The sequence below is a fragment of the Dietzia timorensis genome, assembly GCF_001659785.1.
GTDB lineage: Bacteria > Actinomycetota > Actinomycetes > Mycobacteriales > Mycobacteriaceae > Dietzia > Dietzia timorensis.
The window spans coordinates 1,957,390-2,015,060 of record NZ_CP015961.1 but is presented as its reverse complement, the minus strand read 5'-3'; the positions used below and the strand labels follow the sequence as shown (position 1 = coordinate 2,015,060).

At 65.1% G+C, this 57,671-nt stretch carries 55 protein-coding genes (2 of these 55 only partly in view); 46 read left to right on the top strand and 9 right to left on the bottom strand.

Going from position 1 to position 57,671, the window contains the following annotated elements:
• On the top strand, nt 1–581 hold the 3' portion of the coding sequence (locus tag BJL86_RS09210; RefSeq protein ID WP_156515196.1) for a tyrosine recombinase XerC. The gene continues 391 nt to the left of window position 1, outside the view; 581 of the gene's 972 nt are visible here — the last part of the coding sequence; its start codon lies off the left edge, out of view; it ends in the stop codon at nt 579–581.
• A 54-nt stretch (nt 582–635) separates the two neighbouring features.
• Here BJL86_RS09210 and BJL86_RS09205 read toward each other — a convergent pair whose 3' ends face one another.
• Nucleotides 636–1,250 (bottom strand): M23 family metallopeptidase, encoded by a 615-nt coding sequence (locus BJL86_RS09205; RefSeq protein WP_067471783.1) that lies wholly within the window; start codon nt 1,248–1,250, stop codon nt 636–638.
• Nucleotides 1,251–1,672: 422 nt separating this feature from the next.
• Between BJL86_RS09205 and rpsB the strand changes: the two genes are divergently transcribed.
• The 5 genes from rpsB to BJL86_RS09180 all read left to right on the top strand — a co-directional run bounded on the left by rpsB (nt 1,673) and on the right by BJL86_RS09180 (nt 6,109).
• Nucleotides 1,673–2,533, top strand: a complete 861-nt coding sequence (gene rpsB / locus BJL86_RS09200) for a 30S ribosomal protein S2 (RefSeq protein WP_067471780.1) — start codon at nt 1,673–1,675, stop codon at nt 2,531–2,533.
• A 277-nt stretch (nt 2,534–2,810) separates the two neighbouring features.
• Nucleotides 2,811–3,635: a translation elongation factor Ts gene (gene tsf / locus BJL86_RS09195; RefSeq protein ID WP_067471778.1), complete on the top strand. Its 825-nt coding sequence runs from the start codon at nt 2,811–2,813 to the stop codon at nt 3,633–3,635.
• A gap of 186 nt (nt 3,636–3,821) precedes the next feature.
• Nucleotides 3,822–4,544: a UMP kinase gene (gene pyrH / locus BJL86_RS09190; RefSeq protein ID WP_156515195.1), complete on the top strand. Its 723-nt coding sequence runs from the start codon at nt 3,822–3,824 to the stop codon at nt 4,542–4,544.
• Between the two features lie 83 nt (nt 4,545–4,627).
• On the top strand, nt 4,628–5,185 hold the full coding sequence (frr, locus tag BJL86_RS09185; protein ID WP_067471773.1) for a ribosome recycling factor: 558 nt from the start codon (nt 4,628–4,630) through the stop codon (nt 5,183–5,185).
• A 63-nt stretch (nt 5,186–5,248) separates the two neighbouring features.
• Entirely contained in the window at nt 5,249–6,109 is an 861-nt protein-coding gene (locus tag BJL86_RS09180) for a phosphatidate cytidylyltransferase (protein ID WP_067471770.1), read from the top strand.
• Here the strand turns inward: BJL86_RS09180 and BJL86_RS09175 are convergent.
• Entirely contained in the window at nt 6,106–6,579 is a 474-nt protein-coding gene (locus BJL86_RS09175; RefSeq protein WP_082908327.1) for a LapA family protein, read from the bottom strand. The two genes, BJL86_RS09180 and BJL86_RS09175, sit on opposite strands and share 4 nt — an antisense overlap.
• Before the next feature lie 81 nt (nt 6,580–6,660).
• Between BJL86_RS09175 and rlmN the strand changes: the two genes are divergently transcribed.
• Complete coding sequence (gene rlmN, locus BJL86_RS09170; protein WP_075844933.1) at nt 6,661–7,782, top strand: dual-specificity RNA methyltransferase RlmN; 1,122 nt, start codon at nt 6,661–6,663, stop codon at nt 7,780–7,782.
• 85 nt (nt 7,783–7,867) lie between these two features.
• Here rlmN and BJL86_RS09165 read toward each other — a convergent pair whose 3' ends face one another.
• Nucleotides 7,868–8,188 (bottom strand): DUF2631 domain-containing protein, encoded by a 321-nt coding sequence (locus BJL86_RS09165; RefSeq protein WP_067471765.1) that lies wholly within the window; start codon nt 8,186–8,188, stop codon nt 7,868–7,870.
• A gap of 307 nt (nt 8,189–8,495) precedes the next feature.
• On the opposite strand from BJL86_RS09165, the gene BJL86_RS09160 reads away from it, so the two are divergent.
• The 4 genes from BJL86_RS09160 (at nt 8,496) to BJL86_RS09145 (ending at nt 13,240) form a co-directional block, all read left to right on the top strand.
• Nucleotides 8,496–9,713: a M50 family metallopeptidase gene (locus tag BJL86_RS09160; RefSeq protein ID WP_067471762.1), complete on the top strand. Its 1,218-nt coding sequence runs from the start codon at nt 8,496–8,498 to the stop codon at nt 9,711–9,713.
• Between the two features lie 124 nt (nt 9,714–9,837).
• Complete coding sequence (locus BJL86_RS09155; protein WP_075844932.1) at nt 9,838–10,707, top strand: GNAT family N-acetyltransferase; 870 nt, start codon at nt 9,838–9,840, stop codon at nt 10,705–10,707.
• Nucleotides 10,708–10,776: 69 nt separating this feature from the next.
• Nucleotides 10,777–11,688 (top strand): type I methionyl aminopeptidase, encoded by a 912-nt coding sequence (gene map, locus BJL86_RS09150; protein ID WP_067471802.1) that lies wholly within the window; start codon nt 10,777–10,779, stop codon nt 11,686–11,688.
• A 58-nt stretch (nt 11,689–11,746) separates the two neighbouring features.
• Complete coding sequence (locus BJL86_RS09145; protein WP_067471799.1) at nt 11,747–13,240, top strand: cobyric acid synthase; 1,494 nt, start codon at nt 11,747–11,749, stop codon at nt 13,238–13,240.
• Between the two features lie 13 nt (nt 13,241–13,253).
• Here the strand turns inward: BJL86_RS09145 and mtr are convergent, their stop codons facing one another.
• A complete protein-coding gene (mtr, locus tag BJL86_RS09140) occupies nt 13,254–14,654 on the bottom strand; it encodes a mycothione reductase (protein ID WP_067471756.1) in 1,401 nt (466 codons plus the stop codon).
• 41 nt (nt 14,655–14,695) lie between these two features.
• Nucleotides 14,696–15,748, bottom strand: a complete 1,053-nt coding sequence (locus BJL86_RS09135; protein WP_197487519.1) for an alpha/beta hydrolase — start codon at nt 15,746–15,748, stop codon at nt 14,696–14,698.
• 131 nt (nt 15,749–15,879) lie between these two features.
• On the opposite strand from BJL86_RS09135, the gene mqo reads away from it, so the two are divergent.
• The 5 genes from mqo to cobA all read left to right on the top strand — a co-directional run bounded on the left by mqo (nt 15,880) and on the right by cobA (nt 22,882).
• Nucleotides 15,880–17,373, top strand: a complete 1,494-nt coding sequence (gene mqo, locus BJL86_RS09130) for a malate dehydrogenase (quinone) (RefSeq protein WP_075844930.1) — start codon at nt 15,880–15,882, stop codon at nt 17,371–17,373.
• Nucleotides 17,374–17,501: 128 nt separating this feature from the next.
• Nucleotides 17,502–19,604, top strand: coding sequence for an AAA family ATPase (locus BJL86_RS09125; protein ID WP_067471750.1), 2,103 nt, complete (start codon nt 17,502–17,504; stop codon nt 19,602–19,604).
• A 55-nt stretch (nt 19,605–19,659) separates the two neighbouring features.
• Nucleotides 19,660–20,280, top strand: coding sequence for a cob(I)yrinic acid a,c-diamide adenosyltransferase (gene cobO, locus BJL86_RS09120; RefSeq protein WP_067471747.1), 621 nt, complete (start codon nt 19,660–19,662; stop codon nt 20,278–20,280).
• Nucleotides 20,274–21,710, top strand: coding sequence for a cobyrinate a,c-diamide synthase (locus BJL86_RS09115; protein ID WP_067471744.1), 1,437 nt, complete (start codon nt 20,274–20,276; stop codon nt 21,708–21,710). Before cobO ends, BJL86_RS09115 begins: the two co-directional genes overlap by 7 nt.
• Nucleotides 21,707–22,882, top strand: a complete 1,176-nt coding sequence (cobA, locus tag BJL86_RS09110; protein ID WP_067471741.1) for a uroporphyrinogen-III C-methyltransferase — start codon at nt 21,707–21,709, stop codon at nt 22,880–22,882. The genes BJL86_RS09115 and cobA overlap by 4 nt, the downstream gene beginning before the upstream one ends.
• Here the strand turns inward: cobA and BJL86_RS09105 are convergent.
• Nucleotides 22,879–24,231: a glycosyltransferase 87 family protein gene (locus BJL86_RS09105; protein ID WP_067471738.1), complete on the bottom strand. Its 1,353-nt coding sequence runs from the start codon at nt 24,229–24,231 to the stop codon at nt 22,879–22,881. The genes cobA and BJL86_RS09105 overlap by 4 nt on opposite strands.
• A gap of 118 nt (nt 24,232–24,349) precedes the next feature.
• Nucleotides 24,350–25,120, bottom strand: a complete 771-nt coding sequence (locus tag BJL86_RS09100) for a YaaA family protein (protein WP_067471735.1) — start codon at nt 25,118–25,120, stop codon at nt 24,350–24,352.
• Nucleotides 25,121–25,198: 78 nt separating this feature from the next.
• Between BJL86_RS09100 and BJL86_RS09095 the strand changes: the two genes are divergently transcribed.
• Nucleotides 25,199–26,944, top strand: coding sequence for a proline--tRNA ligase (locus tag BJL86_RS09095; protein WP_067471733.1), 1,746 nt, complete (start codon nt 25,199–25,201; stop codon nt 26,942–26,944).
• A gap of 39 nt (nt 26,945–26,983) precedes the next feature.
• Here the strand turns inward: BJL86_RS09095 and BJL86_RS09090 are convergent, their stop codons facing one another.
• Together BJL86_RS09090 and BJL86_RS09085 are read right to left on the bottom strand one after the other, a co-directional pair.
• Entirely contained in the window at nt 26,984–27,385 is a 402-nt protein-coding gene (locus tag BJL86_RS09090) for a DUF4439 domain-containing protein (RefSeq protein WP_067471730.1), read from the bottom strand.
• A 31-nt stretch (nt 27,386–27,416) separates the two neighbouring features.
• The gene (locus BJL86_RS09085; RefSeq protein ID WP_067471727.1) at nt 27,417–27,953 is read right to left on the bottom strand and encodes a hypothetical protein; all 537 of its coding nucleotides are present in this window, start codon (nt 27,951–27,953) and stop codon (nt 27,417–27,419) included.
• Nucleotides 27,954–28,114: 161 nt separating this feature from the next.
• On the opposite strand from BJL86_RS09085, the gene BJL86_RS09080 reads away from it, so the two are divergent.
• The 29 genes from BJL86_RS09080 to miaB all read left to right on the top strand — a co-directional run.
• Nucleotides 28,115–28,654 carry a ribosome maturation factor RimP gene (locus tag BJL86_RS09080; protein ID WP_067471723.1) on the top strand — a complete coding sequence of 180 codons (540 nt, stop codon included), beginning with the start codon at nt 28,115–28,117 and terminating at the stop codon, nt 28,652–28,654.
• Between the two features lie 35 nt (nt 28,655–28,689).
• The gene (gene nusA, locus BJL86_RS09075) at nt 28,690–29,709 is read left to right on the top strand and encodes a transcription termination factor NusA (protein ID WP_067471720.1); all 1,020 of its coding nucleotides are present in this window, start codon (nt 28,690–28,692) and stop codon (nt 29,707–29,709) included.
• Nucleotides 29,710–29,922: 213 nt separating this feature from the next.
• Nucleotides 29,923–30,207 (top strand): YlxR family protein, encoded by a 285-nt coding sequence (locus BJL86_RS09070; RefSeq protein WP_257787306.1) that lies wholly within the window; start codon nt 29,923–29,925, stop codon nt 30,205–30,207.
• A gap of 123 nt (nt 30,208–30,330) precedes the next feature.
• Nucleotides 30,331–33,165 (top strand): translation initiation factor IF-2, encoded by a 2,835-nt coding sequence (infB, locus tag BJL86_RS09065; protein ID WP_075844928.1) that lies wholly within the window; start codon nt 30,331–30,333, stop codon nt 33,163–33,165.
• Between the two features lie 139 nt (nt 33,166–33,304).
• The gene (gene rbfA / locus BJL86_RS09060; protein WP_067474212.1) at nt 33,305–33,745 is read left to right on the top strand and encodes a 30S ribosome-binding factor RbfA; all 441 of its coding nucleotides are present in this window, start codon (nt 33,305–33,307) and stop codon (nt 33,743–33,745) included.
• Nucleotides 33,746–33,758: 13 nt separating this feature from the next.
• Nucleotides 33,759–35,126 carry an MATE family efflux transporter gene (locus BJL86_RS09055; protein ID WP_067474216.1) on the top strand — a complete coding sequence of 456 codons (1,368 nt, stop codon included), beginning with the start codon at nt 33,759–33,761 and terminating at the stop codon, nt 35,124–35,126.
• On the top strand, nt 35,123–36,247 hold the full coding sequence (locus BJL86_RS09050) for a metallophosphoesterase family protein (protein ID WP_082908480.1): 1,125 nt from the start codon (nt 35,123–35,125) through the stop codon (nt 36,245–36,247). The genes BJL86_RS09055 and BJL86_RS09050 overlap by 4 nt, the downstream gene beginning before the upstream one ends.
• Complete coding sequence (locus BJL86_RS09045; protein ID WP_231887190.1) at nt 36,244–37,008, top strand: 4'-phosphopantetheinyl transferase family protein; 765 nt, start codon at nt 36,244–36,246, stop codon at nt 37,006–37,008. The genes BJL86_RS09050 and BJL86_RS09045 overlap by 4 nt, the downstream gene beginning before the upstream one ends.
• 2 nt (nt 37,009–37,010) lie before the next feature.
• A complete protein-coding gene (gene truB / locus BJL86_RS09040; RefSeq protein ID WP_067474219.1) occupies nt 37,011–37,916 on the top strand; it encodes a tRNA pseudouridine(55) synthase TruB in 906 nt (301 codons plus the stop codon).
• A gap of 35 nt (nt 37,917–37,951) precedes the next feature.
• A complete protein-coding gene (locus BJL86_RS09035; RefSeq protein WP_414836065.1) occupies nt 37,952–38,965 on the top strand; it encodes a bifunctional riboflavin kinase/FAD synthetase in 1,014 nt (337 codons plus the stop codon).
• A 128-nt stretch (nt 38,966–39,093) separates the two neighbouring features.
• Nucleotides 39,094–39,363, top strand: a complete 270-nt coding sequence (gene rpsO, locus BJL86_RS09030; RefSeq protein ID WP_067474222.1) for a 30S ribosomal protein S15 — start codon at nt 39,094–39,096, stop codon at nt 39,361–39,363.
• 343 nt (nt 39,364–39,706) lie between these two features.
• Nucleotides 39,707–41,956, top strand: a complete 2,250-nt coding sequence (locus BJL86_RS09025) for a polyribonucleotide nucleotidyltransferase (RefSeq protein WP_067474225.1) — start codon at nt 39,707–39,709, stop codon at nt 41,954–41,956.
• Nucleotides 41,957–41,973: 17 nt separating this feature from the next.
• Entirely contained in the window at nt 41,974–43,332 is a 1,359-nt protein-coding gene (locus tag BJL86_RS09020; RefSeq protein ID WP_067474229.1) for a M16 family metallopeptidase, read from the top strand.
• 46 nt (nt 43,333–43,378) lie between these two features.
• Nucleotides 43,379–44,131, top strand: coding sequence for a 4-hydroxy-tetrahydrodipicolinate reductase (gene dapB / locus BJL86_RS09015; protein WP_067474232.1), 753 nt, complete (start codon nt 43,379–43,381; stop codon nt 44,129–44,131).
• A gap of 42 nt (nt 44,132–44,173) precedes the next feature.
• On the top strand, nt 44,174–44,617 hold the full coding sequence (locus BJL86_RS09010) for a hypothetical protein (protein WP_067474255.1): 444 nt from the start codon (nt 44,174–44,176) through the stop codon (nt 44,615–44,617).
• Nucleotides 44,610–45,068 carry a flavodoxin family protein gene (locus BJL86_RS09005; protein ID WP_067474234.1) on the top strand — a complete coding sequence of 153 codons (459 nt, stop codon included), beginning with the start codon at nt 44,610–44,612 and terminating at the stop codon, nt 45,066–45,068. The genes BJL86_RS09010 and BJL86_RS09005 overlap by 8 nt, the downstream gene beginning before the upstream one ends.
• Nucleotides 45,069–45,148: 80 nt before the next feature.
• Nucleotides 45,149–45,901, top strand: a complete 753-nt coding sequence (gene thyX / locus BJL86_RS09000; protein WP_067474236.1) for an FAD-dependent thymidylate synthase — start codon at nt 45,149–45,151, stop codon at nt 45,899–45,901.
• Nucleotides 45,902–45,965: 64 nt separating this feature from the next.
• Nucleotides 45,966–46,901, top strand: coding sequence for a 4-hydroxy-tetrahydrodipicolinate synthase (gene dapA / locus BJL86_RS08995; protein ID WP_414836066.1), 936 nt, complete (start codon nt 45,966–45,968; stop codon nt 46,899–46,901).
• The gene (locus tag BJL86_RS08990) at nt 46,898–49,042 is read left to right on the top strand and encodes a ribonuclease J (RefSeq protein WP_067474240.1); all 2,145 of its coding nucleotides are present in this window, start codon (nt 46,898–46,900) and stop codon (nt 49,040–49,042) included. Before dapA ends, BJL86_RS08990 begins: the two co-directional genes overlap by 4 nt.
• A 145-nt stretch (nt 49,043–49,187) precedes the next feature.
• Nucleotides 49,188–49,598 (top strand): hypothetical protein, encoded by a 411-nt coding sequence (locus BJL86_RS08985; RefSeq protein WP_156515300.1) that lies wholly within the window; start codon nt 49,188–49,190, stop codon nt 49,596–49,598.
• Nucleotides 49,599–49,772: 174 nt separating this feature from the next.
• Nucleotides 49,773–52,742: a DNA translocase FtsK gene (locus BJL86_RS16760; RefSeq protein WP_198034321.1), complete on the top strand. Its 2,970-nt coding sequence runs from the start codon at nt 49,773–49,775 to the stop codon at nt 52,740–52,742.
• A gap of 84 nt (nt 52,743–52,826) precedes the next feature.
• Complete coding sequence (gene pgsA / locus BJL86_RS08970) at nt 52,827–53,408, top strand: CDP-diacylglycerol--glycerol-3-phosphate 3-phosphatidyltransferase (RefSeq protein WP_067470919.1); 582 nt, start codon at nt 52,827–52,829, stop codon at nt 53,406–53,408.
• A 47-nt stretch (nt 53,409–53,455) separates the two neighbouring features.
• On the top strand, nt 53,456–53,974 hold the full coding sequence (locus tag BJL86_RS08965; protein ID WP_082908266.1) for a CinA family protein: 519 nt from the start codon (nt 53,456–53,458) through the stop codon (nt 53,972–53,974).
• Between the two features lie 81 nt (nt 53,975–54,055).
• Entirely contained in the window at nt 54,056–54,385 is a 330-nt protein-coding gene (locus BJL86_RS08960; RefSeq protein ID WP_067471297.1) for a helix-turn-helix domain-containing protein, read from the top strand.
• 154 nt (nt 54,386–54,539) lie between these two features.
• Nucleotides 54,540–55,367: a PspA/IM30 family protein gene (locus tag BJL86_RS08955; RefSeq protein ID WP_067470921.1), complete on the top strand. Its 828-nt coding sequence runs from the start codon at nt 54,540–54,542 to the stop codon at nt 55,365–55,367.
• A 27-nt stretch (nt 55,368–55,394) separates the two neighbouring features.
• The gene (locus BJL86_RS08950) at nt 55,395–55,595 is read left to right on the top strand and encodes a DUF3046 domain-containing protein (RefSeq protein ID WP_414836048.1); all 201 of its coding nucleotides are present in this window, start codon (nt 55,395–55,397) and stop codon (nt 55,593–55,595) included.
• A gap of 188 nt (nt 55,596–55,783) precedes the next feature.
• Nucleotides 55,784–56,872, top strand: coding sequence for a recombinase RecA (recA, locus tag BJL86_RS08945; RefSeq protein ID WP_067470925.1), 1,089 nt, complete (start codon nt 55,784–55,786; stop codon nt 56,870–56,872).
• 4 nt (nt 56,873–56,876) lie between these two features.
• Nucleotides 56,877–57,470 (top strand): regulatory protein RecX, encoded by a 594-nt coding sequence (locus BJL86_RS08940; protein WP_067470927.1) that lies wholly within the window; start codon nt 56,877–56,879, stop codon nt 57,468–57,470.
• Between the two features lie 126 nt (nt 57,471–57,596).
• Nucleotides 57,597–57,671, top strand: the 5' portion of a protein-coding gene (gene miaB / locus BJL86_RS08935; RefSeq protein WP_067471298.1) for a tRNA (N6-isopentenyl adenosine(37)-C2)-methylthiotransferase MiaB. It continues 1,428 nt past the right edge of the window; only the first 75 of its 1,503 coding nucleotides appear in the window; its start codon is at nt 57,597–57,599; its stop codon lies beyond the right edge, outside the window.

The window sequence follows — 57,671 nt, the reverse complement described above, 5'->3', positions numbered from 1 at the left end:
TGCCGCGGGTCCTGGACGAGGCGCAGGCGTCCGAGGTTATCCGTTCGGCAGAACTCGGGGCGGAGGAGTCGGATCCCGCCGCACTACGCGACCAGGTCATCGTCGAGCTCTTGTACTCCACCGGCATCCGTGTATCCGAGCTGTGCGGGCTCGACCTGAGATCCATCGATAGCGAGCGCCGGGTGATGCGTGTGCTGGGCAAGGGGAACAAGGAACGGACCGTGCCTTTTGGCATTCCTGCCCAGCGGGCCATTGATGGCTGGCTCGAACGCGGCAGGCCCGCCTTGGTCTCGGCGTCCAGCGGCGAAGCGTTCCTCCTCGGGGCGCGCGGCGGGCGGCTCAACGTGCGCGCCGCCCGCAAAGCGGTCAACGATGTCACGTCCGCGACCGACGGTGTTCCCGTGCTCTCGCCCCACGCCCTTCGTCACAGCGCTGCCACCCACCTGCTTGCCGGCGGCGCCGACCTGCGTCATGTGCAGGAGATCCTCGGACACACGACCCCTGCGACGACCCAGCTCTACACGCACGTGTCCAGCGAGCGACTCGCGGCCGCGTATCGCATAGCGCACCCTCGCGCCTGAGACGGGCGTATTTGCCGCTCGCGTCGCACGCGATCTGGGACGGGGTCGACACGGCTAGGCAGACTCGACCGGCTTGAGCACGATCGGCCGCAGCTTGGCGCCCAGCAGCGTCAGTGGATCGAGGTAACCGTCGGGGTCGTTGCTCCAGCGGGCGCCCCAATGCACGCAAGCGGCGACCTCGCAGCCTGGGTGGATACCGAACACGTGCCCGATCAATCGACCCCGCTCGACGGTATCCCCGGCCATGACGGCGGAGCGTACCGGCTCGTATGTGGTTCGAAACCCTCCTTCGTGCTCAATGGAGACCACAGGTCTGCCGGCGACCATCCCTGCGAATGCGACTCGCCCGGGTCCCGCCGCGCGGACCTCTGCCGAAGGGGTCGCCGCGAGATCGACACCGCGGTGGCCCGGAAGCCATGGCTGCGGCGGAGGCGAGTACCCGCGGACCACGGCACCCGGCGCGACGGGAAGATCGAAATCCTCGCTGCCGGTGAGTGATTCGGTCGATCGCGGCGCGGGGTCGGTCTCGTCGAAAACTTCTCCATCGGCCGTTAGCGGGAAGGCCAGGAAAAGCGCGACGACCGCCGTCATGACCACACCGAGCAGGCGTATGAAGAAACAGACGCGCCCGGGACGCGGGGAGTCGGCGAGCGGAACTGTCGATGGCATAAAACGAGTATTGGCGCGGAGACGGGGCCGGTGGGGGCGCTACGTCATATGTAGAGCTGACCGGCGCGTTTCCCGAGCGGACTCGCGCTCGGAAAGAGTTGGACCATTTCGCGTCGCGGGTTATGCTTGCGGGGCAGTCTTGTGTGCCGGGAGACGTGTGTCTTTTCGGTACATGATTCTGACTTCGCGCACCTGGCAACGGTGCTCGTTCGTCCCCGTCCCCGTTGAGGAGGTGGGGGAGCGCCGGTGTTGTATGCCCTTCGAGTCAGTGGTGTTCGGTCGTCCCAGTGGTCGGCCGGATTGCCTCGAGGCAGGTGCTAGGCAAAACCCAAGAACAACTACGGACATATAAGAAGGAGGAGGAGGGGCCTCCAGAACGCGTGATACCTACGGAATCGCACGTTTTTGACCCTCAAAGCAACATGGCTGTCGTTTCCATGAAGCAACTGCTCGATGCAGGTGCACACTTTGGCCACCAGACCCGTCGCTGGAACCCGAAGATGAGGCGTTTCATCTTCACCGACCGCAACGGCATCTACATCATCGATCTTCAGCAGACGCTGACCTACATCGATCAGGCCTACGAATTCGTCAAGGAGTCCGTGGCCCACGGCGGCACCGTGCTCTTCGTCGGCACGAAGAAGCAGGCACAGGAAGCTATCGCCGAAGAGGCGACGAAGGTCGGCATGCCGTATGTCAACCAGCGTTGGCTCGGCGGCATGCTCACCAACTTCCAGACCGTGCACCAGCGCCTCTTGCGCCTCAAGGAGCTCGAGTCGATGGAGCAGACCGGTGGCTTCGAGGGCCGCACCAAGAAGGAAATCCTCATGCTCACGCGTGAGAAGAACAAGCTCGCCCGCACCCTCGGCGGTATGCGCGAGATGTCGAAGATTCCTTCCGTCGTGTGGATCGTCGACACCAACAAGGAGCACATCGCCGTCGACGAGGCTCGCAAGCTGGGTATCCCGGTTGTCGCGATCCTCGACACGAACTGCGACCCGGATGTTGTCGACTACCCGATCCCGGCGAACGATGACGCCATCCGCTCCGTCGACGTGCTCACCCGCGTCGTCGCCTCTGCCGTCGCCGAGGGCCTCAAGGCCCGCTCGGCTGCGAAGGAAGGCAACAAGGGCGAAGAGGCCGAGCCGCTCGCCGAGTGGGAGACCGAACAGCTCGACGCCGTGACGGCTGAGGCCGAAGCAGCTGCCACCACCGAGGATGCCGCTCCGGCTGCTGCGCAGGACGCGCCGGCCGCCGAGGCTCCCGCTGCGGACACCAAGTAGGTTCTCGCGCATGCAGCGCTAACACCAGGGCCCGGTGCCAGCTACTCGAGTGGCTGGTACCGGGCCCGTGTTGTGCTCTCGTTCCGCGTCCGACCATCGTGCGTTCAGCCGTGTCTCGCCACGAGTTCACCCGGGTTGCGCGCACCCTGTAGGGCATAGTGCCTTAACCTGGTGAGGGAATGGGCTGTCCATTCCGCTGAAGCCACGCGGAAAATTCAAGACTTTTACCCAAGCCGAGATTGACGAAATCAAAATACCCAAGGAGGGTCGCCCCAACATGGCGAACTACACCGCTGCCGACGTCAAGCGTCTTCGCGAGCTCACCGGCTCCGGAATGATGGACTGCAAGAACGCACTTGTCGATTCGGACGGAGACTTCGACAAGGCCGTAGAGCTTCTTCGCATCAAGGGTGCGAAGGACGTGGGCAAGCGCGCCGGTCGCTCGACCGCCGAAGGCCTCGTCACCATCAAGGACGGCTACATGATCGAGCTCAACTCGGAAACCGACTTCGTCGCGAAGTCCGCCGAGTTCATCGAGCTCGCGGACAAGATCGTCGGCGTCGCCGCCGCGAACAAGGTTGCCGACCTTGCCGCTCTCGAAGCTGCGGACCTCGACGGCCAGCCCGTCTCCGAGGCCGTCACCGCGTTCTCCGCCAAGACCGGCGAGAAGCTCGTCCTCCGCCGCGTGGCCTCTTACGAGGGTCCGGTCGCAACCTACCTGCACAAGCGCTCGTCCGACCTGCCGCCGGCCGTCGGCGTCATGGTGTCCTACACCGGTGACTCCGAGGCCGCTGCCGAGGCCGCTCGCACCGCCGCGATGCAGATCGCCGCTCTCAAGGCCAAGTATGTCTCCCGCGATGATGTACCCGAGGACGTCATTGCCAAGGAGCGCGATATCGCCGAGGCCACCGCCAAGGAAGAGGGCAAGCCCGAACAGGCTCTGCCGAAGATCGTCGAGGGACGCCTCAACGGCTTCTTCAAGGACGTTGCGCTGCTCGATCAGCCGTCGGTCTCCGACAACAAGAAGACCGTCGGCGCGCTCCTCGAGGAGGCCGGCGCCAAGGTCACCGCGTTCGAGCGTTTCGAGGTCGGCCAGGAGTAAGGCTTTCCTGCGGCGATCGTTACGCACATAGTGTTCAGGCACCTGGAGTCGACATCGACCAGGTGCCTGAACCGTGTCCGGGCATGGCAACGCCGCAGTCGTCACCGGCCAATCGGGCTGAAACGGCAATGAGGCAAGATGGTGTCGATAGAGAAATTGATCGCAGAGCACGATTCAAGGAGCGAGATGACTAACGAGTCGGACACCGGCTACACGCGTGTCATGTTGAAGCTTGGCGGTGAAATGTTCGGTGGCGGAGCCGTCGGAATCGATCCCGATGTGGTCCAATCCGTAGCCCGTCAGATCGCCGAGGTCGCCAAGAGTGGCACGCAGATCTGTATCGTCATCGGTGGCGGCAACTTCTTCCGCGGCGCACAGCTGCAACAGCGCGGGCTGGACCGTGCGCGCTCGGACTACATGGGCATGCTCGGCACTGTGATGAACTGCCTCGCGCTGCAGGACTTCCTCGAACAAGAGGGCATCGATACGCGCGTGCAGACCGCGATCACGATGGGGCAGGTCGCCGAGCCCTACATCCCGCTGCGCGCGATCCGCCACATGGAAAAGGGACGCGTCGTCATCTTCGGTGCCGGCATGGGAATGCCGTATTTCTCCACCGACACGACAGCCGCGCAGCGTGCACTCGAGGTCAAGGCGGAGGTCCTCCTCATGGCCAAGGGCGTCGACGGCGTGTACTCCGACGATCCGCGCACGAATCCCGACGCCGAGCTCTTCGACAAGATTACCCACCGCGAGGTTATCGAGAAAGAACTCAAGGTCGCCGACGCCACCGCTTTCTCCCTGTGTATGGACAACAACATGCCGATCCAGGTGTTCAACCTTCTCGTCGAGGGAAACGTGGCAGCAGCAGTGGCAGGTAAGCAGATCGGCACGCTTGTCGCCACATAGACCTCGCCGGCTCGGCCGAGAGACTAAACTCAGGTGTCGGACTATCCGACTAGCACAGATTGATACCCCGCAAAGGACCCGCGATGTTTGACGAAGCAATGCTCGAAGCCGAAGAGAAGATGGAAAAGGCCGTGAACCACGTTCGCGACGAGCTTTCCGCCATCCGCACCGGCCGGGCCAACCCGGGGATGTTCAGTCGAGTGCAGGCCGAGTACTACGGAATGTATACGCCGATTACGCAGATGGCGACGATTTCCGTTCCCGAGCCTCGCATGCTGCTCATCAAACCCTACGAGCTGGGACAGATCGGCAACATCGAACAAGCTATTCGCAATTCCGACCTCGGCGTCAACCCGACGAACGACGGTCAGGTGCTGCGTGTCACCGTTCCTCAGCTCACCGAGGAACGTCGGCGCGATCTCGTCAAGCAGGCCAAGTCCAAGGCTGAGGATGGCCGCATCGCGATCCGCGGCATTCGCCGCAAGGGTATGGACGAGATCAAGCGGATCGTGAAAGATGGCGAGGCAGGCGAAGACGAGGGCAACGCCGCAGAAAAGGACCTCGACGCCGCGACGTCGAAATACGTGAGCGAGGTCGACGATTTGGTGAAGCGGAAGGAAGACGAACTGATGGAGGTGTAGCCGTCCCCTCCTAGTTCGCACGAGAATACGGGCCATAGTTCGACAGATCGGAGTTAGATCGCCGTGGATTTGGCACCCGCAGGGCCTCCCGGTTCGCCGCCGAAGCAGTCCCGGGCAGGCCGCGACCTAACCCGAGCAATCCCGGTCGGCGTGTTCCTCGGGGCCGTCGTGGCAATTTCAGTCGCCTGGAACTCGCGGCTCTGGTACGTCGTGGCAGCCGTCGCCGTCTCTCTGGCGTTGTGGGAAGTCTTCAAACGGCTTCGACAGGCGAAGTTCCGGCTTCCATTCATCCCTCTGCTCGTGGCAAGCCAGGCGATGATTTGGCTCGCGTGGCCTCTCGGGGCGACCGGTGCTTTCGCCGCGTTCGCGGTATCGGTCGTCGTTATCTTGGTTTGGCGACTATTCATCCGCGGACTTCACGAGCCACCGAAGAACTACCTGCGCGATGTATCGGCGTCGATCTTCGTCCTCGCATGGATCGCGATTCCCGGAGCCTGCGGGGCGATGCTCGTCAATGGCGAGCACGGCGGAAAATACGTGGTCACACTGATTGCACTCGTGGTGTGCTCGGATGTCGGTGGCTATGCCGCTGGAGTGCTCTTCGGCAAGCATCCGATGGCTCCGGCAATCAGTCCGAAGAAGTCATGGGAGGGATTCGCGGGGTCGATGGTCTTCGGCGTGGCCGGGGGCGTGCTCGTGTTCTGGCTCTTGCTGGAAGAAAACCTGTGGATCGGTGGTCTTCTCGGCGTTGCGACCGTGCTCGCCGCCAGCCTCGGCGATCTTGTGGAATCGCAGGTCAAGCGAGACCTGGGAATCAAGGATATGGGAACGCTTCTGCCAGGACACGGCGGGCTGATGGATCGACTCGATTCGGTCCTGCCCGCCGCCGTCATGGCATGGGTGTTCGTGCACTACCTCATCTAGCGCTTACGGCCCTTCTTCTTCGTGCCCATTGATTTGTTCGCGCGGCGCGCGCGATGGCGGAGTTGGAAGATGCGCATCGCCGCGACAAGCGCCATCACCAGGGCGCCGACGATGGCGGCGAGAAGGATCAGCACACCGGCGGGCATGCTGAACTCCCAGGAGATGAACTGCACATCGAGGCTGTCCTGGTTCTGCAGCACGAAGACGAGCAGCAGGATGAGGAGGATGGCACCGATGACGAGCGTCACCCACGCCGAACCGGGCCCCCCACCTGAGGTGTTTACCGGGGTCGGCGACCCCGAAGTACCCTCAGCGCCCGCGACTGCCGAATCGGGCAGCTGGACGTCGCCCGCGTGGGGACCGGCCGGTTGTGCATCGTCAAAGGCAGCGGGCGCTACGGGATCTGGGCCCACGCCGGGCTCCGACGGGGCGGCCGGGTTCGATTCGTTATCGTGTGTCGGATTATTCATGTAGGTAAATGTATACGGCCTATCCCAAATCGGTTGGGACCGATATGCATTTGACGAACAAAAAGGGGAGAATCTAAAGGCGTGCCTAAAGAACTACCCCTCGTGTTTGATGCGCCGAAGCCGAAAATGGGAATGCCACCCAAACACCTGGCGGACCTCACGGATGCCGAACGAACCGAAGCCATTCGCGGCCTCGGGCTTCCTGCGTTCCGTTCCAAGCAACTGGCAAACCACTACTTCAGCCGTCTCTCTGCAGATCCGGCAGAGATGACCGACCTTCCCGCAGGCGCGCGAGACGGCGTCGCCGAAGAGCTGTTCCCGCAGCTCTTTACCGACATCCGGGACCAGACCGCTGACGGCGGCGCCACGCGAAAGACCTTGTGGAAACTGCACGACGGCTCCCTCGTCGAGTCGGTGCTCATGCGGTACCCCGATCGCGCAACGCTGTGCGTGTCGAGCCAGGCCGGATGTGGGATGGCGTGCCCGTTCTGCGCCACCGGTCAGGGTGGGCTACAGCGCAATCTGTCCACCGCCGAGATCCTCGAGCAGTTCCGGATCGCTGCCGCGGCCATGCGCAATGGCGACCTCGACGGGGGCCCCGGCCGCCTGTCGAACGTCGTGTTCATGGGTATGGGGGAGCCACTGGCCAATTACAAGCGTGTCGTCGCCGCCGTCAAACGCATGATCGCGCCGGAGCCGGAGGGCTTCGGGCTGTCGCAGCGAAACGTGACAGTATCCACCGTGGGACTCGCGCCTGCGATTCGTCGCCTCGCCGACGAGGGCCTCCACGTCACCCTCGCCGTGTCCCTCCACACTCCGGACGACGAACTGCGTGACACCCTCGTTCCCGTGAACAACCGGTGGCCCGTCGACGAAGTGCTCGACGCGGCTCGCTACTTCGCCGACGCCACCGGACGCCGCGTCTCCATCGAGTACGCCTTGATTCGGGACATCAACGACCAGGTGTGGCGTGGAGAGCTACTCGGGCAGAAGCTGCACAAGGCGCTCGGGCAGTACGCCCACGTCAACGTGATCCCGCTGAACCCGACCCCGGGCAGCAAGTGGGACGCCAGCCCGAAGGCACAGCAGGACGCCTTCGTGGCGGCGGTGGAGCGACAAGGCGTGTCGTGCACGGTGCGCGATACCCGAGGTCAAGACATCGCCGCCGCGTGCGGGCAGCTCGCTGCGGATTCGTCTTCCTAGCGGACACACGAAAAAGCGGCTCACCTTGGAGAAAGGGTGAGCCGCTTTGCGCGTGTTCGTCTCGAAGTTTTCCGAACAGCTGCGCCTAGTTATTGGCGTAGTGCGCCGGATCGGTCGGAGTGAAGATCTTGTTGCGCTTCGGAGAATGACGCGGCGGATGCGGTTTGGTCGCGATCGCCATGATCACGAACACGGCGACCGCAATGGACACGAGATAGATGTTCTCGACATTGCCGATGTGGTTACCGAAAAGCATGAGCAGCATGAAAACCGCGAACGAGACGCCGACTGCGTTGCCGAACTTGCGGCTGAACCCGTGCCAACCCCAGTTCACCGACGGCTCGTCGATCGAGCTGATGCCGTTCCTGACGATTTCCTTGACGTGACCGGAGTCGCTCGAACTCATAGCTGCTTCTTCTCCTGAAAGTGAAGTATCTGTGCGTCATGTCTTCGTGCGGGCATGACAGTCGACTCTGAGTATCCCATATGAACTCGACGAATCGGGTCATCGACCCCCCGAGTACTCGCTTGTCTCGTGTTGCACATCCGCGATGCGGGTGGACAATAAACGTAGAACCCACCGGCGACTGGCCGCGCCTCCGCCGGGCGCGGGTATTCGGAAACTACTTTGGGAATCCGTTCGTTTACGTAGTCGGCGGTACAGCTGCGCCCGCCACGGACTCGGTTAGCGCAGACAAGGGGTCTTATTCACCGTGTTGATCTTTGGGATCGTGCTCTTCGCGTTCGGCATCATCGTGTCGATCGTCTGGCACGAGTACGGGCACTTTTCCACCGCACGCCACTTCGGGATGCTCGTGCGCCGCTTCTATGTGGGCATGGGACCGAAGGTGTTTGCCTTTCGGCGCGGGGAAACCGAGTACGGGCTGGCGGCCCTGCCGGTTGGTGGGTTCTGCGATATCGCCGGGATGACGACCTCCGACGAACTCGATCCGGCTGACGAGCCGCGCGCGATGCACTCTAAGCCGGCGTGGCAGCGGATCATCGTGCTGCTCGCCGGCCCCGTCATGAACTTCATCCTCGGCTTCGCCATTTTCTTCGGCGTCGCTGTCACTGCGGGCCTGCCGAATATCGATCAGGAACCCATTCCCGTTGACCAGATCCCGGCTGTCGTCGGGGAGACCCAGTGCATCGAGCAGGGCTGCACCGGTGCGGGCCCGGCCGGTGACGCGGGCGTCCTGCCGGGCGACCGGCTCGTTGAAATCGATTCGGTGCCCATCACCTCGTGGGCGGACGTCTCGACCGCGGTCGAGTCCCTTGGGGGCCAGCAGGTCGAAATCGTCGTGGACCGCGGCGGCGTCACCGAGCATCTGACGGCGGACGTCGCCTCTCGCGAGGTCGACGGGACGCAACAGGGTGTCCTCGGAATCAGGCTGGACGGCGATGCCGTTCCGCAACACGTGCTCGACGATCCCCGGTACCGAGGCATCACCGAATACGGCCCGGTCAGCGCGATCGGCGGAACCGTGCACTATACCGGCTACATCATGGTCGAAACCGCCAAGGGAATCGCGTCCTTCCCGTCCAAGATCCCGGGAGTGGCCCAGTCGATATTTGGTGGTGAGCGCGCAGAAGACAGCCCGGTGTCGATCGTCGGTGCAAGTCATATCGGCGGGCAGGTCGTCGACCACGGCATGTGGGCGTCGTTCTTCCTCCTGTTGGGCGCGCTCAACTTCTTCATCGGCGGATTCAACCTGATTCCGCTGGTGCCTTTCGATGGCGGACACATCGCCGTCATCTGTTACGAGAAGATTCGGGACGCGCTGCGTAAGCGGCGCGGCCTGGCACCCGGTGGACCGGCCGATTACGAGAAACTCATGCCGCTCACGCTGGGGGTGTTCGCGATCCTCATAGGGATCAGCGCCATTGTCATCGTTGCCGATTTCGTCAACCCGATGGTGCTCAATCTCTAACGCGGTTCCAGTCGGCCGCATGCGCAGATCTTTTTGCCGCTTTCGTTACGCGTTCTGTGGGAGGGCGGTTTAAGATGAATCCACGCCCGACCGGCGAGCTCCGCCGGCGAAAGGCCCGATTCTCATGACCACTCACGCCGAACCTCGCCTGGCACGCCGCTTGGATATGGATGACCAAGCGGTGCTTTTCCCGGTCCTGGCGGAAGAGGCGCCGATCTCCGGGCCTATCGTGGCCGGGATTCGCGAGGAGCGGCGCACACCGCGTGGCGTGGTGTCGAGTTTCTTCTCCTGCAGCGAACCGGAAAAGAGCCTGCTTTACGTCGGCGCCGGGATCGTGCCGTTCCGAATGCAGCCGGGCGATGCGGACATGTTCGCCGACTCGCTGGTCTCGGCCCGGTACACGAAGGCTTCCATTCATGGCCGTGCAGAGAATGTCCTGCCCCTGTGGGACGCGCTCGAGCCGTCGTGGGGTCCGGCCAAGGACATTCGCCCGACCCAGATGCTCATGCAGTGCGAAGACCCAACGCCAGCACCCATGACGTCGGACGCCCGTACCCGAGTGGGGTCACTGCGCCTCGCCTCTCCCGGCGAAATCGACCGGGTCCTGCCCGCGGCGGCGTCGATGTATGAGGAGGAGCTCGGGGCGAACCCGCTCACCGCTCCCTACGCCGCCGCCTACCACCATCGCGTCTATCGCTATCTTCTCAACCGTCAGACGTGGATCTGCGACCTCGACCATGGGGCAGAAGTGGCGTTCAAGGTAGACGTCGTAGGGCGCGAATACTCCACGGCCACGATCCAAGGTGTGTGGACGAACCCGATGGTTCGCGGCACCGGGGTCGCAAGCAGCGCGGTCGCCGCGCTGTGCCGCATCCTGCGGGCCGAGAACGTGGTGCCCTCGCTCGTGGTCAATTCCTACAACACCGCCGCACGCCGGGTGTACGAGCGCTGCGGATTCGATCATGTCGCAGACTATGCAACCGTGATGTTCTAGCGGTCGATCACGCTTCCTGGCGCGAACCGAGATGGGCGCATCGGTTGTCGCGGGGATACGATGGAACTCATGTCTGACGCCAATGTATCGTCCACCCGCGCTCCACTCACACCGGGCAAGCCGACGCCGATCCGCGAGGTACCCGCATCTATCGAGCGCCCCGAGTACGCCTGGAAGGACTCCGTCGCCGAGGCCATCGGCGAGCCGTGGGTGCAGACGCCCGAGGTCATCGAGAAGGTCCGCGTTGCCAGCCGCATCGCCGCAGATGCACTCGTGGAGGCGGGCAGGGCCATCGCCCCGGGTGTGACAACCGACGAGGTCGACCGGGTCGTCCACGAATACCTCGTCTCGCACGGAGCTTATCCATCCACTCTCGGATACCGCGAGTTTCCCAAGTCGTGCTGTGTCTCGCTCAACGAGGTCATCTGCCACGGCATCCCTGATACCACCGTCATCGAGGACGGCGACATCGTCAACGTCGACGTCACCGCATATTTCGAGGGTGTACACGGCGACACCAACGCGACGTTCTTCGCCGGGGACGTCTCACAAGAGCATCGCGACCTCGTGGCCCGCACCCTCGAAGCAACAATGCGCGGCATCAAGGCCATACGCCCGGGCCGTGAGATCAACGTCATCGGACGGGTCATCGAGTCCTACGCCAAACGCTTCGGATACAACGTCGTCCGCGACTTCACCGGCCACGGTGTGGGCCCGACATTCCATAATGGGCTCATCGTGCTGCACTACGACACCGATGGCGACCATCAGCAGCTCGAGCCCGGCATGACTCTCACGGTCGAGCCGATGATCAACCTCGGCGAGCTCGCGTACGAAGTATGGGATGACGACTGGACCGTAACGACCCGGGACAAGAAGTGGACCGCTCAGTTCGAGCACACCATCGTCGTCACCGAGGATTCCTACGAGATCCTCACCGTCCCCAGCGGCGGAATCGAGGCGTTCGGTCCGGAGCTGTAGCCGCGTGCCAGCGCCGGCCATCCTCATAGCCGGAACCACCTCCGACGCCGGCAAATCGATGGTGGTGGCCGGGCTCTGCCGCGCTTTGGCGCGCCGCGGGATCTCGGTCGCGCCATTCAAGGCGCAAAACATGTCGAATAATTCGGCAGTGACGGCGGACGGCGGGGAGATCGGACGAGCTCAGGCGCTCCAGGCGGAGGCATGCGGTCTTGCGCCGAACACGCTGTTCAACCCGGTTTTGCTCAAGCCCGGCTCGGACCGTCGTTCGCAGGTGGTCGTGCGAGGCAAGGTGTCCGGGAGTATCAGCGCCGCCGACTATCACGAGCGGCGCGCCCACCTGCGCACAGTCGTGACGGATGCGCTCGACGAGCTTCGCGCGACATTCGACATCGTTCTCTGCGAAGGCGCCGGCTCGGCCGCGGAGGTCAATCTCCGCGACAGCGATATCGCCAACATGGGGCTCGCCGAGTCGGCGAATCTGCCTGTGCTCATCGTGGGGGATATCGACCGCGGGGGAGTGCTGGCACATTTCCTCGGCACGCTCGCCGCTCTCGAAGCCGAGGACCAATCGCGGGTGGCCGGCTTCATCGTCAACAAGTTTCGTGGCGAGCTGTCCTTGCTCAAGCCCGGCCTCGACTGGGTCGAAAAGTCCACTGGTCGCGGCGTGCTCGGCGTGATCCCGTTCCTCACTGATCTGTGGATCGATACTGAGGACGGCCTCGGCATCACCCCTGGTGCGACGGTCGGCCGGCCGCGCGCGCCCGAGGGAAAGCGGTGGCTCGACGTCGCCGCGATCCGCCTACCTCGACTATCCAACTCGACAGATGTCGAGGCGCTTGCCATGGAGCCCGGGGTACGGGTGCGCTGGGTGGACTCGCCGTCTGAGGTGGCGACGGCGGATCTCGTCGTCCTTCCCGGTTCGAAGTCGACGGTGTCCGATCTCGAGTGGCTCCGCGCGCGGGGTATCGACGCCGGCATCGAGGAGGCTCGGCGCGCGGGAGCGGTGATCGTCGGCATCTGCGGCGGGTTCCAGATGCTCTCCCGCCACATCGATGACGTCGTCGAAGCCCGGGGCGCGCAGGGGCCTGTGCCCGGGCTGGATCTCCTCCCGGTGGACATCAAGTTCGCCCCCGAAAAGACCGTGCGCACGATCGACGCAGCGGGGACGATCTTCGGCAGCGAGGTACGCGTGCGGGGCTACGAAATCCACCACGGGCAGGTCCAACGCAACGACGCGGCTGCGTTCCACGCGATCGACGGCAGAGGAGAGGGCGCGTGCGTGGGCCGCGTCTTCGGCAGCCACATACACGGACTTTTCGCGAACGACGAGTGGCGACGGGAATTCCTTCGCGAGGCGGTTATGCCACAAGTCCCCGGCTTCTGTGTAGCGGCAGATACGCAGGTGGAGGCGGAGCGGATGCGCCAGGTCGACGTCATGGCCGATGCTGTTGAGGCTGCGCTGGACTTGGACCGGATCGTGCAGATGGCCTCGGCCGCGGCCAGGTTCGGGCCGACCCTGCGCATCGACCGCGATGCCCAGAGCACAGGGTAGCCGGAAACCTCTCCTAGAAGCCGCGGTCGGGAAAGTCGAGGCCGAGGAGCGCGTTCTCCACGACCTCGGTGAGGGCGGGGTGGATCCAGTACTGCCCGCGGGCCATGTCCTGGACGGTCAGTCCGAAGGTCATCGCCTGGACAAGCGGTTGGATGAGGATCGACGCCTCGTGTCCAAGGACGTGCGAGCCGAGGATGCGTCCGGTGGTGCGGTCCGCGATGAGCTTAACGATGCCCACCGGTTCGACCATTGCCCAGCCGTAGGCGACATCGGAGTACTGCTGCACCTTGACTGTGATGTCGAGACCCGCATCTCGCGCCTCGATTTCGGTCATTCCCGCGCCGGCGATCTGCGGAGACGAGAAGACCGCGTAAGGCACGACGTCATGATTGAACGAGCGCAGATCCTCCGGATGGAGCAGATTGTGCTGGACTACGCGCAGCTCGTGGTTCGCGACGTGCTTGAGCTGGTAGGGGGAAGAGATGTCTCCGATGGCCCACACGCCATCAGCCGATGTGCGGCCGAACTCGTCGACCCTGACACGGTTGCCGTCGAGCTCGATGCCTCCGGCCTTCGCGTCGAGAAGGTCGGCGTTGGGCGTGCGGCCCGTGGCGACGAGGAGCATATCGCCCTCGACGAACGTGCCATCGGCGAATTCGACGCGGGCTCCGGTGCCGTCGGTGCGGGCGGATATTTGCTGCGGGGTCTTGCCGAGGTGCAGGTCCCACTTGTCGGACACTGCTTCGGTGAACGCCTCGCTGATGGTTGTGTCGGTGTGCTTGAGGAGGTGCTCTGAACGACCGATCACCGACACGGTCGTACCGAATGCGGAGAATACGTGCGCGAACTCGGCTGCAATGTATCCGGATCCGAGGATGACCAGGGACTTAGGCGGTTCGGGGATCCGCATGATCGTGTCGCTGGTGTGGTAGTCGATGCCGGAGTCGGTGACGATGTGAGGGACGGCGACGCGGGCGCCGGCAGCGATGAGGATCGTGTCCGCCGAGATGGTGGACCCGGTGCCGGTATCGATGGTGCGAGGGCCGACGAATCGTGCGTGCCCGTCGTAGACGGTGATGTTGTCGCATTCGTTTCGGCGGTAGTTCTCGCCGCCTTCGGCGATCTTGTCGACGCGTTGGGAAAAGATGCGGTCGACGATCTCGGACCACTTCGCCCCGCCGAAGTGCGTGTCGATACCGAGCCGGGAGTTGGTGGCCGCAGCCTCTGCCTGGTCCGCCGGGTAAACGAACATCTTGGTCGGAATGCATCCACGGTTGAGGCACGTGCCGCCGAAAGTCCATTCTTCACATATGGCGATCTTCTTGTCTGCGAAGTCCTCGCTCGGCAGCGAGTTACCCGATCCGGTGCCGATGATGATGACGTCGAAGTGCTCGTCGACCGTGTTTCCGGACATGTTGTGTTGTGTCTCCTTTAGCTGGGTAAGTAGTCAGGTGCTCACACACCGATCGAATTGGCGTCCATCCAATCGATAAGCTCTGCCACCGCTTTTTCGCGGACGCCGATCGTCGAGAGCATGACGTCGTGACGCGCACCGGCGAGAGGGGCATCGGTGAGGCGACGGGAGATGCTTGGTCCGAACTTCTTCATCGAACGGACATCGAGGATGAGGTCGGCGTCGGTACGCCACCTGCTCGAACGCTCCGAGCGAAGCATCAGAACGGGTAGGTCGAGGCCGAGCCCCTTTTGAAGACGTAGCTGCCCGCGCCGTACCGCCGCCAGCCAACCCGGGCGTACGCCGGCGCTGTCGATGGGTTTGAGCGCTCGCTCGTAATCGAATTCACCCAGCCGTGAGGACGAGAGCGAGGATCCGTAGGTCTCGTTCGTTGGCAAGGGGAGGACTCGCTTTGGCACGAGCGTGCCGAGGGCGGCGATCAACGCGTCGACTGCAGGCATGATCCGGCTCGCCTTGAATGGCACGAATGCGTCGACGTCAAACTCCAGCCAAGGGCTATTGAGGACGAGACCGGCGATGTCCGCGGGCGCGCCGGCATCTTGGCGATTCGCCAGCCACAGCGGCACGATGAGCCCGCCGGTGGAATGGCAGATCGGCACGATGGGCGCGGAGGTGTCCGCGCGAATGGCGGCAATGGCCGCGTCGAGCTCGTCACCGTATCGGGCGAGGTTCGTCGAGTAATGCGCGCTCATGCCCGGCCGGAGTGACCGTCCGCACTTGCGCAGATCGAGACCGTAGGTGGCGATGGACTCGTCGGCGAGTCGTTCGGCGACGTGCGAGTGGAAGAAGTAGTCGGTGAAGCCGTGCACCCACAGCACCACCGCTCGTGGGTCTTCGCGCAGCGCGGGATCGTACCGCACGAGGGTGGCGGTAATGGGGCCTTCGCCCTCCGGATCGTCCCCGAGATCGATCGACAGCGCCGAGAAGTCCGCTCCCAGCCGGTCGGATCCCCAATCCCCGAGTACTGCGTCGCCTGTTTTGCCTGTTCGAGGCGTCTTATCGGCGTCGAGGGCGTGGTGTGAGATTCCTTGCACACCACCACGGTACCGACCACACATCGGTGTGAGTACGCTAAGAGACGTGTGCGCACCACAACTCGGCGGTAGACGCCGGAATTCGTGGGCGCAAAATTACCGAAATCGATAGCGTACGAGGATGGCTGCCAGTGACGGTCCCACAGGGCAATAAGCAAACGAATACAGACGTTGTTCTCATCGGTGCAGGCGTTATGAGCGCGACGCTCGGTGCTCTGCTGCGCCGACTGCAGCCGGACTGGTCGATCGAGATCCTCGAGCGGCTCAACGGGCCTTCGCAGGAATCCTCGGACGCGTGGAACAACGCCGGTACGGGCCACTCGGCACTGTGCGAGCTCAACTACACCCCCAAGACCGGGGACGGCGGTGTCGACATCTCCAAGGCCGTCGGCGTGAACGAGAAGTTCCAGGTGTCGCGCCAGTTCTGGTCCTTCGGCGTTGAGAACAACCTGCTCGGCGATCCGTCCGAGTGGATCAACCCCGTCGCCCACATGAGCTTCGTTCGCGGCGAAGAGGGGCAGAAGTACCTGCGTAAGCGTTTCGAATTACTGAGCAAGCACCCACTGTTCGAAACGCTCGAGCACACCGAGGACATCGACGAGATCAGTAAACTCGTCCCCCTCGTCGGCAAGGATCGCAATCCCGATGAGAAGGTCGCCCTCAGCCACATCAAGGGCGGCACCGACGTGAACTTCGGTGCCCTCACCCGTCAGCTGCTCGGTTACCTGGCACGCACGGGAACCGATGTCAGGTACCAGGCCGAGGTCAAGAACCTCGAGCGCAGCACTGATGGTTCGTGGAAGGTGCGATACGTCAATCGTGCGCTCGACGAGGAGCACACGATCAACGCGAAGTTCGTCTTTGTCGGCGCAGGCGGAGGTGCCCTGCACCTGCTGCAGAAGTCCGGCATCCCGGAGATCCGCGGAATCGGCGGCTTCCCGGTCGGCGGGCAGTGGCTCCGGTGCACGAACGAGGAGCTCGTCGAACAGCACAACGCGAAGGTGTACGGGCAGGCCGCCGTGGGCGCTCCGCCGATGTCGGTGCCGCACCTCGACACCCGCATCATCGACGGCAAGCGCGCCCTCCTCTTCGGCCCGTTCGCCGGCTGGACCCCGAAGTTCCTCAAGCGCGGCAAATTCACCGACCTCCCGCTGTCCGTCCGCCCGAACAACTTCCTGTCCATGGCGGGTGTAGGCGTTACCGAGCTCGGCCTGGTCAAGTATCTCGTCACCGAGCTCGCCAAGACGCACGAGAAGCGCGTCGAGACGCTGCGCGAGTTCATGCCGAGCGCCGAATCCGGCGACTGGGAGAAGGTCATTGCCGGCCAGCGCGTGCAGGTCATCAAGCCGAACAAGAAGACCGGCGGAACGCTGGAGTTCGGTACCGCCGTCGTCAACTCTTCCGATGGCTCGATCGCGGGACTCCTCGGTGCATCCCCGGGCGCCTCGACCGCGGTCGACGCGATGCTCGACGTTCTGAGCCGCTGCTTCCCCGACCGCATGGCGACGTGGGATGCCGCGATCAAGGAGATGGTTCCGTCCTATGGCCGCTCGCTTTCGGAGGACGTGACCCTGTTCAATGAGCAGTTCGAGCGTTCGCAAAAGGCGCTCAAGCTCGAATCGTAGTCCGCGAGCACAATTCTCAGGAGGGGGCGGCAGGTGCCCGGTAGGTAGCCGGGACCCTGCCGCCCTCACCAATACGCCGAGTATCTAAAGGCGTGCGGCATATTGGCCCGAAGTCAGGAGCGCGAGTCGTGAGCAATGAGAAAGTAGCGGGGCGCAGAGAACAGTTCCCGTTCACCGCCATCGTCGGCCAATCCGCTCTGCGGATGGCGTTGCTATTGCTTTCTGTCGATCCACGATTGGGCGGTGTTCTCATCCAGGGTGAGAAGGGAACAGCGAAAACCACCGCGGTCCGCGGGCTTGCCGATCTCCTGCCCGGCCACGCACCAGGCGAGCGCGGGGCGTTCGTCGAATTGCCGCTCAGCGCCACCGAAGACCGAGTGATCGGTTCCGTCGATGTCCAGAGTCTGGTCGCCGATGGATCGGCCCGGCTGCAGTCTGGGCTCGTCAGCGCCGCTGATGGCGGTGTGCTGTACGTCGACGAGGTGAACCTGCTCGCCGACAACCTCGTCGACGTGCTTCTCGACGCCGCCGCAACCGGTCAGGTCTCCGTCGAGCGCGATGGGGTCTCGGCGTCGGCCGACTCCCGGTTCGCGTTGGTCGGCACGATGAACCCGGAGGAGGGTGAGCTCCGCCCGCAGCTTCTCGACCGCTTCGGGCTGTCCGTCGAGGTGACGGCGCCGGGTGATGCCGCGGAGCGCGTCGAGGTCATCACGCGGCGCCTCGCCTTCGAAACGGATCCGGCCGCATTCGCCGAAGAGTATTCGGATGCGGAGTCGGAGCTTTCCGCTCGCATCGTTGATGCCCGTACTCGCCTCGCCGACGTCGACGTACCCACCCGCGAACTTCGCCGTATCGCACTCGTCTGCCTCGAGACCGATGTGCAGGGGCTCCGCGCCGATGTGGTCTGTGCACGGGCCGCGAAGGCCCACGCCGTGCTCGAAAGACGCAGCGAGGTGACCGAGGCAGACGTCCGCGCGGTGGCGAGCTTCGTCCTCCCGCATCGCCGCCGGCGCGATCCGTTCGACCCGACAGGGATGTCCGAGGCCGAGCTCGACGAAGCATTCGAGACGGCTCGCCGTCAGCTCTCCGAGCTCGAAGACGAAGACGAAGACGACGGCGAAGACGATCAGGGCCAGCTCGATGCTTCCGATGCGGGCGACACCGCCACCGCCACCCAGGAAGGCGGTGACGACGGAAGCGAGGAAGGACCGGACGGCGAGTCCGGCGACGATTCCGACGGATCCGGCCCTCCCGGCGGTCCCACCGATGGTCCGCCCCCGCGACCGACACCCCAGGATGACGCCGCCGGTGCCGATCCCGCCGAAACCGAGGAGAACCCGCGCACGAAGGACGCGGAGCACGCTGAACCGGACTCGGCCACTGACGGCCCCGTCGGCCGCGCACTCCAGGGCGTCGACCTGCAGGGCAATCACGGTTCACGCCCGTTGCTGTTTCGCTTCGCCGGAACCGGTAGCGGCGCGCGCGGACGCCGTTCGAAAGCGATCACGTCGTCCGGCCGTTCGGTGCGATCCGCTGCGGATGCGCGTGGGTCCCGTCTGGATCTCGTTCACACCGTGCGCTCGGCAGCGCAGCGCAACGCCAGGGAGCGCCACGAGGCGGGGATTAGCTCACCATTGACCGTGCACGGGGCGGACCTGCGATACGCCCAGCGAATCGGCCGGTCGGGCGATCTCGTCGTCTTTCTCGTCGATACCTCCGGCTCCATGGCCGCACGCCGGCGCCTCGAGCTCGTCGCACGCTCCGCCGTCGCCGTGCTGCGCGACGCCTACGTTCGGCGGGACGTTGTCGGCGTCGTGACGGCGGGCGGGCACGGCGCCTCGGTCGCGCTCGCACCGACGCGTTCGGTGGACCTCGCGGTCGCATCGCTCGGCAATGCCCCGACGGGCGGGCGCACCCCGCTAGCCGAGGGGATCGCGGAGACGCGCCGGATGCTCTCGGTGTATCGGCTTCGGGATCCGGCACGGCGCGCCATCGTTCTCATGCTCACCGACGGCCGCGCCACCGCCGGCAAGGACGCCCGCGCTCGCGCACTGGCAGAGGCCAGGCACCTGGGGGCGATGGCGCACGTTGCACCGGTCGTGATCGATTGCGAGGCCGGCAGGGTCCGGCTCGGGACCGCGGGAAGGCTCGCGCGCGCCATGGGCGCTCCGGTGGTCCCGCTCGACGGGCTGAGCGAGGGCGGGATCACCGAACTCGTGCGCAGTCACTAGGTCCGACGTCATAAGCTTCAATGAACTATTCGCCGGTGAAGGAAAGGGGCGCCACATGCCACAGGGACAACTCGATCCGGACCAGGTTCCCGACGACGGGCTGACCACGCGGCAGCGGCGGATGCTGCCGGTGACCGCCGTGCACACGGGCAAGGGCAAGGGCAAGTCGACGTCCGCTTTCGGCACCGCTCTGCGGGCGTGGAACCAGGGGATGAACATCGCGGTTTTCCAGTTCGTCAAAAGCGCGAAGTGGAAGATCGGCGAGGAGGAGGTGTTCCTCCGGCTCGGCGAGCTGCACGACGCCGAGGGGCTCGGCGGAGCGGTGGAGTGGCACAAGATGGGCTCGGGGTGGTCGTGGAGCCGCAAGAAGGGCGATGAGTCCGACCATGCCGCGGACGCCGTCGACGGTTGGGAGGAGATCAAGCGCCGGCTGGCCGCGGAGCAGCACGATTTCTACGTTCTCGACGAGTTCACCTACCCGCTGAAATGGGGCTGGATAGACGTCGAGGATGTCGCGGAGACGTTGCGTTCTCGTCCCGGGCGGCAACACGTGTTCATCACCGGGCGAGACGCACCCGAGGGGCTCATCGAGGTCGCTGATCTCGTGACCGAAATGTCGCTCGTCAAGCACCCGATGCAGGCCGGCCGCAAGGGCCAGAAGGGCATCGAGTGGTAGACGCGCCGATACCGGGCGCCGTCGTCATCGCGGCCCCGGCGTCCGGAAATGGGAAGACGACGGTCGCGACAGGGCTCATGGCCGCGCTTGCCGCCGGTGGGCGGACCGTCGCGCCGTTCAAGGTCGGTCCCGACTTCATCGATCCCACATTTCACGGCCTTGCCACTGGACGCCCAGGGCGCAATCTCGACGCCAACCTCCAGGGGGCCGCGCGGATCGCTCCGCTCTACGCCCACGGCAGCGCAGGGGCGGACGTGTCTGTCATCGAGGGCGTGATGGGCCTTTTCGATGGGCGCATCACGCACCTCGCGCCGGACGGGGTTTCCGGGTTCGGTTCCACCGCGCACGTCGCCGGTGAAATCGGTGCGCCCGTGCTTCTGGTCGTCGACGCCCGCGGACACAGTCAATCCGTCGCCGCTCTCGTACGCGGGTACGCGACCTTTGCGCCCGGCACCCACATTGCCGGGGTGATCCTCAATCAGATCGGTTCCGACCGGCATACCGCGATCCTCTCCGATGCGTGTGAGTCGGTCGGAGTGCCCGTGATCGGCGCGGTTCCAAGGGACCTCGAGCTGTCCGTACCATCGCGGCACCTTGGGCTGATGACTCCGGACGCGCTGGCGGAAGCGCAGCGCTCGATAGCGGCAATGGGCCACGCGATGGCCAGCCACGTCGACATCGACGCAGTGCAAAGACTCGCCGCTACATATGTAGAAGGACGGACTTGGCGCGCCGATACGGATGTAGAGGATGCGACGGTTGTTGTTTCCGGCGACGTTGAAGGAGATTCCGAGCGGCCAGTTATCGCCATCGCGAAAGGGCCGGCATTCGGTTTCCTCTATGCCGAATGGGTCGAGATGCTGCTGGCCCGAGGAGCGTCGATTGCGTGGTTCGACCCGCGCTCCGACCCACTTCCCGAGAGCGCGAACGCGTTGTTCCTGCCCGGTGGATACCCCGAGGAACACGCAGCCGAGCTCGAGGCGAACATCGGTACCCGCGAGCAGATTCGGGGGGCGATCGATCGGGGTCTGCCGGTGTATGCGGAATGTGGCGGGTACGCGTATCTCGGCCGCAGCCTCGACGGACACGCGATGGTTGGGGTCGTTGCGGAGCGATTCGAGTTCTCCCGTCGATTGACCCTCGGGTATCGCGACGCTGTGGCGATCACTTCCTCGCCGATGTTCGAGGCAGGCGAGAGAGTCGTCGGCCACGAGTTCCACCGCACCTCCGCCGTCATGGGCGAAGACAACGAGGCGCCAGGACATGCCGCCGCCTGGGGTTGGCGCGATACGACGGCTGGGACTCCCGTGCGTGAGGGGCATGTCACACAGTCGATTCACGGCTCCTATCTGCACGTACACCCCGCCGGCGCGCCTTCGCTGGTCTCCCGATTGGTCCAGGCGGGGCAAAACTTTAGGCTTGGTGGGTGAACATTTCCGCTGCCCCCGGATCCGGCTCGAACTCCTCGAGTTCTGCGACCGCACCATTTTCCGCTCCCATAGACGTGTCCGGAATCGACGTCGTCGTTCTCGGCGGCGGGCGGGGCGCGCATCGTGTGGTGCCGTCGCTGGTTGACGCCGGCGCCTCGGTGACCATCGTTGCCGCAGACGTCCGCGCGACTCTGGAAGAACTTCCCGGGGGAGTCCGTGTCCACCGCGATACGTGGTCGGATTCGGTTCTCGAGGGCGCAGGGCTTCTCGTGGTCACCGGAGATGAACCTGCGATCGAGGGAGCGGAGGCGGGCGCATTTCCCGAGGCCATCGTAGCTGCAGTCCGGAGCGCCCGCATTCCCGTGGCGCGGGCAGACGCGGAGCTGAGGAACGGTGGAGACGGCAGTGTTGGAGTTGCCGAGGAGCTCAAGGGTACGGTCGCGCTCGTCGGCGGCGGGCCGGGCGATGACGGGATGCTCACACTCCGCGGCCGCGAATTGCTCATGCAGGCCGACGTCATCATTGCCGATCGGCTTGCGCCGCAGCGGGTGCTCGCTGACGTGCCTGCCGGTACGGAAATCATTGACGCGGCAAAAATCCCGTATGGGCGGCAGATGGCCCAGCAGGCGATCAACGAAGCGATGATCGAGCACGCGAAGGCGGGGAAGTTCGTGGTTCGCTTCAAGGGCGGGGATAATTTCCTGTTCGGGCGCGGCTATGAAGAGGCGCTCGCGCTCGCCGAACACAGCATTCCCACATTCGTCGTTCCGGGCGTGACCAGCGCGTTCGCAGGCCCGGCGCTCGGCGGGGTGACGGTCACCCATCGCGGGGTGACCCACGAGGTCACCGTAATCTCAGGCCACGTGCCGCCGGGGCACGAGAAGTCACTGGTCAATTGGCCGGCTGTCGCGGCGATGCGCGGCACTGTCGTGCTTCTCATGGCGGTGAAGAACGGACCCGCGATCGCCGATGCGTTGATCGAGGGCGGACGACCTGCAGATACCCCGGTGTCGATCATCGAGTCGGCGTCGCTGTCCACCGAGCGGCGAGTCGATGCCACTCTGGCGAGCCTGCGGGAGGTCATGGCTGCGGAGAACGTCGTTCCTCCGGCGATCATCGTGATCGGCGAGGTCGCCGGTCTGCCGCAGGTTTTGGCGCCCGACCGGCTCTAGCCGGCGTTCGTCTTGTTGATAGCGGAGTGCGAGCCGGCCACGCTCGTGGGTGCTCGGCGCACGAGTAGCCACGCGCCGATCATGGTGAGAATCCAGACCACGAGATACGGCTCTCGCAGGACGATGCCGAAGGGCTCGTTGAGAGCCTGTGCCGACATGAACCACCCCGTGCCCACCCAGACGCCCTCGGGCTGCTCGGCCGCTTCGAACGTGAATGTCCATGCGCCGACCAGAAAGTAGAGCGCAAAGGGGAGTAGCCACGCGAGCAGAGCCCAGCCGCGGCGTGCCCGTTCGAGCAGAAGGTGCACGAGCACGACCATGAGGGGAACGAACCAGACCCAGTGGTGCCCCCAGGAGAACGGGGACACGACGCAGCCCGTCATGCCCGACAGGACGAACGCCAGTTGCGGTTGGCCCCGAAAGTGCACGCGATAGGCCACACCGAGCCCGACGGCGGCACAGATGAGCGCTGCGATGAGCCACGCCCAGCGAGGCGTGGCGTCATCGAAGATGTACCACGCGAGAACCCCGCTGATCGACTGGTTACTTGGTGCGGCCACATCGCCGATGCGCTCGGCCTCGAAGAGTCCGCCGGTCCAATACCCCAGCGAGGAGCTCGGCGCGGCGATGGCACCGATGACGATCGTGCCGACGAAGGCCGCGCCGCCTGCGAGTACGGTGCGGTACTGCTTGGTGACGAGGTAATGGATCCACATGAACCCGGGGGTGAGCTTGATGCCCGCGGCAATTCCTGTGAGCGACCCGCGAAAGACTCCTCGGCCCGAGGCATCGAGAACCATGAGTGCGAGCAGCACCAAATTGATTTGACCTAGCCACAGCGTCGTCCGAACGGGCTCGACGAAGACCATGGTTCCCGCGAAGAACACCGATGCCCAGACGAGTCGGAGATCGCGGCGATAGCCGAGCCACGTGAGCATCGTCCAACACACGACCACGGTCGACGCCACGTTGAGCGCGAGCCAGGACGCCTCCATGAGCTGGAAAGACAGGTTCGCGAGGACCACGAACAGCGCCGCAGAGAACGGCGTGTATGTGTACGGCATCGGTCCGCGCCAGCTCTGCCCCGGGTCGAGGGAATGGATAAGACCGTCGTAGAGCGGCAGCCCGGCGTGGACGAACTCTCCACCCCAGCGATAGACGTGCAGGTCGGTGACCAGGTTGTAGATTCCCCAATACGGCAGCTGGTCGTCGGGGAACGTCACCAGGAAGGCGAGGGCGAGAACGCAGGTGACCCCGAGCACGACGAGAAGCATGCGGGGGAGAACCCGGTCCCGCCGGGTTGCCTCCGGCTCGGGCCGGGAAACGAAGCGCTCGCGATACGTGGGCATGAGAGGTGAATCGCACTCCGGAAGTAATTGGTTACTTACCTTTTGTGGAATACACCTTCGACCCCCGAGGCGAGGCCAGACGCGCCAGGAGTTGCCGAAGAATTCGTTAGGGGTGTGTTTATTGTTCGTGCAGCAGCATGGTGAGTGCGCGGGCGTTGTCTCCTTCGGCGGCGAGATCGATACCGGCCTTCGACGCCGCGCGGCGAAGCGATTTCACGTCATCGATGTTCGCGCGCGAGGACACAAGCGCTCGAGTGAGCGCGCCCTTGTAATTCTTGTTGAAGTGGGTGATCACCTTGCGGCTGCCGTCGGGCAACACGCTGACCACGTCGACCGTCACAGCACCGGGTACTGGTCCGAGCGCGCGATAGCCCCCGCTGCGCAGGTCGACGACGAGCTCCTCCCCGAAATCCGCCACTGCCTCGGTCAACGGTCCTGCCCACCGGCTCCGTAGGGTGCCGCCTTTCGGCAATGACGACGAGGCGCTGAGCCTGTAATGCGGGATCTGATCGTCGGCACCGACGAGACCGAATAACGCCGAGCCCACGAGAATGGTGCTGCGTGCGCGGTCCTTGCGAGCCTTGGTCAGGGAGCCGAAGTCGAGGGCGTCGTACAGGACGCCGGTGTAGCGCGTAATCGCCGGTGCCGTCGGGGCGGACAGCAGCTCGGCGTTGGCCTCGAGCTCGGCCGGCGCCTGTTTCTCCGACAGGCCGAGCGCCTTCGCGGCAGGCGCTGCGGGTCCTGCGCACAGTGCGGACAGTTCGGAGATGAGATCGCGGCGCAGCGACGTCATCCCGTGGTGTTCGGCGAAGTGCATCGCCTCGACGTCGAGGGGAGCCCCCGAACCGCCGAAGGACTTTGTTTCCGAAGGGGGAAGCAGAATACGCACGATCGTCAAGAATAGTCGCGCGGCGAATTGCGGGGTCTGGTGGGCGGCGGGGCGGCGCTGCGGATAACCTGGGTAACCGTGATTGAGCGCCTATCTCATTTGTTCCTCCGTACCCTTCGCGACGATCCCGCCGATGCCGAGGTGATCAGCCATAAGCTGCTGGTTCGTGCCGGTTATGTGCGCCGGGTCGCGCCAGGTGTGTACTCCTGGCTGCCGCTTGGCCTGCGCACTCTCCGCCGCATCGAGGACATCGTGCGCGAGGAGATGAACGCCATCGGCGGCCAGGAGATCCTCCTGCCCGCTCTGCTGCCGCGCGAGCCGTACGAGAAGAGCAACCGCTGGACGGAGTACGGCCCGTCGCTGTTCCGCGTCAAGGACCGCAAGGGCGCGGACATGCTGCTCGGCCCGACGCACGAGGAGCTGTTCACGCTCACCGTGCAGGGTGAGTACTCCTCCTACAAGGATCTGCCCGCGACGCTGTACCAGATCCAGACGAAATATCGCGACGAGGAACGTCCCCGAGCCGGCATCCTGCGCGGCCGTGAGTTCGTGATGAAGGACTCGTATTCCTTTGACGTCGACGATGCCGGGCTCGACCGGTCGTATGAGGCACACCGCGGCGCGTACCAGCGCATCTTCGACCGCCTCGGAGTGGACTACGTGATCGTCAAGGCAACCTCAGGGGCGATGGGCGGTTCGGCGTCGGAGGAGTTCCTCGCCGTCGCTCCCGCCGGCGAAGACACCTTCGTCCGCTCGACCGGCGGCGACTACGCCGCGAACGTTGAGGCGGTGACGACCCCGGCCCCCGAGGCCCTGGACTACGCCGCCACGCCCGAGGCGGTCGTGCACGACACCCCGGACGCGACGACGATCGACGCGCTGGTCGAGTGGGCCAATGCCGCTGACCTCGGCCGTACCGTCACGGGAGCCGACACGCTCAAGTGCGTCATGGTGAAGGTCACCGAGCCCGGGAAGGAGCCCGAACTCGTCGGCATCGGCGTGCCGGGCGATCGCGAGGTGGACATGAAGCGTCTCGAGGCCTCATTCGAACCCGCGACCGTGGAGCTCCTCGACGAGGAGGACTTCAAGAACAATCCGTTCCTGGTCAAGGGATACATCGGTCCCCGCGGGCTCGAGCGCAACGAGGTTCGGTTCCTTGTAGACCCGCGCATCGTTATGGGCACGGCGTGGATTTCCGGCGCCGATGAGCCGAACCGACACGTCGTCGATCTCGTCTGCGGACGCGACTTCACCCCGAGCGGCACCATCGAGGCCGCAGAGGTGCGCGAGGGCGATCCGGCGCCGGACGGCTCCGGCACATTGACTCTGCAGCGCGGAATCGAGATCGGCCACATTTTCCAGCTCGGCCGCAAGTACACCGACGCCTTCGGTTTCGACGTTCTCGGTGAAGATGGCAAACCGGCGCGGGTGACGATGGGTTCCTACGGCATCGGCGTGTCCCGCCTGATGGCAGTTCTTGCCGAGCAGCGCGCGGACGGGAAGGGGCTGTCGTGGCCGGCCGCGGCGGCACCATTCGACGTGCACGTCGTCATCGCGAACAAGGACGAGGAGGCCGCGCGCGGCGCCGAGGAGCTCGCGGAGGCCTTCGACGAGGCAGGACTGCAGGTCTTGTTCGACGACCGCAAGGCCTCGCCGGGCGTGAAGTTCAAGGACTCCGAGCTCGTGGGCATGCCGTGGGTCGTCGTGGTCGGACGCGGCTGGTCCGAGGGCACCGTCGAGCTTCGCGAACGCGCGACCGGCGAGGTCACTCAGGTCCCCGTGGACGGTGCCGCCGATGCGATCATCGCGACGCTGCGTGGCTAGGAGCGCATTCGCGGCCGCGGGCTCCCCGCCGGACGACTGCTACAGGCCGGGAAGCGGGGAGAACGGGGCTCCGGGGATGATGTTACGCCACCTTGCCATCTGGACCGTCGCCTTCTCCAAGGCCTCGGCCGCGAAAGCGCGCTGCTCCTCTGTCTGATCCTCGGCGGCCAGTTGCGAGGCCCAACCCTCGCATGCATCCGATTCGAGTCTGACGGCGAAGATCAGCGCATCCCACGACGTCTCGAGCGCTTCGCTCGTGCTGTATCCGGCCTCCGCCGGGGGAGCCTCCGGCCAAAGCAACTGGGCGCGGTCCGCGAGCGAGCGGTGCTGTTCGAGCATCCGCCGGCACGCGGCGTTGATGGACGAATCCGCGAGCGGGAGGATGAGCCCATAGCCGTAGGCGGCCGCGTGTTCGGAGCGGATGCCGTCGAAGTTCGTCATGTATGCGTGAGCTCCCTTTTTCCTCTTCGTCCTACTGCGTCAGGCCCAGCGCCACGCCGAGCGAGACCTGGGCCAACGCGCTACATGCAGCGCCGACCGAGCCGGCCAGCGCGCTCGGGTAACCCTCGAGGATCGCTGCGGCTTCCCGGGCCGTCCGGCTCGAGGCCGTGAGCGCCTCGACGACCTGATCCAGTGTGGCCGGCTCGCCGCTCTCCGGGGCAGGGGCGGCCGTGTCTTCACCCTCGCCTTCACCTTCGGAGTATTCTTGCGGCAACTCCTCTCCGGCGGCCTTGAGAGCCTCGACGAGCGCATCGCGGTGCACGGTGCGCGCCTCGATTACGCGATCGAGGGCGCCGTATTCAGCGGACTCGGGGCCGAACTGTTCGCGCGCAGATTCCGCCAGTGCGATATCCGAACGCGACATACGCCACGAATCCACGAGCACGTTCTGCTGCTCGGAATCGAGCTCCCCACACCCGGCGACCGAACCGCCGACGACCGCGATACCCGCTGCGAGTCCGACGAGTTTGAACAGTTCGCGGCGGGTCGGCCCGGGACTGTGCCTCATCGTGAATCTCCTCGGTTCGGTTCGTTTGGGGAGCGGTCGGTGCCGGGAGGCACCTTACGGCCATTCCATCGCACTTGTTTACCGCCTGCGGGTGCGTGGCCCTGTGAGGCGGGGCCGGTAAGCTCGGCACTCATACGAGCATACGAAAGGGGCGGTGAGTCGTGATTCTCTCCGAACAGGACCGAGCCACCATCGAGGCGATCGTTTCCCAGTTCGGCCTGGACGTCGACCGCATCGACGATTCGGGCACGTCCGAGGGGGCCGCCAGCGTGAAGATCATCGTCGACGGCGACAATCCGGTCGGGCTCGACGAGCTTGCCGAGATTTCGAACGCGCTCGACGCACCGTCGCAGGGGTGGGGATCGACCGAACAGAAGGTGATCCTCGAGGTATCGAGCCGGGGAGTGGGCGCACCGCTGGAAACGCCGAGGCACTTCCGCCGCGCACGGGGCAGGAAGGCCGAGATCGCGTTCGCCAGCACGGATGCGCTCTCCGACGTCATTGGCGAGAAGGGGAGGGGACACAAGGCGCGGATCGGTGACGTCGACGAACCCGGTGGGCGCGTGTGGCTGGTTTTCAAGGCGGGAAAGAGCCTGCACGCGCAGTGGGTCGGCCTCGGTGACATCGAGCGCGCAGTGGTCCAGGTAGAGTTTTCCTCTCCACCACAGGACGAGATCGACCGGTTAGTGGCAGACTCATAATTCGAGAGTCTTTTGGCTAGGAGACGGAAGCTGCAATGAATATAGACATGACGGCCCTCAAGCTGTTGAGCGCTGAACGAGAAATCTCTCTCGAGGACCTTCTTGTCACATTGGAAAGTGCGCTTCTGACGGCGTACCAGCACACTCCCGGCGCCCAACGGCCCGCGCGCGTCGAGGTGAACCGCAAGGCGGGTTCGGTGCGAGTGCTCGTTGCGGAGCTCGACGACGAGGGCAACCAGATCGGCGAGTTCGACGACACGCCCAGCGATTTCGGCCGCGTCGCCGCGTCCACCGCCCGCCAGATCATCATGAACCGCTTGCGGGAAGCGGATTCGGCGAAGACGTACAACGAGTTCCAGGCGCGTGAGGGAGAGATCATCTCCGGCGTGATCCAATCGGATGCGCGCGCTAACGACCGCGGCATCGTGGTCGTCCGGCTCGGGCCCGAAAGCGGCGGCACCGAGGGCACGATCATGCCTTCGGAGCAGGTACCCGGCGAACGCTACCCGCACGGCGAGCGCATCAAATGCTTCGTCGTCGGCGTGACGAAGGGGCCGCGGTCGACGACGATCAATCTCTCCCGGACGCACCCGGACCTCGTCCGCGGGCTGTTCCGTCTCGAGGTGCCCGAGATCGAGGACGGATCGGTGGAGATCTCGTCCATTGCGCGCGAGGCCGGGCACCGGTCGAAGATCGCGGTGTCCGCTCACGTCAATGGTCTCAACGCCAAGGGCGCGTGCATCGGGCCAATGGGTGCGCGCGTACGCAACGTGATGGCCGAACTCGGCGGCGAGAAGATCGACATCATCGACTGGGACTCCGATCCCGCGATCTTTGTGGGTAACGCCTTGTCGCCATCGAAGGTCGTCTCGGTGGATGTCGTCGACGAGGTCAACAAGGCCGCCCGCGTAGTAGTGCCCGACTACCAGCTGTCGCTGGCGATCGGGAAAGAAGGGCAGAATGCCCGACTCGCGCATCGCCTCACGGGCTGGCGCATCGACATCCGCTCCGATGCCGACACCTCCGATCCCATTGAGGTACCGGGCGTCGATTAAGTCATCTGGTCGAATTCGCGGTAAACTCAGCTTCTGCGACTTTTACCGGAAGGTAAACGGAACGCTCGATGAGTTGCCGCCGCAGAGGCGGACCTATTAGGCGTGCCGCGAAAACCGGCCTAAGGTCGTAACTGGTGGATTCGGAATCGAGGAAGGGCGAGTCACTTGAGTGATTCACAGCCTGCGAATCGATGTGGCCCCGTACGCACGTGCGTGGGTTGCCGCCGAAGCGAGCCGGTTTCCGGCGACCTCGTCCGCGTGGTCGCCGTGGAGCACGGTTCGGCGATCGTTCCCGACCGGCCAGGGACTATGGACGGTCGCGGAGCCTGGGTTCACCGCAATGCCGACTGCGTTCGGACCGCACTCGAGCGGAAGGCCTTTCCGAGGTCGCTTCGCGTGGGACTGAATGCCGACGTTTCGGCGTTAAACGAGTTTGTCGCCCGGCTATGTGGCGACCAGACGATCCCTCCTGCGTCAGACGCAGGGGAGGAGGAGTGAAGAAATGGACCGCAACCGATGAGAACACCGTGAAGTCGAAACGATGAACGGATATCGGAAAGCATTAGGGGCTTGAAAGCGACCTGCCATGTCGCCTTCTAGTCCCTACAGGACAGGAGAAAAGTGGCAGGAAAGCCCCGCGTCCACGAGATCGCGAAAGAGCTCAACGTAACGAGCAAGGAGGTCTTGGCGAAGCTGCGCGAGCAGGGAGAATTCGTCAAGTCCGCATCGTCGACCCTGGAAGTTCCGGTGGTTCGGCGACTCAGAGAGGCATTCCCCGAGTCCTCGGGTGGCGCCTCCGCATCGGCCGACAAGGCCCCGGCCAAGTCGGCGAAGTCCGATGGGCCGAAGCCCGGCGCAAAAAAGGCCGCGCCGAAGGCCACCCCGTCCGCGGCCACACCGGGCCCGAAGCCGTCCTCGGCAAAGCCGGTTCCGGCCGCGAAGCCCGGCCCCGCGCCGGCGGAAAAGCCGTCCCCCGCGAGCACTCCGAAGCCCGCGGCGGCCAAGCCGGCGGCTGAGGCGACTGCGGACGCCGCGCCGAAGCCCTCGAGCGAGGCTGCACCCAAGCCCGGCGCTCGCCCCGGACCGAAGCCGGGTCCGAAGGTGCCGCGCGTCGGCAACAATCCCTTTTCCACCGGCGGCCAGTCTGCTCGTCCCGCGCCCCGTCCGGCGCCGGGGCCCGGCGGACCCCGCCCCGGACCGGGCGGACAGCGCCCGGCCGCCGGCCAGGGCGGACCTCGCCCGCAGGGTGGCGCTCGTCCCGGCCAGGGAGGGCCCCGTCCGGGCGCCCGCCCCCAGGGTGATCGTCGTCCTCAGGGCGGCGGCCAGGGTGGTGGACCTCGCCCGAACCCGGCGATGATGCCTGCGCACCCGAGCCCGGGCCAGATGCCCGAACGGGTCAAGCCGGCAGGCCGCGGCCGTCCGGGCGGTGGCGGTCGCCCCGGTGGCGGCGGTGGCGGTTTCCGCGGCGGAGGACCCGGTGGACCGGCTCGTCCGGGCGGTGGCGGTCGCCCCGGTGGCGGCGGTCGCGGACGCGGCGGCGCGGCCGGTGCGTTCGGTCGCCCCGGTGGCGCACCACGTCGTGGACGTAAGTCGAAGCGGCAGAAGCGCCAGGAATACGATTCGATGCGCGCACCCGAGGTGGGCGGCGTTCGGCTTCCGAACGGTAACGGCCAGACCGTCCGCCTGGCACAGGGCGCATCGCTCGCCGACTTCGCCGACAAGATCGACGTCAACCCGGCGCAGCTCGTCCAGGCTTTGTTCAACCTCGGCGAGATGGCCACGGCCACGCAGTCGGTGAGCGAAGAGACGCTGCAGCTCCTCGGCGAGGAGATGGGCTTCAAGATCCAGGTCGTCTCTCCGGAGGACGAGGATCGCGAACTACTGGAATCGTTTGACCTCACCTACGGCGAGGATGACGGCGGCGATGAGGAGCTCGAGAAGCGTCCCGCGGTCGTTACCGTCATGGGTCACGTCGACCACGGTAAGACCCGACTCCTCGACTCAATCCGTCGAGCGAACGTCGGTGACGCCGAGGCCGGTGGTATTACCCAGCACATCGGCGCGTATCAGGTGACCACCCCGGTCAACGACGAAGACCGCACCATCACGTTCATCGATACCCCGGGCCACGAGGCGTTCACCGCCATGCGTGCCCGTGGTGCGAAGTCGACCGATATCGCGATCATCGTTGTGGCGGCCGACGACGGAGTCATGCCGCAGACGGTGGAGGCGATCAACCACGCCCAGGCTGCGGATGTACCGATCGTGGTCGCGGTGAACAAGATCGATAAGGAAGGCGCCGACCCGGCGAAGATCCGCGGTCAGATGACCGAATACGGACTCATCCCCGAGGAGTACGGCGGCGAGACGATGTTCGTCGACATCTCCGCCCGCAACGGTGAGAACATCGACAAACTTCTCGAAGCCGTCGTGCTGACCGCTGATGCAACGCTCGAGTTGTACGCCAACCCGGAGATGGACGCCCAGGGCGTCGCGATCGAGGCTCACCTCGACCGCGGCCGCGGGCCCGTCGCGACGGTCATCATCCAGCGCGGTACGTTGCGCGTCGGCGATTCGATTGTCGCCGGCGACGCCTACGGTCGCGTGCGACGGATGGTGGATGAGCACGGACAGGACGTCAAGGAAGCCGGTCCCTCGCGCCCGGTTCAGGTCATCGGCCTGACCAGCGTATCCGGTGCCGGCGACACCTTGATGGTGGTCGACGAGGACCGTATCGCACGCCAGATCGCCGATCGACGCAATGCGCTCAAGCGCAACGCGCAGGCGGCTCGCAAGCGTAAGCGGATCAGCCTCGAGGACCTGGATTCGGTGCTCAAGGAAACGAGCCAGCTCAACCTCATCCTCAAGGGCGACAACGCCGGTACGGTCGAAGCTCTCGAGGAGTCGCTTCTCGGAATCGAGATCGACGACGAGGTCGAACTGCGTGTCGTGGACCGCGGTGTCGGTGCTGTCACCGAAACGAACGTGGATCTCGCGGCCGCATCCGATGCGATCATCATCGGCTTCAATGTGCGTGCAGAGGGTAAGGCGACCGAGCGAGCCAACCGCGAGGGCGTCGAGATCCGCTACTACTCGGTGATCTACCAGGCCATCGACGAGGTCGAGTCGGCGCTGAAGGGCATGCTCAAGCCGATCTACGAGGAGTCCGAGCTCGGCAAGGCGGAGATCCGCCAGCTGTTCAAGTCCTCCGCCGTCGGTACGATCGCCGGTTGCATGATCACCGAGGGGCGCGTCCGGCGTCACGCAAAGGCGCGGCTCGTTCGCGACGGAAACGTGGTCTCCGATTCCATCGAGATCAAGACGTTGCGTCGCGAGAAGGACGACGTCACCGAGGTGCGCGAAGGCTTCGAATGTGGTCTGACCGTGTCCTACCCGGACATCCAGGTCGGAGACTTCATCGAGGCGTACGAACTGGTCGAAAAGCCCCGCGACTAAGCGTAGGTTTTTTCGACAACGGGACTAGACCGGCGGGGCCGCGGGCGCGAGAGCGCAACCGCGGCCCCGCCGGTGTTGCCGCCCTTTACCGCCCGTCATCGGGCATCATGAGCTTTTGAGCACACAGCAGGAGAAGGAAATGAACGAACGCGCGCGTGCGGGCCGCTTGGCCAAGCGCATTGCCGAGATCGTCGCCACCGCCATCGAACATGAGATCAAGGATCCTCAGCTCGAATTCGTCACAGTCACCGACGCGCGCCTGACCGCGGACCTGCGCGACGCGACCGTGTTTTACACCGTGCGCGGCCGCACCCTCGACGAGGAACCGGACCACGAGGCCGCGGCCGCGTCGCTGGAACGCGCCAAGGGGCGCCTGCGGAGCATCGTCGGTCGCCAGACCGGCGTGAAGTTCACGCCGACCCTCGCGTTCCAGGCCGACACGGTTCCCGACGCCGCGCGGCAGATGGAAGACCTGCTCGCGAAGGCCCGCGAGAAGGACGAAGAGGTTCGCCGCACCGCCGAGGGAGCGAAGCCGGCGGGCGAAGAAAACCCCTACAAGCTCGACGAAGACGAGCAGTAGCCGAAGCCGCCTCGTGCACGACGACCAAAGATCCGAGGAGCGCACTCGCCCGTCTTCCTTCGGGAAGACTCTCTTCGGCCTCGCCTTGCCGGTGTTGCCGGTTCTTGCGGCGGAGCCGATTTACTTATTGGTCGACGGCGTCGTGGTCGGGCGCGTCGGGTCGACCGAATTAGCGGCTCTCGGCGTAGGTTCGCTGCTGCTCACCCTTCTGGGCACGCAGATGAACTTCCTGTCATACGGGACGACGGCGCGCGCAGCGAGATTTTTCGGCGCCGGCCGCACCGACCTCGCCGTGCGGGAGGGGCTACAGGCCTCCTGGATCGCCGGTGGAGTCGGCCTGGCAGTGGTCACCGTCCTGCTCGTGTTTGTGGGACCAATTACCGGGGCACTGACCCCAGATCCACACGTTGCGCAGATGGCGCGGAACTGGCTGCACATCGCGGCCTGGGGCATTCCGCTCATCCTCCTCACCGCAGCGGGAAATGGTTGGATGCGCGGCGTCCAACGAACCCGCGGACCCCTGGCCTTTGTGGTCGGAGGGATCGCGGTGTCCACCGCCCTGTGTTTCGCGCTGGTCCTCGGTCTCGGGCCCTTCCCGGAATTGGGCCTCCAAGGCTCCGCCATCGCCAACGTCGTCGGCCAGGCATGCGCGGCGTCGGGCATGCTGGCCGCGCTCTTCGCGCAGAAGCATCGCTACGGCCTGTCGCTTCGCCCGCTGCCCGACGTCATCGCGACACAGCTGCGTCTCGGCGGGAACCTCATCGTCCGAACGGCCGCATTCCAGGTAACGTTCTTCGCCGCCACCAAGACCGCCGGGGAAGCGGGAAACGCGACACTCGGCGCCCATCATCTGGGTGGACAGGTGTGGAACCTGATCTCCCTGGTTCTCGACTCCGTGGCGATCGCAGCCCAGGCCGTCGTTGGCCAGGCCCTCGGCGCCGAAGATCGCGAGCGCGTTCGGCGCTTCACCAGACTCACCGTCACGTGGTCCCTGGGGCTCGGCGTCGTGCTTGCGATCGCCATCGCCGTGTTGCACGGTCCTATCGTGTCGCTACTTACTTCGGACCCGGAAGTGGCCGAACGCTTCCGCGTAGCCGTGTTCGCCGCGGCGCTCCTGTGTATTCCGGCGTCGGTGGTGTTCGGCCTGGACGGCGTCTTGCTCGGGGCCGCCGATGCCGCCTTCCTGCGCAGACTCACTGTGGTTACCGCGCTGGGGTGCTACTTACCGGTGCTCATTGCCACGCACTACTTTGGGTGGGGGCTAGAAGGGATATGGGCCGGCCTAGGCGCATTCATCCTCGGCCGGCTCGTCGGTGTCGCACTTCGGGCTCGTTCCGACACGTGGATGCGGATGGGAACGCCGCAAGGAGGGAGCACATGAGCTCGAAGCCGCACGACAACAGCGCTGATCCCGCCGTCGATGCGGGCGACCCCGCGTCGATCGCAGCTGCAGCGGAATACCTGCTGGCAGGAAGAGCCCGCGCATTTGATCCCGCCGAGGACGACCCGGCGGAAGTCGACGCAGTCGCCACCATCGGCGCCGGGCCGGGCCACCCGACGTTGCGGGCGGTCGCCGACCTGCACGCCGCGAGCCGCGGTAATCGCTCGGTGGTCGCGGGCCTTCGGCCAAGCCACCCCGGCGACTGGCTTATCGTCGCCGGCGACGTGGCCGAGCGCCTCGCCGATATCGCCGACGTTCTCGCCACCCTCGCCGAGCGATTCGCGCGTGTCATCTGGGTTCCCGGGAACCACGAACTGTGGGGAGGACGCATCGGCCTCGACGGCCTTGCCGCGCCCACGCGATACGCCGTCATGGTCGACATCTGCCGCCAGTTGGGAATCGACACCCCCGAGGACCCGTATCCGCTGTGGGAGGGTGCAGGCGGCCCCGTACGCATCGTCCCGTTGTTCCTCCTCTACGACTACTCGTGGCGACCGGACCCCCGCGCGAGCAAGGCCGAGGCGCTCGCCGCAGCACGGGAGCGCCGAGTGGTCGCCACCGACGAATATCTCATCGACCCTGCGCCGTTCCCATCCGTATCGGCCTGGTGCTCCGAGCGACTCGCGGAAACGACGCGCACGCTCTCTCGCCTCGACCCGGACATGCCGACGGTGCTCATCAATCACTGGCCGCTCCACCGCGAGCCGACCCGCATGCTGTTTCTCCAGGATTTCGCGATGTGGTGCGGCACCGAACACACCAGCCAATGGCCACTGCGCTACCGAGCGCAGACGTGTGTCTACGGGCACCTACACATTCCGCGCAGCCACATCGTCGACGGCGTCCGCTTCGAGGAAGTCTCGCTAGGCTATCCACGCGAATGGCAGCGGCGCGGATTCCCCGTACCGCTGGCCCGCCAAATAGTTCCGGTACCGCCGGACCCGCCTGTGCGGTGGCTGGATGACGGCGAGGGACCTCATATCGCCGGGCCGGACGAAACCGGACGACCGTTCCGCGAGGACATTACCGACGATCAATGGGCAGAGGTGGCCGGGAAATGAACGACGCACGCGGTACCACGGGCGACATGCTGCGCTCGGTGTTCCCCGACGGCGTGCGTGTGTCGTCCTGGGACGAGCTGCTCGCGGCGGGACGGGACGAGGATGCCGCGATCGAGAACCTGTGGCCGGCCGAGGCCGAGGCGAGCGCGACGTACGCGCCCCGGCGGCGCGCCGAGTACGCCTCGGTTCGCGATTGCGCGCGAGAAGCACTTCGCGGGGAGGGGATCGAGCCGGCGGCGATCGTGAAGGGGCAGCGCGGCGCCCCGATGTTCCCGCCGAACGTGGTCGGAGCAATGACCCACACCGACGGTCTCCGAGCTGCGGCGATCGCCAGGCAGGAACGGTTCCGCAGCCTCGGCGTGGACGCCGAACCCCACGAGGGGCTTCCGCCCGGCGTCCTCGACGCCGTCTCGCTCCCATCCGAGCGGGACTGGGTGCGCGCCGTGCTCGCCGGAGAACCGCAGCTGCGCGTGGACAAACTCCTCTTCAGCGCCAAGGAGGCCACGTACAAGGCGTGGTTCCCACTCACACGTCGGTGGCTGGGTTTCGAGGACGCCGAGTTGTCCTTCGACACCGAGGACATATCCCGCACGGCTACGGGGATACGGGCGCGGGGGACCTTCGTGTCGCGAATTCTCATCGCGCCCGACGTCATCGACGGGGGTACGCCGCTGCGGGCGTTGAGTGGCCACTGGGCGATCGACTCGGGGTTCGTGGTGGCCGCTATAGCCGTAGAGCAGCCTGCGCCCGTTAGGCTGTGACAATGTCCGGAAAAGCGAAACCTCAGCGCCCGGCGCCACCGGCGGGAATCGTCGTGGTCGACAAGCCCACCGGGCTTACCAGCCACGACGTCGTCGCGCGGTGCCGACGATTTTTCGGAACCCGCAAGGTCGGGCACGCCGGGACACTTGACCCGGACGCGACGGGAGTGCTTGTCGTGGGGATCGAACGCGCGACCAAACTCCTCGGCCACCTCGCGCTGACGAATAAGTCCTACGACGCCACGATCAGGCTGGGGGCGGCCACAAGCAGCGATGACGCCGAAGGGGAGATTATCTCCGGGGCTTCCGCCGCCAATATCGACGAGGCGGACCTCGGGGCAGGAATCGCCGCGTTGACCGGCGAGATCATGCAGCGCCCCTCCGCGGTCTCCGCGATCAAGATCGCGGGAAAGCGCGCCCACGAACGCGTCCGCGAGGGGGAGAGCGTCGAAATCCCGGCCCGCCCGGTCACCGTCCACCGTTTCGACATCCTCGATAGCACGGCGAATGGCGAATACCTCGACGTCGATGTCAGGGTCGACTGCTCCTCGGGAACCTATATTCGCGCGCTCGCCCGCGACCTAGGCGAGGCGTTGGAGGTCGGAGGGCACCTCACCGCGCTGCGCCGTACACGAGTGGGGAATTTCGATCTGTCCGTGGCGCGAACGCTCGACGAACTCGAGGGAACCCCGACTCTGTCGGTGCCGCTCCACGACGCCGTGCTCGCGAGCTTCCCGCACCGCGATATCTCGGCGGCCGAGGCCGCGGGCCTCGCGCACGGCAAATGGCTCGAGACCGTGGGCAACTCGGGAACGGTGGCCGCCGTCGATCCGGATGGCACGCCGATCGCGTTGCTGGTCGAATCCGGTAGGCGGGCGGCTTCGGTGTTCCTCGTCGACCCGCAGTAGGTGCGATCGTGGCGGGTGCGCGTAACCTAGGTTCCGTGCAATTGTGGCGAGAGTTCACCGATATCGACACCGAAACCGGTGTCGGCTCGCATGGCGCGAGTGTGGCCATTGGCGTGTTCGATGGCGTTCATAAGGGGCACCAGAAGCTTCTGGCGCACGCGGTCGACGATGCGAAACGTCTGGGCACCATGGCCGTGATGGTCACCTTCGACCCGCATCCCGTCGAGGTGATCATGCCAGGGAAGAGCCCGGCGACGCTCACCCCACTCGCGCGCCGCGCCGAACTGGCCGCCGAATACGGCATCGACGCCGTGTTCGCGATTCCCTTCGATAAGGAGATCGCCGGCTGGACGCCGGCGGAATTCTTCGACCGTCTGCTCGTCGAGCGGCTTCACGCGCGCAGCGTGGTCGTCGGCACGAACTTCACCTTCGGGCATAAGGCTGCGGGGACGGCGGAGACCTTGAAGTCTCTGTGCGAGGCACGCGGCATCGAGTGCCGTATCGAAGATCTCGTCAGTGACGGCGAGGGAACCGTGTCCTCGACCGCCGTCCGGCACGCACTTTCCGAGGGCGACGCGCAGCGTGCGGGGGAGATGCTCGGCAGGCCACACCGCGTCACCGGGGAAGTGATCCACGGAGAGGGCCGCGGCGGCAAGGAGCTCGGCTACCCGACCGCTAACCTCAGCGCCGACATGAGCGAATGTGTTCCGGTCGACGGCGTCTACGCAGGGTGGTTCACCGTGCTCGACGGCGGCGAACTCGACGGCTCCATGGAAGCCGGCACGCGCTACCCGGCGGCGATCTCCGTAGGCACGAACCCGACGTTCGCGGGAGTCGACCGCACTGTCGAGGCCTTCGTGCTCGACGAGACCAGTGACCTGTACGGGCGCCATGCGGCCGTCGACTTTGTCGGCCATGTCCGCGGCATGGAGAAATTCAACGGCGTCGACGAGCTCTTGGAGGCGATGGACCGGGACGTGCAGATCGTCCGGTCGATGCTCGCCGGCTGCGATGAGAAGACCGGCATCTCGCGCGAAGCCCAGGAGTGATCGGCACCTCCGACGTCATACGATTAACGCCCTTGATGCGGCGGCAGGTAGAGTGATCCCTCGGTCTTGCTGTGGTTCGCGGCGGCAGGGCTGAAAAATGTTCGCGAACTGGAACAACGGAGAAAATCATGGCTTTGACCACTGAAGAGAAGAAGACCATTCTCGCCGAGTACGGCATCCACGAGTCCGACACGGGTTCGCCGGAGGCACAGGTTGCGCTGCTCACCGCGCGCATCTCCTCGCTCACCGAGCACCTCAAGGACCACAAGCACGACCACCACTCCCGTCGTGGCTTGCTGCTCCTCGTCGGTCGTCGCCGCCGCCTGCTCAACTACGCGGCGAAGTCGGACATCCAGCGCTACCGTAAGCTCATCGAGCGCCTCGGCCTGCGCCGCTGATCCAGCGCAACACTTTCGCGATCGAATGTCGGTCGCACCAGAACGCCCCCGAATGTTTCGGGGGCGTTCTGCTTTGCCGTGGCCCCTACTCTTCTGGCGCGCGGGACCCGCGATAGTCGTGGAACGTCCGCCATGGGTGATAGCCTGGCACTTGTCCGCGCAGGATATGGGCGCAGAGCGACCAAGGGGCTCGGTCCTCGGTAGTGGCAGCCGAACATTCGCGTAGAACGCGCAGGACTTTCCCACACTTTCGGCTGCTTCGATCGAAGGCCGCCCACCTTACTCTGCACCCTGGCTGCTGCGTAGACGTGTGTTTGCACCATCTACAGTCAGGAAAGTTTTCATGTCTTCACACAAGGCAACGGAAGTCGAAGAAGGAGTCTTCGAGTCCGTAGCTGTCATCAACAACGGCGCGTTCGGCACCCGCGAGGTGCGGTTCGAGACGGGCCTTCTCGCCCGCCAGGCCGCCGGTTCCGTCGTTGCCTACCTCGACGAAGAGACCATGCTGCTGTCGGCGACCGCCGCTGGTAAGCACCCGCGCGAGGGATTCGATTTCTTCCCGCTCACGGTTGACGTCGAAGAGCGCATGTACGCCGCCGGCCGCATCCCCGGCTCCTTCTTCCGCCGCGAGGGTCGTCCCTCGACCGATGCCATTCTCACGGCCCGTCTCATCGACCGGCCGCTGCGTCCGAGCTTCGTCTCGGGTTTGCGCAACGAGATCCAGGTCGTCATCACGGTGATGAGTCAGAACCCGTCCGACATGTACGACGTGGTCGCGATCAACGCGGCCTCGGCGTCGACGCAGCTGTCCGGTCTGCCGTTCAGCGGCCCGATCGGCGGCGTGCGTGTCTCGCTTATTCCGACCGCTGAGAACCCGAAGGGCCAGTGGGTCGCGTTCCCGACGGTCGAACAGACCGAGGCCTCCGTCTTCGACATGATCGTCGCCGGCCGCGTGGTCTCCGGTTCCGGAGCCGACGCCGACGTCGCGATCATGATGGTCGAGGCCGGCGCCTCGAACACCGTGGTCGACAAAGTCAACTCCGGCCTGCAGGCTCCGACCGAAGAGGTCGTCGCCGAGGGCCTCGAGGCCGCCAAGCCCTTCATCGCAGAGTTGTGCGGGGCGCAGGCTGCCCTCGCGGACGTCGCGAAGAAGGAAGCCCGCGAGTTCCCGCTGTTCCCCGAGTACGCCGACGATGCGTTCGCAGCGGTGGAAAAGGCTGCGGGCAAGCGCATCGGCGAGGTCATGTCCATCGCCGATAAACAGGAGCGCGACAACGCGATCTCCTCGCTACAGGAAGAGGTCCTCGACTCGCTCGCCGGCGACTTCGAAGAGCGCGAGAAGGAGCTCGGCAACGCGTTCCGCTCGCTCACGAAGAAGACCGTGCGCAGCCGGATCCTCACCGACCACTTCCGTATCGACGGCCGTGGCACCACCGACATCCGCGCCCTGAGCGTCGGCGTGGACATCGTCCCTCGCGCCCACGGCTCGGCACTGTTCGAGCGCGGGGAGACCCAGATCATGGGAGTCACCACTCTCGACATGGTGAAGATGGCCCAGCAGATCGACTCGCTTGGACCGGTCACGTCCAAGCGGTACATGCACCACTACAACTTCCCGCCGTACTCCACCGGTGAGACCGGCCGCGTCGGCTCTCCCAAGCGCCGGGAGATCGGCCACGGCGCGCTTGCCGAGCGCGCCGTCGAGCCGGTGCTGCCCTCCGTCGAGGAATTCCCCTACGCGATTCGCCAGGTGTCCGAGGCGCTCGGATCCAACGGTTCGACGTCGATGGGCTCGGTATGTGCGTCGACGCTTTCGCTGCTCAACGCGGGTGTTCCGCTCAAGGCGCCTGTCGCCGGCATCGCCATGGGCCTCGTGTCCGATGAGGTCGACGGCGAGACCCGCTACGTCGCGCTCACCGACATCCTCGGAGCCGAGGACGCGTTCGGCGACATGGACTTCAAGGTTGCCGGCACCGCACAGTTCGTCACCGCGCTGCAGCTCGATACGAAGCTCGACGGCATTCCGTCCGGCGTTCTCGCCGCGGCCCTCAAGCAGGCCCGCGACGCCCGCCTGACGATCCTCGAGGTCATGTCCGATGCGATCGACGAGCCGGACGAGATGAGCCCGTACGCCCCGCGCGTGCAGTCCATCAAGATTCCGCTCGACAAGATCGGCGAGGTCATCGGGCCCAAGGGCAAGAACATCAACACCATCACCGAGGAGACCGGCGCGAACATCTCCATCGAGGACGATGGCACGGTGTTCATCGGCGCTACCGACGGAGAGTCGGCACAGGCCGCGATCGATCGAATCAACTCGATTGCGAACCCGCAGCTCCCGCAGGTAGGCGAGCGTTTCCTCGGCACGATGGTCAAGGCCGCCCCGTTCGGCGCGTTCATCTCCCTGCTCCCGGGCCGCGATGGCCTGCTGCACATCTCGAAGATCGGCGGAGACAAGCGCATCGCCAAGGTCGAGGACGTGCTCAATGTCGGCGACAAGATCGAGGTAGAGATCGCAGATATCGACAACCGCGGGAAGATCAGCCTGATCCCCGTGGAGAACGAGGCCGCCGAGGAGCAGTCTGAGTCGTAGGCACTAACCTCGGGCAGGTGAACACTGCCAAGAAGGCCACCGAAGGGCCCCGGATCTCCGAGCTGTCGTCGGGCGTACGCGTCGTCAGTGAGGAGGTACCGGGGCTTTCCGGTATCACCTGTGGCGTCTGGCTCGGAATGGGCTCGACCGACGAGAGGCCCGGGACCGGCGGCCACAGCAGCGAATTCGGGGGAATGCACTTCCTCGAGCACGTGCTGTTCAAGGGAACCACTCGTTTCGACGCCTTCGAGATCGCTTCACGCACGGACGCCGCCGGCGCGGAGATCAACGCGTTCACCGCCAAGGAGCACACCTGCTTCCACATGCAGGTTCCCACCGGAAGCGAGTGGGAGGCGCTCGAGGTGCTCGCCTCAGTGGTGGTAGAGGGGACATGTACCGACGAGGCCGTGAATGTCGAGCGCGGCGTCATCGCCGACGAGATCGCCGGACGCGACGACGATCCGGAAGACCTCGCCGGCGAAATCGGCTACTCGATGGCGCTGCCGAGCCACCCGCTCGGTCGCTCGATTCTCGGGGACTCAAGCGACCTCGACGCTCTCACCCCAGTGGCTCTGCGGCGCCTGCATGCGCGGTCCATGGACCCGGAGAACATCGTCATCGCCGCTGTCGGACCCGTCGCCCATGATGAACTGTGCGCGCACCTCGAGGACTCGCCATTCGCGGGGCTCACGTCCAGGCCTGCGGAAGCACGATACGCCGAGCGCGCCTTCGACTCGCCGCGCCTGCAGCCGGCGAGCGGAGAGCTCGCCGCACTTCGCATCGACGGGCAGCAGACCCACGTCGGGCTCACCGTACTCACCCCTGCGCGCGATGATCCCCGCCGTCCCGCGGTTCATGTCGCTGCGGCGGTGCTCGGCGCCGGCGTATCGTCCCGCATGTTCCAGGGAATTCGCGAAAAATATGGCGTCGGCTACAACGTTTTCGCCGGTGTCGATCAGTTCGGACCGGCCGGTGTCCTGCAGCTCGGGGCGAGCGCGCCGGCGAGCAGGGCACGGCACTTGATGACAGCGGTCGCCGAGGAGCTCGGCGCGTTCGACGTCATGCCTCCAGATGAGGAGGAACTCGGGCGAGCCACGGGCTACCTGCGAGGGGCGATCCTCCTCGGTTACGACGACCCGATGGTGCGTATGGGGAGGCTGGGCAGGCACCTCCTCGAGCGTGGGGAGATCATCACCGTCGAAGAATCCATCGAGCGGCTTCGCCGAGTGAGGGCCGCCGATGTCGCCGACGCCTGGGAACTTATCCTCGCCCAGGGGTGGCACACCGTCGTCGCCGGGCCGGGACGCGAGCGCGGGCTGCGCAAGCTCGCGTCGCCACTGGCACGGCACATAAATGACGTCGGACGCGCTCGGTAGAGTGGAGCGAAGAAGAATTCGGCACCAACAACGTAGGGGAGTGACGATGGGCGAAACACTCAAGGTCGGCGTGCTCGGCGCCAAGGGGCGCGTGGGGTCGACGATCTGCGACGGCGTGGAAGCGGCCGAGGACATGGAGCTCGTCGCCCGGATCGATGACGGCGATTCGCTCGAGAACCTGGTCTCCGCCGGTGCCGAGATCGTCGTCGACTTCACGCATCCGGATGTGGTTCTGGAAAACCTCGAGTTCTTGGTAGGCCATGATATCCACGCGGTGGTCGGGACTACCGGGTTCACCGAGGAGCGCCTCGAGAAGGTGCGCGGGTTCCTGTCCAAGCACCCGGGTACCGGCGTGCTCGTGGCTCCGAACTTCGCGATCGGCGCGATCTTGATGATGCGCTTCGCCCAGCAGGCCGCGAAGTACTACCCGTCTACCGAGATCATCGAACTCCACCACCCGCGCAAGGCGGACGCCCCGTCGGGTACTGCGAGGCTCACGGCCGAGCTTGTCGGGCAGGCCCGCAAGGACGCCGGCCTCGGCGAACAGCCGGACGCCACGTCGACGGAGCTCGACGGAGCCCGAGGCGCCGAGATCGAAGGTGTGCCGGTGCATTCGATCCGGCTTACAGGGCTCGTCGCGCACCAGGAGGTGCTGTTCGGCACCGAGGGCGAGACGCTCACGATTCGCCACGATTCGATGGACCGCACCTCGTTCGTGCCCGGCGTGCTTCTCGGGGTCCGCAGCATCAAGGCCCACCCGGGCCTCACGGTGGGCCTCGATAATTTCATGGAATTCTAGAAGGACACCGTCGCTGTGTTGAAGTACGTCAAGCCCGCCCTAATGACGTTGGTGATCCTCGGCCTGCTGCTCGCGTTCGGCCTGCTCATCGCGCAGGGAATCGCCGGTCTTCGCAGCCCGGAGGTCACCGAGAAGGGCTTTGGCATCGGGCTCATTGTCCTTGCTCTCGTCGGCGCGTGGAGCATCTGGGTGCTTGTGCGCAATGGCTTCGAGCTGCAGAACATTTCCGCTCGGGCCCGCGCGGAGGGGTTCGAGCTTGACACCTCCGGGCTGGAGCGCCGCCCGTCTGGCCGGATCATGCCCGAATCGGCCGACAAGCTGTTCGCCGACGTATCGAAGGAATACGAGGCGAACCCCGAGGATTGGCGGGTGCAGTACCGGCTGGCGCGCGCCTACGACCACGCAGGGGACCGCGCCCGCGGGCGCGAATTCATGAAGAAGGCGGTCGCGGGTGAGGCCGCGGAGAGGAAGGCATCGCGTGGCTAGCTATACGCTTCTGCTCGTCCATCACACCCCTTCGCCGGGGGTTGAGTCCTTGCGGGAGGCCATGGTCGAGGCGCTCGGACAGGAAGGGCTCGAGGACATCTCGGTCAACTGTGTTCCCGCGCTCGGCGCCACGGCATCCCACGTGCTCGAGGCCGACGCGATCTGCCTGCTCACCCCTGCGAACATCGGGTACATGGCCGGAGCCCTCAAGCACTTTTTCGACCAGATCTATTACCCGTGCCTCGACGCGACGAAGTCCGTGCCCTACGGGGTCGTCGTCCACGGCAATGACGACACCACCGGCGCGGTGAAATCGATCGAGAAGATCGCCGGGGCGCTGCAATGGAAGCAGTCGCAGCCCGCGGTCGAGATCATCGGCGACGTCGGGGCGTCCGAGAGGGAACAAGCCGGCGATGCCGCGGCGGGCGTCGCCGCATCGCTGCTGATCTAGCTTCTTTTTCTCAGAATTCCCGTGGGCGCCGCATGGCGCCGGCCCCGCACAACAACCATCGACGAGGAGACACACCAAGGATGAGCGAGCTACTGCGGCGGCAGGTAAAGGTGGTGGCCCATACGGAATTCTTTCCACCGGAAGATCTCGAGTGGGACGCCGATGCCACGGGCGGCGAAGCGCTCGCCGAATTCGCAGGCCGTGCCTGCTACCAGTCCTGGGACAAACCAAATCCGCGTACGGCGACGAATTCGGCATACCTGCGTCATATCCTCGAAGTCGGTCATACCAGCGTTTTCGAGCACGCTAGCGTGTCGTTCTACATCACCGGAATCTCGCGGTCCTGCACGCACGAACTGATCCGGCACCGCCATTTCTCCTACTCGCAGCTCTCCCAGCGCTTCGTTCCAGAGCACGATTCCAAGGTGGTCCCGCCGCCGGCCATCGAGGATGATCCCGAGCTGCTCGCCATTTTCGAGAAGGTCGCGGATTCGTCCCGGGAGGCTTATGCCGAATTGTTGACGGCGCTCGAGGCGAAATTCGCCGACGTCCCCAACCCGATGCTGCGTCGCAAGCAGGCGCGGCAGGCCGCGCGCTCGGTCCTACCAAACGCTACCGAGACCCGCATCGTGGTGTCGGGCAACTATCGCTCGTGGCGACACTTCATCGGAATGCGGGCCACCGAACATGCGGACACCGAGATCCGGGGTCTCGCGATCGACTGTCTACGCCAGCTCCAGGCCCTCGCGCCGAACGTGTTCGCGGACTTCGAGATCTCGCAAATGGACGATGGCTCCGAGATCGCCATCAGCCCGTACGTGGTCGAGGGGTGAGAGGTGCCGCCAACAGCCACGTCGATAGCGGTCGATCGTCCGTTGCAGAGTAGTATTGGCAACCATGGCTGAAAGCGTAAAGACCGAAATGCGTCGCGGCAGTGGAACACAATCCACCCGCGGCGCCGCTTTCGGCACGGTACTCACAGCCATGGTCACGCCCTTCGCTCGCGATGGCAGGGTCAGCTTGTCCGGAGCGAAGCAGGTTGCCGAACATCTCGTCGCCTCGGGGTGCGATGGCATTGTCGTCTCGGGCACCACAGGGGAATCTCCCACCACGACCGACGATGAGAAGATCGCCGTCCTCGACGCCGTACTCGAGGCAGTCGGGGACCGCGCTTATGTCATCGCGGGCGCGGGAACGTACGACACGGCTCATTCGGTGCATCTGGCGAAGCGAAGCGCGTACTCAGGTGCGCACGGTCTGCTCGTCGTCACTCCGTATTATTCGAAGCCATCGCAGGCGGGGATCGCCGCGCACTTCACCGCGATTGCCGACGCGACCGACCGTCCCCTGATGCTCTACGATATTCCGCCGCGCTCGGTTATCCCGATCAGCGCGGAGACGTTGATTCAACTCGACGCACATCCGAACATCGTGGCGGTCAAGGACGCCAAGGGCGATTTTCACGATGCGATGCGGGTGATGAACTCGACGACGCTGCAGTACTACTCGGGCGACGACGTGCTCAATCTGCAATGGCTCGCCGCCGGTGCCGTGGGGCTGGTGTCCGTTGTCGGACACGTCGCCGCCGGCAGGCTGCGCGAGCTCTACAACGCCGTGCGGGCGAACGATCTCGCCCAGGCGCAACACATCAATAATTCGCTGCTTCCTCTTTTCGACGCCCAAGCCCATCTCGGCGGCGTCTCGATGTCGAAGGCAGCCCTCGAACTTCTCGGAATCCCGGCAGGTGTGCCGCGGCTTCCACAATTGCCACCAACCGAGCAGCAGCGTGAGTACCTTACGCAATGGCTGCAGAGAGCAGGAGTAACTACATGACGGAATCCCAGAATCGCAACCGGGGACGCAGCCGCGTGAAGCGCAATGCAGGACCCCCGAGCGAGAATCGGGAGCCGCAGAACACCAACGCCGCCGGCGCGCAGAACAATGCGCCCAAGAATGCTCCGACCTTCACCGAACCCCAGGCGCCCGCCGCATCCACCAAGGATTCGGGCAACCAGGGGTCGAACAAGTCGGACAAGAGCGGCGGCGACAAGGGTAATCGCGGCAACAACAACTCGAACAATTCCGGCAACGGCAACAACGGCAACAACGGCAACAACGGTGGTTCGGGCCGCAATGGCGGTAACCGAAACTCCGGTCGCGGAGGCAAGAACAACTCCGGCCGGGGCGGCAACCGCAACTCCGGTGGCCGTGGCCGCGGCGGCAACAACGACACCGCCACCGCTCAGCACGGCGGTATGAAGTCGATGCAGGGCGGCGACATGACCGCGACTCTGCCGCGTCCGTCGAAGCCGAAGAAGGGCGCGCTGCGCATCGTCGCGCTCGGCGGCATTTCGGAGATCGGCCGCAATATGACGGTCTTCGAGTACAACCGCAAGCTCCTCATCGTCGACTGCGGCGTGCTATTCCCGAGCTCCGACGAGCCCGGCGTCGACCTGATCCTTCCGGATTTCTCGATGCTCGAGGACCGTCTCGACGACATCGAGGCGCTCGTGCTCACCCACGGCCACGAGGACCACATCGGCGCGATCCCGTTCCTCCTCAAGCTTCGCCCGGACATCCCGGTAATCGGCTCGCGCTTCACGCTCGCGCTCGTCGAGGCCAAGTGTCGCGAGCACAGGATCCGACCCAACGTCGAGGTCGTCAACGAATCCTCCAAGACGAATCGCGGCGCATTCAACGTCGAGTACTTCGCCGTCAACCACTCGATTCCCGACGCGCTCGGCATCGTGATCCAGGTCGGCGGCAACCGGATCATCCACACCGGCGACATCAAGCTCGACCAGCTTCCGATGGACAAGCGTCCCACCGACCTCCCCGCGATGGCGCGGTATGGCGACAAGGGCGTCGATCTGCTGCTCATGGACTCCACCAACGCGACAACCCCCGGTGTGTCCGAGTCGGAGTCCGGCATCACCAAGTCGATGGAGCGTGTCATCCGCGGAGCGCGCAAGCAGGTCGTAGTGGCCTGCTTCGCCTCTAACGTCTACCGCGTCCAGCAGATCATCGACGCCGCTGCGCAGGCCGGCCGCAAGGTCGCCCTCAACGGGCGTTCGATGGTCCGCAACATGGAGATCGCGATGGATCTGGGCTTCCTCAACGCCCCGGACAACGTCATCGTCGATATGGACCACGCTGCGAAGCTGCCGCCGGAGAAGCTCGTCGTCGTCACCACGGGCACCCAGGGCGAGGCTATGGCCGGCTTGTCCCGCATGGCCCGCCGCGAGCACCGCCAGGTCAACCTCAACAGCGGTGACACGGTCGTGTTCTCCTCCTCGCTCGTCCCGGGCAACGAGGAAGCGGTCTTCGGCGTGATGAACCGCTTGTCGCAGATGGGTGTCGAGGTCATCACCAGCCGCGAGGCGAACGTCCACGTCTCCGGGCACGGTTACGCCGGAGAGCTGCTGTTCATCTACAACGCAGTGCGTCCGCGCAACGTCATGCCCGTCCACGGCGAATGGCGCCACCTGCGCGCGAACAAGGACCTCGCGATCAAGACCGGTGTGCCCGAGGCCAACACGGTGCTCGCGCAGAATGGTGTCGTCGTGGAGCTGCTCGACCGCAAGGTCTCGGTCGTTGGCCAGATCCCCGTTGGAAACCTCTACGTCGACGGTTTGACGACGGGTGACATCGGCGACACCGTGCTCGCCGACCGCACCGTCCTCGGCGAGGGCGGCTTCATCGCCGCCACCGTGGTCGTCGATCCCCGCAACGGCCGCCCCGTTTCGCGCCCGCAACTCGTGGGCAAGGGCTTCACGGACGACCCGGGCGCGCTGTCCCCGGCGGTCGAGCTCGTCGAGAACGCGCTGCTAGACCTGGCAGGCGAAGGCGAAAACGATCCTTACCGGATGGCGCAGGTCGTTCGCCGCGTCATCGGCAAGTGGGTCTCGGACAAGTGGCGCCGTAAGCCGATGATCGTCCCCACGGTGATCACCTCGGCGGTACCCGCGGAATAGTCGCGACGGCGCGCCGGTTGCGCGGCACGAACCTTCCGATGACGGCGGAGGAGGCGCTCTCTTTGACGGGAGCTACTCCCTCCGCCGTCATACTTTTCGGGTCTTTCCCGTCGCGCGCTCGCTGGTCGTGGGCGATACTGGGCACATGGCAGCAGCACGCGAACCCGGCCCCCATTCGTCCCTTCACAAGAAAATGCAATTCAAGGCCGGAACCCAGCTGTGGGTGTGGCCCGCGACGGCCGCGGCACCGGAGCTCGCCGCAACCGAGGACCTGGACCGAGTCGAGCTCGACGCGGCGAATGCGGCGGTGCTCTTCGTCGAAGGCGCCGCAGACGTCGAGAAGATCATGGCCGACTACCGGGAGCGGCTGGCGCAGGTCCCGGTCGTGTGGCTCGTGTACGCCAAGGGAAACAAGGCCCCGGTGAACAGGGATACGCTCTGGACCCAGCTGCTCGAATACTCTTGGCGCGCCGTGTCCAACGTGTCCTATTCGGACACGCTCTCGGCCATCCGTATCCGGCCGCTCAAGCCGGGCGAAGAGGTGCGTCAGGCATAAATTCAGCGATACGGCCGTGCCTACTGTTACTGATGTGACTAGAGAGTTTAGAATGGTCGCATGGCACTTGGAACCCACACGTCCCCGACACGTACGCCGAGACGCGCTAGATCCGGGTCCACGCAGACCTATAGGAACTCGGGACGCTCGGCGAAGAGCGGCCGGGGTTCGGTCGTGAGCGCCCCGCGCGGCTCGCGCGCTGCTCAGCCAGAGCGTACCGGCGGCGCTTTCGGGGCCGTAGGTCGCGGACTGACGGCGATGTGGCTCGGAACCGCCCGGGGAGTGGGTTCGGGTATGCGCGCGGTGGGCACCCGCGCGCGGACGTCGATCGAGGAGACCCCGCGGGCCGACCTCACGACGCATCGGCGCGACGGCGTGGCCCTCGTGCTATTCGCCGTCGCCATTATCGTCGCGGGTGCCGTGTGGTTCTCCGCCGCGCGCCCGGTCGGGGAGTGGGTGGAGATCGCCGCCCGCACCATCATCGGCTCCGGGGCTCTTCTTCTTCCCGTGGCGCTCGCCGTGTGGGGCGCCCTCCTCATGGTTCGTGAACCGCATCCGCAGACGCACGCCCGTTGGCTCGTCGGCGTGGTGGTGATCACCATCGGAGTCCTCGGCGTGTGGCACATCGCTGCCGGTTCTCCTTCGGACGCGGACGCGGTGCAGCACGCCGGCGGTGTGCTCGGCCGGGTCGTGGGTGGCGGACTCGCCGCAGGCCTCACAGGATTCGTCGCGGGCCTCGTTCTGGTGCTCCTCGTGGCGTTCGGCGTGCTGATCCTCGTCGGTCGGCCCGCGCGTGAGATCCCGGGGCTGGTCCGTTCCTACTTCGGCGGTGGCAACGTAGACCAGGACGATGTCGATGTCGATATGCCCGGCGACGACCAGGGCATGGACGCGCCCGCGGCACTCTCCCCGAGCCTGCGCGGCCGGTACCCGGCGAACGCGCCCGGTGGAGCGGCCGGCCTCGCGGACGAGTCCCAGACCACGATCTTCGACGACGGTGTCGACGAGGATTTCGCCGTCGAACCGGTCCAGGGCCATGCCCCGGTCTCTCGCCGTCGCGGCGCCGGCGCGCTAGGCGGTATCAAGCAGTTCTTCGGTTTGGGGATGACGTCGGATAACGACGCCACCGAGGACGACTCGCTCGACGAGTTCTTCGACGAGGCTCCGGGCGAGTTCGTGCCCGCCTCTGCGGGCCGCGATAACCGGACGCGCACCCTGCCCGCGGCGGGCGACGATCCGCGACTTCGCAGCGACCCATGGACCGACTCGCGTGCACAGGCAGCGGAGGCGCGCCAAGGCCGTCAGCGTTCTTCGACGAACCTCGGGTCTACGGCTGCGGCAGCTGGTGCGGCCGGAGCGGCAGGCGCTAAGGCCGCGGCCGCGGGGACCGCTGCGGCCGCTGGGACCGCTGCGGTTGCCGATGCAGCCGGTGCATCTGCAGCGCGGTCCGCTAGCGAGGCCGCGGGTGGGGCTGCGCCCGCCCGCCGTCAGGCTCTGGCTCCGCAGGAGTCCGCACCGGAACGCAAGCCGGCACGGGCCGAACAGGTTGCGGCGTCGTCGACCCCCGCGAAGCCCGCGCCGCGCCCGGCTCCGCGCCCCGCGACCATGAACTCGGGCGACACCTACGAACTGCCCTCGTTGGATCTGCTCGAGCTCGGGGATCCGCCGAAGCAGCGCAGCGCCGCCAACGATCGGATGATCGAGGCGATCGGCTCCGTATTCCGCGAGTTCAACGTGGACGCCGTGGTCACCGGGTTCACCCGTGGGCCGACGGTCACGCGCTACGAGGTCGAGCTCGGCCCGGGCGTCAAGGTCGAGAAGATCACGAACCTGGCTCGAACCATTTCGTATGCCGCGGCGACCGATAACGTCCGCCTCCTCACCCCGATTCCGGGCAAGTCGGCGGTGGGCATCGAGGTGCCGAACTCGGACCGCGAGATGGTGCGCCTGGCAGATGTGCTCCTCGCGCCCGAGACCCAGAAGTCCACCAACTCGATGCTCATTGGTCTGGGTAAGGACATCGAGGGCGAGTTCGTCTCCGCCGAGCTCAATAAGATGCCGCATCTTCTCGTTGCCGGTTCCACCGGCTCGGGTAAATCCAGCTTCGTCAATTCAATGCTGGTGTCGCTGCTTGCGCGCGCGACGCCGGAAGAGGTGCGCCTCATCCTTATCGACCCGAAGATGGTCGAGCTGACCCCCTACGAGGGCATCCCGCACCTGATCACGCCGATCATCACTTCTCCGAAGAAGGCCGCTACTGCGCTGACCTGGCTCGTGGAAGAGATGGAGCAGCGCTACCAGGACATGAAGGCCGCACGAGTCCGCCACATCAACGACTTCAACAAGAAGGTTCGTTCCGGGGAGATCTCGGCGCCGGCGGGTTCGCAGCGCGTGTACGAGCCGTACCCGTTCATCGTTGCGGTGGTCGACGAGCTCGCCGACCTCATGATGACCGCGCCAAAGGAGATCGAGGACGCGATCGTCCGCATCACGCAAAAGGCGCGTGCCGCGGGCATCCATCTCGTGCTCGCCACGCAGCGTCCTTCCGTCGACGTCGTCACCGGCCTGATCAAGACGAACGTGCCGTCCCGCCTGGCGTTCGCGACCTCCTCGCTCACCGACTCGCGAGTCATCCTCGACCAGCCAGGCGCGGAGAAGCTCATCGGCATGGGCGACGCGCTATTCATCCCGATGGGTGCGCCGCGGCCGCTGCGTATGCAGGGTGCGTTCGTCTCCGACGAGGAAATCCAGGCCGTCGTCGACGCGGCGAAGGACCAGGCCGAGCCCGACTACAACGAGGCGATCACCGAGGAGAAGGGTGGAGACAAGAAGGAGATCGACGGCGATATCGGCGACGATCTCGACGATCTGCTCGCCGCCGTCGAGCTCGTGGTGTCCTCGCAGTTCGGTTCGACCTCGATGCTGCAGCGCAAACTGCGCGTCGGCTTCGCAAAGGCGGGACGGCTCATGGACCTCATGGAGTCTCGCGACATCGTGGGCCCGTCCGAGGGATCGAAGGCGCGGCAGGTGCTGGTCAAGCCCGAGGACCTCGCCGGGGTGCTCGGCGCGATCCGCGGCGACGACCCGTTACCGGCCGACGACGAGGACGACTACGACGACGGCGGTGTCCCCGAAGAGATCTAGTTTCCGCTGTGTCGCCGGGTATGTCGGGGCCAAGGAAAGCCGCGAATACCCGGCGGGAGCGGAACTTACCTTAGGGTAGTAGTTGTGAAATCAGCGTCCTCGACTCCTGACGTGCCCGTGGTGAACCTCGCCAACGTGCTCACGGTCATCCGCATCCTGCTCATCCCGTTGTTCGTGTGGGTGCTGTTCCGCCACGGCGGCGAGGACACCGCGTGGCGCATCGGGGCATGGGCCGTGTTCGCCGTCGCTATGGGCACCGACTGGTTCGACGGGTGGTATGCGCGCTCCAGGGGCCTGGTCACCGACTTCGGTAAGCTTGCCGATCCCATCGCGGACAAGGCGATGATGGCCGCGGCGATGATCGGGCTCTCCCTCCTCGATGAGCTGTTCTGGTGGATCACCATCGTCATCCTGGTCCGCGAGATCGGCATCACCATCTGGCGCCTCGTCGGCGTGGACTATGTCGTCGCCGCCAGCCCTGGCGGCAAGCTCAAGACCGCGGCGCAAACGCTCGGCGTAGGCCTGCTCATCCTGCCGATGCCGTACTGGGTGTGGCCCTTCGAATGGCTCGTCATGGCAGTCGCTGTGGTCCTCACCGTCTACACGGGAATCGACTACCTCCTCAAGGCCCGTCAGGCCGCGAAGCAGCAGGGAAGCCCGGCGTAGGCTGGCATCAAGCTCGCACCACCCAGGTATGACGTCGGAGGCACGCAATGGCCCAGGACTACTCGGTTCTCCCAATTTCCCATGATCCGACGACGAGCGTGCTTTACGATACCGCCTCCGGTCTCGTCGCCGGCGCCACGGACGCGGGGCTCACGATAGCGACCGCCGAGTCCCTGACGGCCGGGCAACTCGCGGCCACGATCGCCGATGTCCCGGGCGCGAGCGCGGTGCTCCGGGGCGGTCTCATCGTCTACGCCACCGACCTCAAGGGTTCTCTTGCCGGCGTTCCGGAGACGGTCCTTGCCAAGTTCGGGCCGGTATCTCCGGAGACGGCTGCGGCACTGGCCAGGGGAGCATCCGATCGGTGCGGTGCGGATATCGGAATAGGGCTCACCGGCGTGGCGGGACCCGACCCGCAAGATGGCGTCGATCCGGGAACGGTATTCCTCGGCTTGTCTCGCGCTATGTCGGTCACCGTGCATAAGCTGGAGGTCAACGGAGACAGGGCACGAATTCGCGCCGCTGCCACGCTCGCCGGGCTCGATCTGGCGCGGTTGGCGCTATAGCGGTCCGTTCCGCGGTTTCGGCGAAGATATTTCCCGGGAACATTTCGCGGTCGGGGCGCGTTGGAGTAGGTGATGCAGGAAATGACCATAAGCGTCGACACGGTCGGCCATTCGTTCTCACGGGCTGCTGATGTGCGCCCGCGACTCTTCCGTGAGGCCCTCGGATCGGTTTTGCGTGCCGTACGCACGGAGTCCCGCCGGACTCTCCGGGACGTCGCGGACGATGCTCGCGTCAGCCCGGGATATCTTTCCGAGCTCGAACGCGGACGCAAGGAAGCCTCCAGCGAGTTGCTCGCCGCAATCTCGGGAGCCCTCGATATCTCGCTGGGCGAGCTTCTCATCAGGATCGTCGCCGAGCTAGCTCCCGATCACCTCGGGCAGGAAGCGGCGCTCGCCGGTCAACCGGGCTGAGCGGCACTCGTTTCAGAGGAAGTTTTTAGGCGGCACACCTTACTGTCCGCACACTCGTTTTCGGTAACGTAGAGTGCGACGTGATGCAGGCGGGATCGAGGCGGAAGCCACCGCCGCCAACATGCTCATAGACCAGAAATAAGGACTGACTGCGATGGCTAACCCGTTCAGCAAGGCGTGGAACTACCTCATGGCATTGTTCGATTCGAAAATCGAAGAACACGCCGATCCGAAAGTCCAGATCCAACAGGCTATTTCGGATGCCCAGCAGCAGCATCAGCAGCTTTCTCAGCAGGCCGCCGCAGTCATTTCGAACCAGCGCCAACTGGAGATGAAGCTCAAGCGCCAGCTGGAGGACATCGAAAAAATCCAGGGCAGCACCCGTCAGGCTCTCCAGATGGCCGACCAGGCGCGGGCCAATGGGGACGAGGCAAAGGCCGTGGAGTACGAGAATGCGGCCGAGGCCTTCGCGGCCCAGCTTGTCACGGCGGAGCAGAACGTCGAGGACATCAAGGTCCTCCACGATCAGTCCCTGCAGGCAGCCAGCCAGGCCAAGCGAGCGGTCGAACAGAACGCCATGCGCTTGCAGCAGAAGGTCGCGGAGCGGACGAAGCTTCTCAGCCAGCTCGAGCAGGCCAAGATGCAGGAGCAAGTCAGCGCGTCCCTGCGTTCGATGACGGACATGGCGGAGAACTCGTCGACGCCGAACCTAGACCAGGTCCGCGACAAGATCGAAAAGCGATACGCAGACGCGCTCGGAAGTGCGGAGCTCGCGGAGAACTCTGTGCAGGGCCGCATGGCCGAGGTCCAGCAGGCCTCGGTCCAGATGGCCGGTCACTCCCGCCTCGAGCAGATTCGCGCTTCGATGAAGTCGGACGCGGCCGGCCAGACGACGGCGGCTCCCGTTTCGGCGAACCCCGCAGCAGCCAATCCCGCTCAAACCGGCAACAACCCGGCTCAGGGCCAGGCCCAGCCGGAATAGCGCTTTCCGAGGTTTCACTTCTTCCAAATGGCAATGACGCTGAGCGATTTCAATTCGCTGACGCACGAGGTGTTCGGTTCATCGCGGGCCGACCACCTGTTGCGTACCCATGTCCTGACCGAACTCGGAGGACGCACTGCCGAACAGGCGATAGATGACGGCTTCGAACCCAAAGAGGTGTGGTTAACACTCTCGGCGGAATTCGAGGTGCCGGAAATCTACCGCTGAGCACGGAGGGGCATCGACGTAGTTATAAGTTCGAACACGCCGAACATAGTTCTTTGAATCGAACATACATTTGTCTATCGTGTGGTTAGAACACACGGGATAAAGAAGCGTCCCCATTTTGTCGGGGTCGGTTCGTAGAGTGTGGGCACGATAGAAAATCGCACACTATTCAGCGTGGAGGACGAACAATGGCTGCAAAGTCTCAAGCAAAGCCGGCAAGCCGCGAGCAGGCTTTGGACATGGCGCTCGCACAAATCGATAAGGCGTTCGGCAAGGGCTCGGTCATGCGCCTGGGCGATGACAATCGTCCCCCGGTAGACGCGATTCCGACCGGCGCACTATCGCTGGATGTGGCTCTCGGTGTCGGCGGGCTGCCTCGCGGCCGCGTCGTGGAAATCTACGGCCCCGAATCCTCGGGTAAGACGACTGTCGCACTGCACGCGGTTGCGAATGCGCAGGCCGGCGGCGGCATCGCAGCCTTTATCGACGCCGAGCACGCGCTCGATCCGGAATATGCCCGCAAGTTGGGTGTCGACACGGAGAACCTGATCGTCTCCCAGCCTGATACCGGTGAGCAGGCTTTGGAGATCGCGGACATGCTTGTTCGCTCCGGTTCCATTGACATGATCGTTATCGACTCCGTTGCCGCCCTCGTCCCGCGAGCAGAGATCGAGGGCGAGATGGGCGATAGCCACGTGGGTCTCCAGGCACGCCTTATGAGCCAGGCACTTCGTAAGATGACGGGCGCTCTTCACTCGACCGGAACCACAGCCATCTTTATTAACCAGCTGCGTGAGAAGATCGGTGTCATGTTCGGGTCCCCCGAGACGACGACCGGTGGTAAGGCCCTGAAGTTCTACGCCTCCGTTCGACTCGATGTTCGTCGCATCGAAACGCTCAAGGACGGTGCCGACGCGGTCGGAAACCGGACGCGAGTCAAAGTGGTCAAGAACAAGGTCGCGCCGCCCTTCAAGCAGGCCGAGTTCGACATTCTCTATGGCCAGGGGATTAGCCGAGAGGGCTCGCTCATTGACATGGGCGTTGAGCACGGAATCGTGAAGAAGTCCGGTTCCTGGTTCACCTACGACGGTGACCAGCTCGGCCAGGGCAAGGAAAACGTCCGCCGCTACCTCAAGGACAATCCGTCCGTACGCGACGAGGTCCAGGAGAAGATTCTGGCCAAACTCGGTTTCGGTGAGGAACCGGGGGAGGAGTCCCAGGTCCCGGCGGTCGAAGACGAAGATGCTCCGGTCGACGTGGTCCCGGTGGACTTCTAGGTAGATGACTGAGTCATCTCCGGTTCCTAGCTCCCTCGAGGAGCTGCAGGCCGCGATAGCGGCGATCGAGTCCCCTGCGCCGCTTCCGGAACTGCCTCCACTTTCGGAAGAAGGAAGTAAGGCCACCAAGGCTGCGCTGCGTCTACTGAAGTTCCGCGCGAGAAGCAGGCATGAACTGTACGGAAGACTCACCGAGAAGGAGTTTTCCGAGTCCGCCGTTGCGGAGGCGATGGAAAGAATCGACGCGTGGCAACTCCTTGATGATGCAGATTTCGCGCGCCAGTGGGTGGAGCAGCGTTCGGTCAGCAAAGGTACGACTCGGACGCTGCTTCGCCGGGAGCTTGAAGAAAAAGGCGTCGAATCTGCACAGATCGGCCAAGCTCTGGAAGCGGTTACGGAGGAGGACGAGCGGGCGCGTGCGCACGAACTCGTCGCGCAGCGAATCCAACGACGCGAGAATTCCGACTTGTCGACCATGGAGCAGCGCACGAAGGTCAAGCGTCGATTGGTGGCTTACTTACAGCGCCGGGGCTATTCATCCGGAGTAGCCCTGTCCGTGGTCAACAACGAGATAGCCAACGCCCGCCAATTTCTCTAGGTCTCGGTTCGCGCGTAATCTTATCTGGGTATACGACCACGATAGACAGGAGTGTCGGCGCAGGTGAGCGAGGTTCTTTTCGATAGACGCACCCGCGAGGCAGAGGGGAACGCCGCGGAGTCAGGTGTGGAACCGCTTCGCTATCAGATCCGTACGTTCGGCTGCCAGATGAACGTTCACGATTCCGAGCGGCTGTCGGGC

Bases quoted from the DNA above. Each gene is read 5' to 3' on its own strand.
- mtr (WP_067471756.1), bottom strand. From the start codon at position 14,654: ATGTCCGGAAACACGGTCGACGAGCACTTCGACGTCATCATCATCGGC.
- BJL86_RS08990 (WP_067474240.1), top strand. From the start codon at position 46,898: ATGACGGAATCCCAGAATCGCAACCGGGGACGCAGCCGCGTGAAGCGC.
- nusA (WP_067471720.1), top strand. From the start codon at position 28,690: ATGAATATAGACATGACGGCCCTCAAGCTGTTGAGCGCTGAACGAGAA.
- BJL86_RS09105 (WP_067471738.1), bottom strand. From the start codon at position 24,231: ATGCCCACGTATCGCGAGCGCTTCGTTTCCCGGCCCGAGCCGGAGGCA.
- BJL86_RS09145 (WP_067471799.1), top strand. From the start codon at position 11,747: ATGGTGGTGGCCGGGCTCTGCCGCGCTTTGGCGCGCCGCGGGATCTCG.
- BJL86_RS08960 (WP_067471297.1), top strand. From the start codon at position 54,056: ATGACCATAAGCGTCGACACGGTCGGCCATTCGTTCTCACGGGCTGCT.
- BJL86_RS09050 (WP_082908480.1), top strand. From the start codon at position 35,123: ATGAGCTCGAAGCCGCACGACAACAGCGCTGATCCCGCCGTCGATGCG.
- BJL86_RS08965 (WP_082908266.1), top strand. From the start codon at position 53,456: ATGGCCCAGGACTACTCGGTTCTCCCAATTTCCCATGATCCGACGACG.
- BJL86_RS08940 (WP_067470927.1), top strand. From the start codon at position 56,877: ATGACTGAGTCATCTCCGGTTCCTAGCTCCCTCGAGGAGCTGCAGGCC.
- BJL86_RS08955 (WP_067470921.1), top strand. From the start codon at position 54,540: ATGGCTAACCCGTTCAGCAAGGCGTGGAACTACCTCATGGCATTGTTC.
- truB (WP_067474219.1), top strand. From the start codon at position 37,011: ATGTCCGGAAAAGCGAAACCTCAGCGCCCGGCGCCACCGGCGGGAATC.
- map (WP_067471802.1), top strand. From the start codon at position 10,777: ATGTCTGACGCCAATGTATCGTCCACCCGCGCTCCACTCACACCGGGC.
- dapA (WP_414836066.1), top strand. From the start codon at position 45,966: ATGGCTGAAAGCGTAAAGACCGAAATGCGTCGCGGCAGTGGAACACAA.
- BJL86_RS09175 (WP_082908327.1), bottom strand. From the start codon at position 6,579: ATGAATAATCCGACACACGATAACGAATCGAACCCGGCCGCCCCGTCG.
- dapB (WP_067474232.1), top strand. From the start codon at position 43,379: ATGGGCGAAACACTCAAGGTCGGCGTGCTCGGCGCCAAGGGGCGCGTG.
- recA (WP_067470925.1), top strand. From the start codon at position 55,784: ATGGCTGCAAAGTCTCAAGCAAAGCCGGCAAGCCGCGAGCAGGCTTTG.
- BJL86_RS08950 (WP_414836048.1), top strand. From the start codon at position 55,395: ATGGCAATGACGCTGAGCGATTTCAATTCGCTGACGCACGAGGTGTTC.
- BJL86_RS09025 (WP_067474225.1), top strand. From the start codon at position 39,707: ATGTCTTCACACAAGGCAACGGAAGTCGAAGAAGGAGTCTTCGAGTCC.
- BJL86_RS09085 (WP_067471727.1), bottom strand. From the start codon at position 27,953: ATGAGGCACAGTCCCGGGCCGACCCGCCGCGAACTGTTCAAACTCGTC.
- BJL86_RS09155 (WP_075844932.1), top strand. From the start codon at position 9,838: ATGACCACTCACGCCGAACCTCGCCTGGCACGCCGCTTGGATATGGAT.
- BJL86_RS08985 (WP_156515300.1), top strand. From the start codon at position 49,188: ATGGCAGCAGCACGCGAACCCGGCCCCCATTCGTCCCTTCACAAGAAA.
- rpsB (WP_067471780.1), top strand. From the start codon at position 1,673: ATGGCTGTCGTTTCCATGAAGCAACTGCTCGATGCAGGTGCACACTTT.
- frr (WP_067471773.1), top strand. From the start codon at position 4,628: ATGTTTGACGAAGCAATGCTCGAAGCCGAAGAGAAGATGGAAAAGGCC.
- pyrH (WP_156515195.1), top strand. From the start codon at position 3,822: ATGACTAACGAGTCGGACACCGGCTACACGCGTGTCATGTTGAAGCTT.
- tsf (WP_067471778.1), top strand. From the start codon at position 2,811: ATGGCGAACTACACCGCTGCCGACGTCAAGCGTCTTCGCGAGCTCACC.
- cobO (WP_067471747.1), top strand. From the start codon at position 19,660: ATGCCACAGGGACAACTCGATCCGGACCAGGTTCCCGACGACGGGCTG.
- BJL86_RS09045 (WP_231887190.1), top strand. From the start codon at position 36,244: ATGAACGACGCACGCGGTACCACGGGCGACATGCTGCGCTCGGTGTTC.
- BJL86_RS09010 (WP_067474255.1), top strand. From the start codon at position 44,174: ATGACGTTGGTGATCCTCGGCCTGCTGCTCGCGTTCGGCCTGCTCATC.
- rbfA (WP_067474212.1), top strand. From the start codon at position 33,305: ATGAACGAACGCGCGCGTGCGGGCCGCTTGGCCAAGCGCATTGCCGAG.
- rpsO (WP_067474222.1), top strand. From the start codon at position 39,094: ATGGCTTTGACCACTGAAGAGAAGAAGACCATTCTCGCCGAGTACGGC.
- BJL86_RS09090 (WP_067471730.1), bottom strand. From the start codon at position 27,385: ATGACGAACTTCGACGGCATCCGCTCCGAACACGCGGCCGCCTACGGC.
- BJL86_RS09165 (WP_067471765.1), bottom strand. From the start codon at position 8,188: ATGAGTTCGAGCGACTCCGGTCACGTCAAGGAAATCGTCAGGAACGGC.
- BJL86_RS09205 (WP_067471783.1), bottom strand. From the start codon at position 1,250: ATGCCATCGACAGTTCCGCTCGCCGACTCCCCGCGTCCCGGGCGCGTC.
- thyX (WP_067474236.1), top strand. From the start codon at position 45,149: ATGAGCGAGCTACTGCGGCGGCAGGTAAAGGTGGTGGCCCATACGGAA.